Here is a 57,671-nt window from a genome sequence, read left to right as displayed (position 1 = left end):
GGCGTCAACGTCGCCGACGGGTTCACCCCGCTCTACGTCGTCCCGGCGGACAAGAAGAAGGTGGTCAAGGAACTCAAGGCCGCTCTGAAGGAGGCTGACGAACTCTACCTCGCGACGGATGAAGACCGTGAGGGCGAGTCGATCGGCTGGCACCTGCTGGAGGTCCTCCAGCCGAAGGTGCCCGTCAAGCGGATGGTGTTCCACGAGATCACGAAGGAGGCCATCCTGAAGGCGCTCGACGACACGCGCGAACTCGACACCCGCCTCGTCGATGCCCAGGAGGCGCGTCGCGTGCTAGACCGCTTGGTCGGGTACTCGGTGTCGCCGGTGCTCTGGAAAAAGATCGCGCCCAAGCTGTCGGCGGGTCGCGTCCAGTCGGTCGCCGTGCGCGTGCTCGTCGAGCGCGAGTGGGAGCGGCTCGACTTCATCTCGGCCAGCTACTTCGACCTCTCGGCCACGCTCGCTCAGGGGGGCGTGCCGTTCGAGGCCAAGATGACGCACCTCGGCGAGCAGAAGCTCGCGACCGGCAAGGACTTCGACGAGAAGACCGGCACGCTCAAGCCCAAGAGCGACGCGCTCGTGATGGGGGAGGAGCAGGCCACCGGCCTCGCCGACCGCCTCAAGGACGCGCCCTGGCGGATCTCGGAGGTGGAGCAGAAGAAGGCCACCCGCAAGCCCGCGGCGCCCTTCATCACCTCGACGCTGCAGCAGGAGGCCAACCGCAAGATCGGGATGAGCGCCCGGCGGACGATGCAGACCGCCCAGAAGCTCTACGAGCAGGGCCACATCACCTACATGCGAACGGACTCCACGACGCTGTCGACGGAGGCCATCACGGCGGCCCGCGGTGCCGTCGAGGCCCGCTACGGCAAGGAGTACCTATCGCCCAGCCCGCGCCAGTTCTCGGGCAAGGTCCGCAACGCGCAGGAGGCCCACGAGGCCATCCGCCCGGCGGGCACGCAGATGAAGACGCGCGACGAGCTGAAGCTCTCCGGCGACGAGGCCAAGCTCTACGACCTGATCTGGAAGCGCACCGTCGCCTCTCAGATGGCGGACGCCCGCCTGCTCCGCACTCGCGCCACCATCCTGGCCGCCGAGGGCACCGACGACGAGTCGACCTTCCGGGCCAACGGTCAGGTGATCGAGTTCCCGGGCTTCTTCCGTGCCTATGTGGAGGGCAAGGACGACCCGTCGGCCGCGCTCGACGATCGCGACAGCCCGCTTCCCGCCCTCGCCGTCGATGACACGCCCGAAGCCAAGGCGGTCGATGCAGTCGGGCACGAGACGAAGCCGCCGGCCCGCTACACGGACGCCTCGCTGGTGCAGGCGCTGGAGAAGGCGGGCGTCGGTCGGCCGTCCACCTACGCGTCCATCATCGACACGGTGGTCCGGCGCGGCTACGTGATCCGCGACAAGAACCAGCTCGTGCCCACCTTCACGGGCATGGCGGTCACGAACTTGCTGGAGAAGAACTTCGAGCGCCTCGTCGACACCGCGTTCACGGCGCGGATGGAGGAAGAACTGGACGGCATCGCAGGGGGCACGGAGGAGCGCGTGCCGTACCTGGAGCGCTTCTTCAACGGCCCCGAAGGGCTGGAGAAGCGGATCGAGCAGGGCGTCGAGACCATCGACCCGCGCGAGATCTCGACCATGCGCCACGCCAAGTGGGGCGCCTACGAGGTGCGCGTCGGCCGGTACGGTCCGTATGCGGCCGCTCCCGACGGCAGCACGGCGTCGCTCCCGCCCGAGGCTGCCCCCGCCGACCTCGCCGAGGCCGACATCGCCGCGCTCATCGACGCCAACGACGACGAGCGGCCGCTGGGCATCCACCCGACGGCCGAGATGCCGATCCTCCTCAAGTCCGGCCCCTACGGCCCGTACGTCCAGCTGGGCGACGACGAGGAGAAGAAGCCGAAGCGGACCTCGCTGCCCAAGGGCACCAAGCCCGAGGACGTCGACCTCGACCTGGCCGTGCAACTCCTCAACCTGCCGCGCACGCTCGGCGACCACCCGGAGACGGGCCAGCCGATCAAGGCCAACATCGGCCGGTATGGCCCCTACGTCCAGCACGAGCGGACCTTCGCGAGCCTCAAGCCCGCCGATGGCGACAACGTCCTCACGGTGGAGTTGGAGCGCGCCCTCGAACTGATCGCGCAGAAGCGCCAGAAGGCGGCACCGCTCCGCACGCTGGGGGCACACCCAGAGTCCGGGAAGCCGATCGATGTGTTTGAGGGGCGCTACGGGCCCTACGTCAAGCACGTCAAGACCAACGCGACCATCCCGAAGGACATGGACAAGGACGAGATCACGCTGGAGCAGGCGGTCGCACTGGTGGATGCCAAGGCGTCCAAGCCGAAGAAGAAGCGGGCGCCGCGCAAGAAGGCCTCCTGATCGGTGGGGAGGCTGCGCGTCGCCGTCGCAGGAGGCGGCATCGCCGGGCTAGCGACGGCGCTCGCGCTGCGTCAGCGAGGCATCGCGGCGACGGTCTACGAGCGCGCTCCGGCGCTGCGGGAGGTCGGGGCAGGGATCGCGCTGTGGCCCAACGCCACGCGTGCCCTCGCCCGCCTCGGAGTCCTCGATGAGGTGGCCGCGCGGTCGGGGCGGGCCGAGGCGGTCCGCATCCTGAACCCGGCAGGGGAGACGCTGCTCCGGTTCTCGACGGCTCGCCCGGACGCTCCCTCGCTCTGTGTCCGACGCCGCGACCTCGTCGGCGTGCTGGCGGATGCCCTGGGGTCGGAGGCGATCCACTACGGGAGCACGATTTCTGAGGCCGAGTCTCGGTCCGGCGGAGTTCGCGTCGTGCGGGAGAATGGCGCAGTCATGGAAGCGGACGTGCTCGTCGCTGCCGACGGCATCCGGTCTCGTCTCCGCGAAACGTGCGTCGCTTCCAACCCGCCGGTCTACCAGGGCTACACCGCCTGGCGCGGTCTCGGGTCCAGGCCGCACGACCTGACCGGCGATGCCTTCGAAGCCTGGGGCGATGGGCTGCGATTCGGCCTTTTCTCGCTCGACGGAGGGCAGTGTTACTGGTACGCGCTCGCGTCTCGGCCGCCCGGCCAGCAGGACACAGACGACCCCCGCACCGAGCTCGCGCACCTGTTCGTGGATTGGCACCCTCGCGTCCGCCGCGTCATCGCCGCGACCTCGCGAGGTGACGTGGTCCGCCACGACGTGTTCGGCCTGCGCCGGTCGCGGCCGTGGGTCGCGGGCCGCGTGGCGCTCGTCGGCGATGCCGCGCACGGCATGACGCCGGACCTGGGGCAGGGGGGCGCGTTCGCCCTCGAAGATGCCGTCGCCCTGGCGGCCCACCTCGGCGCCGAGGTCGATGTGGTTACGGCGCTGCGGGGCTACGAGCACGAGAGGCGTCGCCGCGCGGCCTCGGTGAGGCGGCGGTCGCAGGCGTCCGGCTGGCTCGGTCAACTCGGAGGACGGGCCGGGCGCGTCCGCAACCGGGTCGCCCGTCTCACACCGCCGCCCCTCTTCGAAAGCGCCTTCACGGCGCCATTCTGAGTCTCAGCGACCGCGTTCTTCCGCGTCGAGGAACGGCGCGTCCGGGTCCTCAGGCCGGCCCAGCGTGCGCCAGCGGGCCTCCTTTGAGAGCCGGTACGACTCGGCGACGGTCTCCAGCATCGACAGGTAGCTGCCGTACCGCTCCGGCGTGATCAACTCGTCGTCGACGGCTTGCTGGACGCCGCAGTCCGGCTCGTGGGCATGGGTGCAGTCGGGGAAGCGGCAGTCGTCCAGGAAGGGGCGGAACTCGACGAAGTAGCCGCCGAGCTCTTCAGGCGCCATGTCCCAGAGGCCGAACTCCCGGATGCCAGGCGTGTCGGCCACCCATCCGCCGCCTGCCCGGAGGAGAGTCGCGAACGTCGTCGTGTGACGCCCCTTCTGCGTCTTCTCCCCGATCTCGGAGGTCCGCAGCCCGAGGCCGGGCTCGATGGCGTTGAGCAGGCTTGACTTCCCCACACCCGAGGGGCCGGAGACGACGCTCACAGCACCCGCCAGGGCGGCGCGGAAGGCCTCTAGTCCGCGTCCGGTCACCGTGCTGGTCAGGAGGACGGGGTAACCCAGTCCCTCGTAGAGCTCCTGCCAGAACGCCATCGCCTCCTCGGCGCGCTCGTTGCCTTCCAGCAGATCGGCCTTGTTGAGGATGAGGCCAGCGGGGATGTGATGCGTCTCGGCCGCCACCAGGAACCGGTCCACGAAGCCCGGATTCACCTTCGGCCCGAACGTCGACTGGACGCACCACGCACGGTCGATGTTGGCCACGATGACGTGCTCGCGTACGGCGCCCCGCTTCCCCGGCGCGCGGCGGCTGAGCTGGTTGTCCCGCGGCTCGATGGCTGTGATCATGCCCGAGTCGTCGTCCCCGACGCCCATCACCAGCCGGACGCGGTCGCCCACGGCGAGCGGATTCGTCTCGTCGATCTCGATGGCGTCCAGGCGGAACCGGCCTCTCAGACGAGCCCGGATGGTCTCTCCATCCTCGGTGCGGACCTCGTACCAGCTTCCGGTGGACCGGATGACGAGGCCAGTCAGGGGCTCGGGGAGTGGGGCGTCGGGCTCGGTCACGGAGTGAAACACTGGGAGGGAGGTCTCGTCCAACGCAGGCAGCCGGGACAGGCTCCGTCGACGTGAATCGCGCCCACTCCCGGCAGCACCAGCCCCCCGACCCATGGCCACCGCCAAGACCACTCCCGATCCCTTCGACGATGTCCGCGACGCGTTCGCGGATCTCGGTACCTCCGAAAAGGCCGCCTTCGTGCTGGAGGCGACGTTCGAAACGCTGAGCCAGGCTCTCGCCGAGACCGGCCGCCGCGCCGCCGCCGCGCTCGACGATCTCGACATCGACTCCTGGTTCGACGGTCGTGGGGCCTGGGACATGGGCGCGCCGCCTCCGCCACCTGCCGCCGACCCGCCCGCCTCGAAGCCGGAACCGAAGGCCGCCACGCCGAAGCGTCCCGCGCCCAAGAAGAAGGCGGCGCCGAAGAAAACGGCGGGCAAGACGCCTCGCCGTCGCCCGCCCGCCGACGACGAAGACGCGGGATGAGGGACTCCTGGCCCGAACGGTTCGAACGGGCCGGCCTGCTGGAGCGGGTCGGTCTCGTGGGTGGAGGCGCCGTCCGGCTGCTCGCCAACGCCATCGACAAGGGCCTGGACCGGGCGGCCAGCGTGGCCGTCGAGGCGAAGCAGGCCTTCGAGCGGGAACTCGACCCGAACATGTCCGACGCCCGGGTGCTCGACGAGTCGGACGAGCCGTTCGACCAGCCCGACCGCTAGGCGGCGAGCGCGCGGGCGGCCTCGACGCCCGCGAAGCGCGGGTGTGCCACCCGCTGCACCATCAGTTGGCCGTCGGCGGCGGTCGTCAGTTCGATGTCCAGCAGACCGTGGGCAGACATCTCGATCACCACGGTATGACCGAGGCGGGACGTGTCGGCTTCGCGGCTGCCCGCCTCGGGCCGAAGCCAGCGCGCGGCGAGGCGGTTGATCTCGACCCACGAGAGTTGCCCGAACGGTGCGCGTGACGCCGCGGCCAGGATCTCGATTACGAAGTCGGCTGCGTAGGGCAGGGTGTCTGCGAGGGGCGGTCGGGTCGGCATCGGTGGCGGCGGGGTGTGCCCGGAGAATCGGGGGGAGGGTGTGACACCCCTGTGACGTGCCCGGTCGAGATTGTCGTCTCCGGTCGTGTGGCCGAAGCCCTGGAGCGCTGCGTTTCGATCCAAGGTGTGGCGGGTGAATGCGAACCTGGATCCGGCGTGGTCACAAAACGGGGAGATCATTGAATTACACGATGGTGGATCCCCCCGGCCGCCGTACCCTCCCCGGGTACCCCTCCCGCTTTCTCATGCCTCATCGATTCTCGCGGCCTCTCTTGGCCATGCTCGCTCTCCTCCTGGTGGCTCCTGCCTTCGCCGCTGCCCCGGTCCCCACCGCCGTGCAGGACGGGGCCGTGGTGTGGAGCCCGGACGCCGCGTTCTCGCAGGCACTGGTGACGCTGACCGCTCCGAGCGGACTCGAATACCGCCATGCCTTTACCGCGGGCGAGTCCGTCCGGGTTCACCCCTCCGAGATCGGGGACGAGCCCCTGGCCGACGGCTTCTACGGGTACGAACTCGTGCTGATGCCGACCGACCTCGACGAGGCCGAGACGTCGACGGCACTCCTGCAGCGCGGCACATTGGAGATCCGGCATGGCGCGGCCGTCTCGTCGCCGTTGCTCGACCAGGTGTTCAACGACGACCTCATCGTGCGTGGCAGCGGCTGCTTCGGCCAGGACTGCGTCAACGGCGAGAACTTCGGCTTCGACACCGTGCGGCTCAAGGAGAACAACCTGCGCATCCACTTCGACGACACGTCCAACAGCGGCAGCTTCCCGTCCAACGACTGGCGCATCACGATCAACGACTCGGCCAACGGAGGCCAGAGCTACTTCTCGATCGACGACGCGACGGGCAATCGGTCGCCGCTCCGCATCCGCGCGGGCGCTCCCAACTGGTCGATCTACGTCGCCGCCAACGGCAGCGTCGGGTTCGGTACGGACACCCCGGTCGTGGAGCTGCACTCGTCCAACGGCGACACGCCGACGCTCCGCCTGGAGCAGAGCGGTGCGTCGGGCTTCACCCCCTACACGTGGGACGTGGCTGCCAACGAGACCAACTTCTTCATCCGTGACGTGAACGGCGGGTCCAAGCTGCCCTTCCGCGTTCGCCCGAACGCCGGGACCAGTTCCATCGACATGTACGCGGATCGCCTCGAACTCGGTGTGGCGACCACCACCCCGGAGGTGCGCATCGGCAAGGGCGGGCGCGTGCGCGTCGACACGCAGGTGCTCGTCGGGTTCACCGATCCCAGCAATGCCGCTGCCAACACCATCTTCGAGGTCGGCACGGACTTCGACGTCGACGGGGACGGCATCGACGACGATCTCTCCCGGTTCCGGACCGACGTCCGCGTGGACCGGAGCCTGAGCGTGATCGGCGACCTGACGGGAGAAGCGTTCGCCTTCCGCGTCACCAACCAGGCCGTGGGCGGCGCCGGACAGCTTCTCAACCTCGACCTCTCGGGCAACCTCACGACGGCGGGTACGGTGAACGGCTCCTCGGATGTCAACGTCAAGGAGGACATCGTAGCGGTCGACCCCGAGGCCGTCCTGGCGGGCGTCGCTGGGCTCCCGATCTCGACGTGGGAGTACATCGCGGCCGACGGCATCGCCCACATGGGCCCGATGGCGCAGGACTTCTACCGCACCTTCGGCCTCGGCCAGGGCGAGACCACCATCTCGATGGTGGACGCCGACGGCGTGTCGCTGGCGGCCATCCAGGCCCTCCACACCCGAAGCGAGGCGGCGACCGCTCGCATCGCGGAACTGGAGGCTGAGAACGCGGCCCTCGCCGCGCGCCTCGCGCGCATCGAGGCGCTCCTCGGTACGGCCCATGAGTAGCCCGATCCCGACTTCCATGCTTCGCATCACGCTCGCCGCAAGCCTCGCGCTCGGACTCGCCGTCGCCCCCTCCGCCCAGCAGCGGACGGCCGCCGAAGACACCGACGCGCCGGGAGCGCCGCTCGCGCCGTCCCCCGAGACGGTCGGGCTGAGCTTCTTCGACGACCAGGACCAGGCCATCCGGCTCCAGACCCGGCGACCGGAGGCCTCCGCCTCGGCAGCGATCACGACGCAGGCGGCCGAGCGCCGCTCCGACGGGACCGTCGCCGACTCGGATGACCTGTCGGCCGCGTTCGCCTTCCCGGCCCAGGTCCAGCGACAGGTCTCCGACGGACCGCTGGCGGACGGCCGGGACGGCACCGCCCCGGCCCCCCTCCGAACCGTCGCGGTCGCGGTCGACGCGATGACCGCCAACGGGCGGACCGAGGCGTCGCTGCTGGCTGCCCGGAACCGCGTCTCCGGTCCCGCGCTCCGTGTGGAGGCGCTCGACACCGGACGTCCGCCTGGGACCCGTCCGGGTGCCGTCGTGCTGGATGACGAGGCCCCGGTCCAGGTCGCGTCCCCGCTCGTCGATGTCGCCGACGGCGCGTCTCGCACGGACGGCCTGGCGCTCTCGGTGGTGCAGCCGAACCCAGCTCGCTCCGAGGCCTGGGTCACGGCGACCGCAACCGAGCGGACGCGGGCGACCGTGACGCTGTTCGACATTCAGGGCCGTGAGGTCGCGCGTGCGTTCGACGGCCTCGTCTCTGCCGACTCGCCGGCGCGCGTTCGGCTGGACCTCGACGCGGTCTCGGCGGGGACGTACGTCGTCGTGCTCGAATCGGACGGCGTTCGTACGTCGCAGACGGTGCAGGTCGTTCGCTAGGCGATCCAGGTTCTGTGCGCTATCCGGGCGCCTCGGCTTCGGCCGGGGCGCCCGCTTGTTTGAAATGGGGGAGATGCGTGTCAGCCATGCCGGGTGGAGGAAGCAGAGCTGGTCGGCACCTTTCGCCTCGGTGGACTTGTCGGAGACCCCGCGTCGGGTGGCCCGTGGCCAACCCCGATTCGTGATCGTGATCGCCCGACCCCCACGGCGCCAGCCGAGGGTCCCGGTCTGGGCGACCACCTCTTTTGAGGTGCGGTACCTTTGGGCATCCACCCCCCGACCCTACCATGTCTCGCCTGCTCCTTTTCGTCCTCGCGCTTTCCTTCGCCGCCTGCCAGTCCGAGCCCGACGCTCCAGAGGTTTCCGAGTCGCCGGTGGAGACCGCTGGCCCGGTCACCGCACCTGCGGATGCTCCCGCGGCGCCCTCCGCCGAGAAGCTGAACCTCAACACGGCCACCGAGGCGGAGTTCGAGGCGCTCGTCGGCGAGCGCATGGCGCACGAGTTCGACGAGTACCGGCCGTACACCAGCATTCAGGACTTCCGCCGTGAGATCGGCAAGTACGTCGACGCCGACGAGGTCGCGTCCTACGAGGAGATGGTCTTCGTCCCGATCGTCCCCAACGAGAGCGACGAGGAGACGCTGATGCAGCTTCCAGGCATCGACGCGACCAGCGCGGCCTCGCTGGTCGCCCTCCGGCCGTTCGCCGATGAGGCCGACTTCCTCGCCGCCGTCGCCGAGGCCACGGGTAGCTCGCCCGTCGCCGCCTCACGGTACCTGGCGGAGTAAGCGACGAGGCACAGCCTCGCCGGTTTTCGTTGGCTGGCCGCCGCGGCGACTTCCCTCGTCGCGGCGGTCGACCTCATGCTGGGCGGCCCCCGCGAGGACGTGCGCCGGAACACCCCGTTCGGTGTGATCCTCGGCTGGCTGGCGGCACCCAGCCGCGTCGGCCTGAAGCCTCCCGCCTCGGTGCCGAGGCGGGGAGGAAAGGCCGGTTCAGTTCATGACGGGCTCCTCCGGGTCCCCGTTGGTGACCACGATCGGGCCGCCTGTGCTGGGGGAGCCCGCGAGTTGCTTTTCCCGGTCCGAGACCGCAAACAGCTCCGCCGGGTCCTCCTCCGCAGTCGGCTCCAGGAGCAGGTCGAGGGCCTCCGGGATGCGCTTGACGTAGTGGACCTCCAGGCCCTCGACGGCCTCGTCCTTGATCTCCTCCACGTCGGTCTTGTTCTTCTCCGGCAGGACGACGCACGTGATCCCCGCCCGGCGCGCGGCGAGCACCTTCTCCTTGATCCCGCCGACCGGCAGCACCAGCCCGCGGAGTGTGATCTCTCCCGTCATCGCCACGTCGTGGCGGACGCGGCGCCGGGTGTAGATGCTCGTCAGCGCGGCGGTCATGGCGACGCCGGCGCTGGGGCCGTCCTTCGGAATCGCCCCCGCAGGCACGTGGACGTGCAGGTCCCAGTAGCGGAACGCGTCGTCGGGGATGCCGAGGTCCTCGGCGTTGGCCTTGACCCACGACAGCGACGCCTGCGCGCTCTCGCGCATCACGTCGCCCAGCTTGCCGGTGAGCGTCATCTTGCCTGAGCCGCGACTGACCGAGGCCTCGATGAACAGGATGTCGCCGCCGACCGGCGTCCATGCCAGGCCCGTCGCCACGCCCGGGACCTCGGTCCGCTCGGCCACGTCGTTGTAGAACTTGCGTCCGCCCAGGATGCCTTGGATGTCGTCAGCCGTCACGTCGCCGCGCTCGGCCTCACCGAGGGCGACCGTCTTGGCGATGCTGCGGACGACCGAGCCGATGGTCCGCTCCAACTGGCGGACGCCCGACTCGCGCGTGTAGCCCTCGATGACGAGCAGGAGCGCGTCGTCGGTGACCGAGAACTGGTCCTCGCGGAGCCCGTTGCGCTCGCACTGTCGCGGCACGAGGTACGTCTTGGCGATGGCCAGCTTCTCGGACGGCGTGTAGCCGTTGATCTCGATGATCTCCATCCGGTCCCGGAGCGGGCCGGGGATGGTCTCGAGCGAGTTGGCCGTCGCGATGAAGAGGACCTTTGAGAGATCGTAGTCGAGCTCCAGGTAGTGATCGTTGAAGGAGTCGTTCTGCTCGGGGTCGAGGACCTCCAGCAGCGCGCTCGACGGGTCGCCCCGGAAGTCGGTGCCCAGCTTGTCGACCTCGTCGAGCATGAACACGGGGTTGCTCGTCCCGGCCCGCTTGAGGCCCTGGATGATGCGGCCCGGCAGCGCGCCGATGTAGGTCCGTCGGTGCCCGCGGATCTCCGCCTCGTCGCGGACGCCGCCGAGGCTGATGCGGTGGAACTCGCGGCCGAGCGACCGGGCGATGCTCTTGCCCAGGCTCGTCTTGCCGACGCCGGGCGGGCCGTAGAACAGCAGAATGGGCGCCTTCATGTCGCCCTTCAGCTTGAGCACCGCGAGGTACTCCAGGATGCGCTTCTTGACGTCGTCGAGGCCGTAGTGGTCCTCGGCGAGCACCTCCTCGGCCCGCGCGATGTCGAGCTTGTCCTCGGACGTGTGGCCCCAGGGCAGGTCGAGGATCGTCTCGGCGTAGTTGCGGACGACGCCGTACTCGGGGCTGGCCGGGTTCGTCCTGGCGAGCTTCTGCAGTTCCTTGTCGAGCGTCTCGATGACCGCCTCCGGCAACAGGTCGCGCTTCTCGGTCAGCTTCTCGCGCAGCTCGTCGGCATCGCGCGAGGAACCCTCCGTCTCGCCCAGTTCGTCCTGGATCGCTTTGAGCTGCTGGCGGAGGAAGAACTCCCGCTGCTGCTGGTCCACGTCCGTCTTGACCTTCGACCGGATCTCCTCCGAGATCTCCAGCACGCGGACTTCCTGCTCCAGGTAGTCCAGCACGAGCTGGGAGCGGTCCAGCAGCGGCCGCGTCTCCAACAGCGCCTGCTTCTTCTCGACGTCGATCTGCAGGTTCGACGCGATGAAGTGGACGAGGAAGTTGGGGCTCTCGATGTTCTGGATCGCGTAGGCCGCCTCGCTGGGCAGGTTCGGCGACAGGTTGACGATCTGCACCGCCAGCTCCTTGATCGAGCGCACGCGGGCGTCGATCTCGACCGGGTCCACGTCGTCGGGCGCGTCCTCTTCGATGGGGCGGATGCGCGCGGTCAGGTACGGGTCGAGCTGGTCGTACTCCTCGATCTCGATGCGCCGCTTGCCCTGGATGACGATCGACACCGAGCCGTCGGGCATCTTGATCAGCTTCAGGATCGTCGCCGCAGCGCCAACCCGGTAGAGATCATCGGGGCCGGGCGTCTCCACCTCGGCGCGCTTCTGGGCGACGACGCCGACGAGGCGGTCGCCAGCGTAGGCATCCTTGACCAGCGTGAGGCTCGCGTCCCGTCCGACGGTGATCGGCAGCACCACGCCCGGATAGAGGACCGTGTTGCGGAGCGTCAGGATGGGGAGCGACTCGGGCAGTTCGGCCGAGTGCATCTGACGCTCCTCATCGGGCGTGAGGAGGGGGATGGACTGCTCGGGGTCCCCGCTGTCGTGGGGCAGGTCGTCCGAGGCGAGGTGGAGGGGGCGCATGCGTGGGAGGGCGCGGTCAGGGCAGGGGTGCACGCCGCAGGGCGTGGCGCGATCCGGCCAGGGGCATCGGCGGGAGCGGGCCAGGGGTAAACTCCGCGGCCGGTGCCGGTGTCCCTTCGTTCTCCGATTCCTCTCGTGCGTGCAGCCCGACCGTCCGATCTCGTCTCTCCCGCGCTCGGCGGGGCCTTCCTGGCGGTGATCGTCGGGCTGGTCGTCGGGCGGTCCGGGTCGCCGGCGACGGCCGTCCTCGTCGGCGCGCTGGTGTGGGCGGTGATCGCCGGGTGGGCGCTCCGGCGTCCGCTGCACCGGCTCCGCGTCGTGCGGCAGCCGCTGCCCGAGCGGTGGCGCGCATGGCTGCGCGACCACGTCCGGCTCTACGCCGAGGCGGGCGCGGCAGACCGGCGGCGCTTCGAGCAGGACGTGGCGCTGGTGCTCGACGGCCTCACGTTCGAGGGCGCGGGCGGCGCCGAGCCCACCGAGACGCTCCGCCTCGGCGTCGCCGCGGGTGCGGCGATGCTGCTCCACGGCCACCCGGACTGGGAGATGCCTACCGAGCGGACAGTCCTCTTCGTCCCGGACACGTTCGACGAGGCCTACGGCGACGAGGAGCCCGGGATGTACGACGGGATGGTCCACTCCCAGGGACCCATCGTGCTGTCGACGCGGGCTGCCGAGAGGGGGTGGGCGAGGGAGGACGGGCACAACGTGGTCCTCCACGAGCTGGCTCACGTGTTCGACTTCGACGGCTGGGAGGCCGATGGTGTGCCGTCGTTCCTCGACCCGCGCTCGGCGGACGCCTGGACCACCCTCATGCGCAAAGAGATGCGGCGCGCGGCTCGCGGCGACGGGGTCCTCCGTTCCTACGCCGCCAGCGCGCCGGCCGAGTTGTTCGCCGTCGCCACCGAGCAGTTCTTCGAGCGCCCTGCGCGTCTCCGCAAGCACCACGAAGAGCTGTACGACGCCCTCGTCGCGTTCTACAACCTCACGCCCCCCGACGAGCCCGAGGCAGAGGTCGAGGGCAGCTTCATGGCCCGGCGTTGGGGCAGCGGGGAGTGAGGAGTCACGCTCCTTCCCTCTCCGCCACCTCCCGCACGGCCGCATCCAGCACGTCCAGCTGGAACGGCTTCTTGACCACCGCCGACACGTCGGCCCCGTCCGCCTCGGCGTCGGTGTCGCCGGTGAGGAGGAGGACCGGGAGGCCGGGGAAGCGCTGACGGATGGCCGCGGCCAGCTCGCGCCCGCTCATGTCGGGCATCGAGAGGTCGGTCACGACGGCGTCGAGGTCGGCGTCCTCGGCCAGCGCCGTCAGTGCCGCCGGGCCCCCGTCCACTTCGCGAACGGTGTGACCGCGGAGGCGGAGCAGCTTCGAGGTGACCGTCCGCACCATCGGCTCGTCGTCGACGACCAGCAGGCGCAGGCCAGGCGCGGTGCTGGGTTTGAGGGCGGTCTCGCGCGCCGTCTCCGGGGCGGGCGTGCCGGTGGAGAACGGGAACACGAGCCGGAAGAGCGTCCCCCGGCCCGGCGCGCTCTCGATCTCGATCCGTCCGTTGTGCTCCTGCACGATGCCCTGGCTCATGGTCAGCCCCATGCCCGAGCCGCCCGAGCCCTTCGTCGTGAACAGGGGCTCGAAGACGCGACGTTGGACGCTCTCGGTCATCCCCACGCCCGTGTCGCCGACCTCGACCACGCAGGCCCGCGCGCGGCGGCTCGTCGCGATGGAGAGCGTGCCCCCGGCGGGCATGGCCTGGACGGCGTTGAGGACGAGGTTGACGAGCACCTCGCGCAGTTCCGTCGGCGTCCCGAGGATGGCAGGGACCGGCCGCAGGGTGCTCTGCACCTGGATGGCGATGCCGCGCCGCCGCGGCTCGTTGTACCAGTAGGGGCGCGTGAGCGTGAGGACCTCCTCCGCGATCCCGTGGAGGGCGACCGCCTCGGCGCGCTCCTGCTTTTCGTTGCGGATGTACTGCTGGATCTTGCGGACCAGCGAGGCGCCGTCGCCCGCAGCCTGCTCCAGGGACCGGAGGTGGTCCTGGGCATCCCTGCCGGCGCCGAGGCGGAGGAGGTCGGAGCGAAGCAGCTCGGCGTGGCCGAGAACGGCCGTCAGCAGGTTGTTGAAGTCGTGGGCGATGCCCATCGACATGCGGCCCAGCATCTCCATGCGGCGGCGGCGCGTCTGCTCGGCGGCCCAACTGGCGGGCTCGCGCATCACCTCGCCGTGGATCGACACCGGGTACCGCCCGGACTCGATGGTCGGAAGGCGGATCGGCTGGAAATGGAGCAACACGGGCAGGGGCCCCTCGCCGGTCGACCGTTCGATCAGGAACACTTCGTTGGTCACAGACCCGCCCCGCGAGGCTTCGACGGCGTGCTCCTGTGCGAACCGGGCGTCTTCGAGGGGGAGGCGCCCCCACAGCCCATCGTCGCCGAAGACCTCCCGCCACGCCTCGTTGCAGTCCAGCCGGAGCCCCGACGGGTCGGCCAGCGCCGTCAGCAGCTCGGGGGCGACGAAGGGGAGGGAGGGGGCAGGCTCCATACCGGAAGGTAGAACCGGGGACGCCGGGTGCGGGACCGAGGATCGCTCCGGAGCAGCGGACCCTCTCGGTCCACCTCGGCGCCGAGACGGGGCGCCTCTCGCTCCACGCCTCCACTCCTCACAGGGAGCGCACGGCGTGGAGAGTAGCTTCCGATCCCAACCCTGAAGTCCGCCATGTGGTCCGCGTCCATCCTCGACACGATTGGCAACACGCCACTCGTCCGCCTCCAGACGATGGGGCGGGAGTTTCCCTGCACCGTCCTTGCGAAGGTCGAGTTCTTCAACCCGGGCGGGTCGGTCAAGGACCGCATCGGCGTGGCGATGATCGAGGACGCCGAGGCGAAGGGGCTGCTGAAGCCGGGCGGCACCATCATTGAGGGCACCAGCGGCAACACGGGCGCCGGGCTCGCCATCGCGGCCATCGCGAAGGGCTACCGCTGCATCTTCACCACCACCGACAAGCAGAGCCCGGAGAAGGTGGACGTGCTGCGCGCCTTCGGGGCGGAGGTCATCGTCTGCCCGACCAACGTCGCGCCGACCGACCCGCGGTCCTACTACTCGGTCGCCGAGCGGCTCTCCAAGGAAATCCCCAACTCGTTCTACCCCAACCAGTACGACCATCCGGCCAACGCCGAAGCGCACTACCAGACCACAGGGCCGGAGTTGTGGGAGCAGACCGAGGGGAGGATCACGCACTTCGTCGCGGGGGCGGGCACGGGTGGCACCATTTCGGGCACGGCACGCTACCTCAAGGAGCAGAACCCCGACGTGCAGGTCATCGGCGTCGACCCGTACGGCAGCGTCTACGCCGAGTACTGGCGGACGGGCGAATTCAAGGAGTCAGAGATCTACCCGTACGCCACCGAGGGCGTAGGCGAGGACATCCTGGCCAAGAACATGGACTTCTCACTCGTCGACGATTACGTCCAGGTGGACGACAAGACGACCATGCAGATGACGCGCCGCCTCGCCCGCGAGGAGGGGTTGTTCATCGGCCAGTCCTGCGGCATGGCCATGGCGGGCGCGCTCGACTGGATGGACGCGAACCGCGACCGCCTCACGGAGGACGACGTGGTCGTGGTGATGCTGCCCGACAGCGGCTTCCGCTACCTCTCGAAGACGTACGACGACGAGTGGATGCGGCGCAACGGGTTCCTGGAGACGACGCCCTCGCTGACCGTCCACGACGTGCTGGCGGTCCGCCCTCGCCACGAGGCGGTCATCGGCGTCACGCCCGACGACACCCTCGCGGCGGCAATCGAGACCATGACCGCGCACGGCATCAGTCAGGTGCCGGTGCTGGAACACGGTGAGGTGGTGGGCAGCCTCAACGAGCGGGGGGTCTTGAACCGGCTCATCGAAGCCCCCGACGCTCGCGACGAGGCGGTCCGCGAGGTCATGGGGGCGCCGCTACCCATCGTCGAGGCCGGCGTCCACCTCGACGACCTGACGGCCACTCTCGACGGCGAGGCCGGGGCCGTCCTCGTCCGCGCCGACGGCGACGACCCGGCGGCATTCGACATCCTGACGCGCAGCGACCTGATCTCGGCGCTCGCTCGCGCGGGCCGCCAGCGCGGCTGACCTTCTCCCCTCTAGCTGTGTCCGACATGGAATCCCCCACCGAACCTCAAGGCCCGTCCCTCCAGATCGAGCTCTCCGAGGAGGTCGCAGAAGGCGTCTACTCGAACCTCGTCATGATCTCCCACAGCCCGGAGGAGTTCATCCTGGACTTCATCCGTGTGATGCCGGGCGTCCCGAAGGCGCGCGTCAAGAGCCGGATCGTGGTGACGCCGGGCCACGCGAAGCGCCTGCTGGCGGCCCTTGCGGACAACATCCAGCGTTACGAGGCCCAGCACGGAGCGATCAGCGATGTCGCCACGCAGCACCCGATTCAGTTCTCCGCGCCGGGTGGGGAGGCGTAAGCACGGGAGACGAGCCGGATTGGTAGGTTTTGACTCCTTCGTTAGGAGTCAAGTCTGTTGTAGACATCCGTGAGAAGAGCGTGGTTGGACGTGTGGGCGGCATTGTGGTCGCCCCCCTTCCCATCCTCCCCCTCCTCTCATGAGATCCTTCCTTGCCCCGGCCGCTCTGGTCTGCGGCTTGCTCTTCTCGAGCTGCGACAGTGTCGTTCCCTCCTCGGCCGCCTCGGCCGACCCGGAGGCCGTCGCCTGCAGCGCGCCGACGCTCCATTCCATCGTGGCCTACGGGTCGAGTGCTGTGGACGTGGCGTTCTCTTACGGCTCCACCAACGCGGATCACCGAGCCTTGCAAGGCAACGTCGAGATTCGAGCGGTCGGCTCGTCGGCATGGGTCCCGGCCGAGGGCACCGTCTACGGATCCGTGCTGCGCGTGTGGGACGTGGAGATTCCCCCGTCCGGAGGCACCACGTACGACGTCCGCGCGCGGCAGGTGTGCTACAACGACCCGCCGCCGGCGCCGCCCGGTGAACTGGGCATGCCCGACAGCGCGACGTCGGGTCCCTCGAACCTGCTCCGCAAGGTCCTGCTGTACACTGCGAACGGCTCCTAGCCGCCTTCGACCAGTTGGCACCGCTGCGCCCGCGGCCGGGAAGAGCCTGGCCGCGGGCGCGTGCCGTTACACGGCGCTCTTGACGGCGGCTGTGCCCGCACGGCTCGGGACGTGGACCGCCCATACCTCGTCCACGGCTTCGAGCAGGCGGTCGATGTCGTCGCGGGTGTGGTCGGCCGTGAGGCTGACGCGGAAGCGCTGCTGGGAGGTCGGGACGGCGGGCGCCTCGACGTGGTTGAGGAAGAGGCCGCGGCGGTTGAAGTCGTGCGCGGCCGCGCGCACGTCCGTGCCGGGTCCGACGGGGAGCGAGAACACGGCCGTCACGCCCGATGCCTCGAAGCCGCGAGCGCGCAGCCCTTCGGCGAGGTAGCCGCACACGTCCATCAGGCGCGCGTGGATTTCGGGCTCGTCCTCGAGCACGTCGAGGCCCGCGAGCACGGCGGCGCAGATGGCCGTCGACGGGGCCGTCGAGAAGACGTACGAGCGGGCGAAGTAGCGGAGGTAGTCCACCACGTCGGCGTCGGCCGCGACGAAGCCGCCGGAGACGCCGAAGCTCTTGGAGAAGGTGCCCATCACGACGGTCGCCGCGTCGCCGGCGTCGAACATGGCGACGGTGCCCGCGCCGCCCGGGCCCGTGACGCCGGTGCCGTGGGCCTCGTCGACGACCAGCGTCGCCCCGTGGCGGAGCGTCACCTCGCCGATGCGGTCCAGCCGGGCGACCGTGCCCGACATCGAGTAGACGCCCTCGACGGCGACGAACACGTCCTGGAAGGTCTCCTTCGCGGCGGTGATCAGGGCGTCGAGGCGGGCGGCGTCGTTGTGGGGGAACGGCCGGGCCTCGATGCGCCCCATCTTCAGACCGTCGAGCGTCGACGCGTGGATCTCATCGTCGTAGAAGACGATGTCGCGCGGGCCGGGCAGGGCGCTCATCAGGCCCACGTTGGCCGAGTAGCCGCTGGAGAACACCAGCGCGGCCTCCTTGCCCTCGTGGGCTGCGAGCCGCTCCTCGAGTTGGCGGTACAGCGGTCCGTGCCCGTTGAGGATCGGTGGGCCTCCGGCGCCGACCCCGTAGCGCCCGACGGCGTCCTGGACGGCCTGAATCACGCGCGGGTGCGTCGCCAGCCCGAGGTAGTTGTTCGAGCCGAACATCAGCATCCGCCGCGAGGTCCCGAGGTGATCGCGGACGCGCACCTCCCGCCCGGTCCCGCTCTCGATCGACCGGAAGTGGAGCCCGTCCACGCCGTCGGTCCGCTCGTCTCGGATGCGCCCCGAAAACTCGGAGGTGCGCCCCGGAAGATCCATCTGTGTACGGATCCGGACGAGGTCGCGATAGGAGAGGACGGCGGACGAACGACGTGGTGGAGTCGTCATGGGATTGAGCCAAATGGGAGTCCTAATTAACTCTCTGGCTGGACCCGGAAACGCAAAAAATGGTGTCTCAAACCTGCAATTCGCCCCAAACTGGCCCAGAACACGAGGTTGGGGGAGAAACTTCTCACCCTGAGACGACCAGGTGTCATGCAGGGACGCTCTCGCTTGTGAGAGGGGGGCCACATCGACTAGGACACCAGTCCTAGTCGCCCCATTCCGCGTCAGACGGCTTCGGTCCTTTACCGGTTAGCTCGGGCCAGCAGGAGGACGGCGACGAGCGCGAAGACGAGGTGCGGCAGCCAGGCTGCGACGACGGGGGGGATCGTCTGCACGTACCCGAGCGGCTCGATGGTCTTCTGGAGCGCGAGGTAGATGAACGCGACGCCCAGGCCCAGTGCCAGTTGCGCCGCCTGCCCGCCTCGGCGCCGCCGCGCCGCCATCGGGACCGCGAGCAGGACCAGGATCAGGTTCGCGACCGGGTAGGCGAACTTGTTGTAGTACGCCACTAGCGGTCGGCCTCGCTCGGTGACGCCTGCCCGTTCGAGCGACCGCACGTAGTCGCGTGCTTCCAGCACCGTCAGCCGTTCGGCGTCGCGCTCCGACTGGGCGAGGTCGCGGGGCCGCACCGCGAGCGCCGTGTCGAGTTGGGCGTGGTAGGCGTACGTCTCCGCCCCGCCGTCGTCGAACGCGCGCACGGACACGTCGACGCCCTGCCACGTGGCGAGCGAATCGTTCCAGGTCATCTGCGCGGCGTCCAGGCGGCGCGCGAGGCCTCGGCCGGAGTCCATCTCGACCACGCTGACGCGGAAGGCCTGCGACCGCTCGCGATCGAAGTAGCGGGCCGTCAGGACGACTCCGGGTGCCATCTGCCGCACGATCTCGGAGCCGCTGCTTCCCTCAGGCGCGTCGCGGTAGTACTGATTCTGGAAGGCATGGACGACGGTGTTGGCCCGCGGCACCACGAACCCGTTGAAGGCCAGCATGCCCGCCGTCACCCCGAGCCCGACCAGCAGAAACGGTCGCATGTAGCGCGCCGTCGAGACGCCTGCCATGTGGATGGCCGTCAACTGCATCGACTGCGCCAGTCGCGAGGTGACGTAGACGGCAGCCAGGAAGAGCGCCAGCGGGCTCGTCAGCCGGAGGATGTCCGGGACGTAGTAGAGGTAGTACTCGCCGAAGATCTGGGCCGTCGTGGCGCCGCGGTCCAGGAAGTCGTCGATCCGCTCGGCGAGGTCCAGCACGATGAACGTCGCCACCAGCAGCACCAGCAGGAGCGCGGTGCCGGAGAGAAAGCGGCGGAGGACGTGCCAGTCGAAGCGAGTCAAACGAGATCGGGAGAGCGGGTGAGGGAAGATCGGGTGATTGCCGACCCCAGGGGCCGCGTCCGGCCGTCCAGTGCGGGCGCGGTCGGAACGGGGGGAGGTAGCTTGGCGTGCCCCTCGGCGGACGCGCGGCAGGACGCCCCCGATCACCCGATCCGACCACACCCAATCTGACCTCCCTATGAAAGTCCACGAGTACCAGGCCAAGGAGATCCTCGCCCAGCACGGCGTCGCCGTCCAGCGCGGCATCGTCGCCGACACGGTCGACGAGGCCGTCGAGGCCGCCGAGACCATGGCGGCCGACGGCGTGACGCAGTTCGTCGTCAAGGCCCAGATCCACGCCGGTGGGCGTGGCAAGGGCGGCGGCGTCAAGTTCACGCCCTCCATCGACGGCGTCCGGCCGAACGCCGAGAAGATTCTCGGCATGCAGCTCGTGACGCCGCAGACTGGCCCGGAGGGGCAGCTCGTCAAGAAGATCCTCGTGACCGCCGCCGAGGACATCGCGCACGAGTACTACCTCGGCGTGACGCTCGACCGCGGCAAGGGCATGGACGTGATCATGGCGTCCACCGAGGGCGGCGTCGAGATCGAGGAGGTTGCCGAGGCGACGCCCGAGAAGATCATCAAGGTGTGGGTGGACCCGGCCGTCGGCCTGCGCCCCTACCAGGCCAACGAGATCGCCTTCGGGCTCGGCTTCGAGGGGCAGGCCCTCAAGGAGGCCCGCGGCTTCGTCTCGAAGCTCTACAACGCCTACCGCGCCTCCGACGCGACGACGGCCGAGATCAACCCGCTCGTCCTCACCGACGACGGCCGCGTGGTTGCGCTTGACGCCAAGATCGACCTGGACGACAACGCGCTCTTCCGCCACCCCGAGCTCGCGGACATGCGCGACGAGGCCGAGGAGGACCCGCTGGAGGTCGAGGCGGGCAAGCACAACCTGAACTACATCAAGCTCGACGGCAACGTCGGTTGCATGGTCAACGGCGCCGGTCTGGCGATGGGGACCATGGACCTCATCAAGCTGGCGGGCGGCGAGCCGGCCAACTTCCTCGACGTCGGCGGGACGGCGTCGGCGGAGACGGTCGAGGCGGGCTTCCGCATCATCCTCTCGGACCCGAACGTGAAGGCGCTCCTCGTGAACGTCTTCGGCGGGATCGTGCGGTGCGACCGCGTCGCGGCGGGCATCGTCGAGGCGGCGTCCAAGATCGACCTGACGGTGCCGCTGATCGTGCGCCTCCAGGGCACCAACGCCGAGGAGGGCATGGCCATCCTGAAGGAGAGCGGCCTGCCCATCGAGAGCGCGATTCGCCTTCAGGAGGCGGCCGAGAAGGTGACGGCGGCGCTCAACGCGTAAGCCTTCTCCTCGACACCTCATGGGGGCATGCCATCGGTATGCCCCCTACCTGTTTCTGGGCCCTATGTCCGCAGGCATCCAGATCGACGGCGTCGTCAAGCGCTACGGGGCCGTCACGGCCGTCGGCGGCGTGACCCTGGACGTGCCCGCGGGCGCGTTCGTCTCGCTGCTGGGCCCCTCGGGCTGTGGCAAGACGACGCTGCTCCGCCTCGTGGGGGGCTTCGAGACCCCCGACGCGGGGGCGATCCGCATCGGCGACCGCGACGTGACGCGGCTGGCGCCCCAGGATCGCCCGACGGCGATGGTCTTCCAGAGCTACGCGCTCTTCCCGACGATGACCGTCGGCCAGAACGTCGGCTATGGGATGTCGGTGCGCGGTGTCGCGAAGGAGCAGAGCCGGCAGCGAACGGCGCGCGCCCTCGCGCGGGTCGACCTGGGGGGGCTGGAGGATCGTCCCGTGGCAGCGCTCTCGGGCGGTCAGCAGCAGCGCGTGGCCCTCGCCCGCGCCATCGCCGTCGAGCCCGACGTGCTGCTGTTCGACGAGCCGCTGTCCAACCTCGACCTCGCCCTGCGGGAGGCCACCCGTGCGGAGTTGAAAGCGCTCCAGCGCGACCTCGGCGTGACGAGCCTCTACGTCACCCACGACCAGTCGGAGGCGCTCGCGCTGAGCGACCGCATCGCGCTGATGCGCGCGGGCTCGCTGGAGGCCGTCGGCACGCCGGAAGACCTGTACGCCGATCCGCCGACCGCCTATGCGGCCTCGTTCCTGGGCGGCGCCAACGTGATCCGTGACCGCGCCGTCGCCGAGCGACTGGCGGGCGAGCCGATGCCCGACGGCACCGCGCTGGCGGTCCGTCCCGAAGCCCTCGAACCGGCCGCCGACGGCCTGCCCGCGCGCCTGCTCGGCCGCCTTTTCCTGGGGCTGACCGCCGAGTGGAGCGTCGACTTGGATGGCCAGCGTCTCCGCCTGTGGACGGACCCCGCCCGTGAGGTGCCCGAGGCGCTCGCCGTCCGCGCCATGCGCTGGCGTTGGGTGCGAGACGACGCGAACCCGGACTCGGACGCCGGGTAGACGATGGCGGAACCATGGGGTGGGCGCCCCCTTCACCCTGAACTCCTCTCCCTGCACCCGATGACCGACTCCGGCTCCCTCGACCTCCGCGACACGCTCGACGGGCTCACGCCTGCCCGCATCGCGACGCTCTACCGCCGCGCGCCGCTGCTCCGCAAGACCGACAACCCCGAGCGGCTCTGGGCCAGCTTCGAGGCGTCCTCGCTCGTGCTGACCGTCTGGGACGGCGGGCGCATCGTCGGCCTCGCCCGTGTCCTCACCGACGGCATCCAGACGGCCGTGCTCTGCGACCTCGCCGTCGAGCCGGACGTGCAGGGCGCGGGCATCGGCAAGCGCCTCATCGACGAGATTCTGGAGCGCCTGCCGGGTGTAGAACTCATCCTCCGCGACTCGACGCTGTCGACGGGCTTCTACGAGCGGCTCGGCTTCGCGCCGGTCGAGAACGCATGGGTGCGCAAGGCATGACCGATCAGACTCTCGCCGCGCTGTCGGATCTCCGCCAGACCCGACAGACGCTGGCCGCCCTCGTCGACGCGCTCCCTGAGGAGGCGCTGACCACCATCCCGGAGGGCTTCAACAACCACATCCTGTGGAACGTCGGCCACCTCGTGGTGACGCAGCAGGTCCTCGTGTACGGCCTCTCGGGCCTTCAGCCGAACGTCTCTGCCGAGATGATGGGCGCCTTCCGGAAGGGCACCTCGCCGCGCGACTGGGACCGAGCCTGGACGCTGGCGGAGATCCGTGAGCCCTTTCTCTCGCTGCCCGACCAGACCGAGGCGGACCTCCGGGCGGGTCGCTTCGAGACGTACCGCGAGTACACCACCACGCCCGGCGTGACGCTCCGTTCGGTGGACGACGCGGTCCGCTTCAACCAGTACCACGAGGGCATCCACCTCGGCAGCGTGCTGGCCTTGCGCAAGCTGGTGGGCTAAGCGAACGGCCGCCTCGGCACGAGGCCGGGCGGCCGCAATCGGGACCGGGAGCAGGGGCCTCCTACCAGCCGCCACTGCACGAGGGGCTGCTGACCACGTTGACGGTCACGTTGGTGCCGGATTCGGAGCCGTTGCTCAGCACGGCGTAGACGGAGTGGGTGAAGGACCCCGCCGCTCCGGTCGTCCCGAACACGCGCCGTTCCGTCTCGCCACTCATCAGTTGGCCGTCTTTGTACCACCGGTAATGGCTGACCGTGACACCAGCGGGCAGGTTGCTGACCGTCGCGGTGGCGTGGTAGAAGCTGTACGTGCAGAGCGTGGAGCCGGGGGCCACGTTCACCGAGACCGTGGCGCTGGAGGCGTCCGCGAGTGCGAGGTTGGGCTGTGGGGCGACGGCATCACAGGCTGTGAGCGTCAGGGCGAGGCCGAGGGCGAGAAAGGAGGAGAGAAGGCGGGACATGAGGCGGGAGGGAAGTGAGCTTCCAGTTTCCGCCGACTGGCCCTGGCGCACAATGGACCCACACCTCAGCAGCATGAGGTTTCGTGTCCCATGTCCTTAGTCGCTTTCTCCTGTCGGTGAGAGGGATGGTCTCACTTCACATCACTGCAGGCGCGGTCAGCCTCAGCGTTCCCGCCTCGGCATCGATCTCGACCTCGGCGCCCAGCGGGACGGTCAGCTTCGGCCCGAGGTGGCCGATGGTCGCTCCGGTGTATGCGGGCACGCCCAGCGGCTCGATGTGTTGGCGGATCACCTCCTCCAGCGTGAAGCCCGCCGAGTCGCCGGAGTCGTGATCGCAGCGGTTGCAGGCGCCGAACACGAACCCTGCGATGCCGTCCAGCAGTCCGGCCTGTCCGATCTGCGTCAGCATCCGGTCGATGCGGTAGATGGCCTCGCCCACGTCCTCGACGAACAGGATGGCGCCGTCGAGCGGCGGCAGGAACGGCGTTCCGACCATCGACGCCAGCACGGTCAGGTTGCCGCCGAGGAGCGGTCCGCGTGCCTGGCCGGGGCGGAGCGTGGTGGTGGGGTACCGGGCGAGGACGGGCGTGTCCGGGCCGAACGGCGGGTTCGCGAGAGTCACCGCATCGGCGTCCATCACCACGCGTCGGAAGCTCTGGCCGGTGAACCCGTTCAGGTTCGAGGTCGCATTCGGGCCGTGGAACGTGACGAGCCCGGTGCGAGCCGTGATCGCGAGAAGGAGGGAGGTGACGTCGCTGAAGCCGCAGAGCACCTTGGGGTTGGCACGGATGACCTCGAAGTCCAGATGAGGTAGAAGGCGAGCGCATCCCCAGCCCCCGCGCATCGTCAGGATGCCGTCCACCTGCCGGTCGGCGAACATCCGGGTCACGTCGGCGGCCCGCTGCTCGTCGGTCCCGGCGAAGTAGCCCACCTCGGCGAGCGCGTGGGGGGCGACGACGGTCTCCAGCCCCAGTGCCGCGAGCGCCGCCTGCGCGCGGCCGATGTCGGTGGGGTCGGTCGTCACCCCGGCCGGACTGATCAGGCCGACGGTGTCGCCGGGCCGCAGCCGCCTCGGGCGGGCCGTCGTCGGGCGGGGTTCGGTGGCGCGGGCGGCGCCCCCGGCGAGGCCCAGCGCGGCGCCGAGAGGGAGGGAGCGGAGGAGGTGGCGTCGATTCACAGAACGGAGGGAGAGGAAGGGAGAACAAGAAATGGCCCACCTCGGAACGTCACCGAGGCGGGCCATCGTCCGTGGTCTGCGGTCCGCTGTCCTACAGGTTCTCGATCAGCGCGTCGCCGAACTCGGAGCACTTGAGCAGCGTGGCGCCCTCCATCTGGCGCTCGAAGTCGTACGTGACGCGCTTCTGGCCGATGGTCGTCTCCATCGACTGAATGATGGCGTCGGCGGCCTCGGTCCAGCCCATGTAGCGGAGCATCATCTCGCCCGAGAGGATCACCGACGACGGGTTGACCTTGTCCTGCCCGGCGTACTTCGGCGCCGTGCCGTGGGTCGCCTCGAAGAGCGCCACGCCCGTCGTGTAGTTGATGTTGGCGCCCGGCGCGATGCCGATGCCGCCGACCTCGGCCGCGAGCGCGTCCGAGACGTAGTCGCCGTTGAGGTTGAGCGTCGCAATGACGCCGTACTCGGCGGGGCGGGTCAGGATCTGCTGGAGGAAGGCGTCCGCGATGACATCCTTGACCGTGATCGTGACGCCGTTCTTGGTGAACGTGCGCCAAGGGCCGCCGTCCAGCGTCTCCGCGCCGTACTCGGCGTCGGCCAGCTCGTAGCCCCAGTCGCGGAAAGCGCCCTCGGTGAACTTCATGATGTTGCCCTTGTGGACGAGCGTCACGGAGTCCTTGCCGTTCGTGACCGCGTAGTCGAACGCGGCACGGACGAGGCGCGTCGTCCCCTCCTGCGAGACCGGCTTGATGCCGAAGCCTGCCGTGTCGGGGAAGCGGACGTTCTTGAAGCGCTCCGGGAAATGCTCCTTGAGGAGGGCCTTGAACGTCTCGGCGTCCTCGGTGCCGTTCTCGAACTCGATGCCCGCGTAGATGTCCTCCGTGTTCTCGCGGAAGATGATCATGTCCACGTCCTCGGGCGCCTTGACCGGCGACGGGACGCCGGTAAAGTAGCGGACGGGGCGGACGCAGGCGTACAGGTCGAGCTTCTGGCGGAGCGCCACGTTGAGGCTCCGGATGCCGCCGCCGACGGGCGTCGTGAGTGGTCCCTTGATCGCGACGAGGTGCTCATCGATGGCGTCGAGCGTGGCCTGCGGCAGCCACTCGCCGGTCTGGTCGTGGGCCTTCTCACCCGCCAGAACCTCCTTCCAGACGATCTGGCGCTTCCCGTCGTAGGCCTTCTCGACGGCCGCATCGAGCACGCGCGACGCCGACGCCCAGATGTCAGGGCCGATGCCATCGCCTTCGATGAACGGGATGATGGGGTGGTCCGGGACGTGCAGACCGTCCTCGGTCATGCGGATCGTCTCGCCGGAAGAAGTGCTGTGCTGGGTGTCGGCCATCGGAAGGTCGGGTGTCTTGGAGAGAGGGCCCGGAAGCTACGCGGCGCGGCGCGGACCGATCCACCGCACGGAGAGGCGAGATGCGGAAGTCCAGGGGGCTCGCTCGGGTGGCTGCCCCTCGGGACCGCTTTCCCGCCGGACCTCCGCCGGCGCTGTTCTGGGGGTCTCGGTCCCCCGTAGCTTTGGCCTCCCCCCCGATTCGCCTCGTCATGCCCGCCCCTCTTCACGTCGGACTCCTCTACGGTGGCCAGTCGGCCGAGCACGCGATCTCGATCCGCTCCGCGCGGACGGTCTACGACGCGCTGGCCGCGCGCCACCGCGTGACGCCGATCTACATCGCCCTGGACGGTCAGTGGCACGTGACCGATGGGATCGGTGGGGACGAGGAGGCCGCCGTTTTCGTCCCGCACGGGGGCGAGGGAACCGTGACGAGTGCCGACCTGGGGGCTCTCGGGCTCGACATCGTCTTCCCGATTCTCCACGGCCACAACGGCGAGGATGGCACCATCCAGGGCTTTCTGCACACGCTCGGCCTGCCGTACGTCGGCCCCGACGTGCTGGCGTCGGCGGCATGCATGGACAAGGTGGTCGCGAAGCGGCTCCTGGAGGCCGCCGGGTTGCCGACGACGCCGTTCGTGGTGATCCGCGCCCACGAGCGGGACGGCGTCGCGTTCGAGGACGTCAGTGAAGCGCTCGGTGCGCTCGTGTTCGTGAAGCCCGCCAACTCGGGGTCGTCGGTCGGCGTGAGCAAGGTCGAGGCGGCCGACGGGTTCGAGGCGGCGCTGGACGAGGCGTTCCTGTACGACAAGACGATTCTCGTCGAGACCGGCATCGTCGGGCGCGAGATCGAGGTGGCCGTGCTCGGCAACGAGCGGCCCGCGGCGTCCGTCCCCGGCGAGATCGTGTCGACGGCCCAGTTCTACACCTACGACGCCAAGTACGAGGACCCCGACGCGTCGCGCATGGAGGTCCCGGCCGATCTGCCCGCCGAGGTCGCCGAGACCGTCCGCCGGATGGCCGTCGAGGCCTACGTCGCACTCGGCTGCGAGGGCCTCAGCCGGGTCGACTTCTTCGTCACCGACGCGGGCGACGTGCTGGTCAACGAGATCAACACGATCCCGGGCTTCACCTCGCGCAGCATGTATCCGGTGATGTGGGCGAGGACGGGCCGCCCCATCGAGACGCTGGTGGACGACCTGCTCCAACTCGGCCTGGACCGCCACGCCCGCGACGCGGCTCGCAAGACGACGCGCTGAGGCGCGTCGGGCGGCTTCGCCGAGGGGCGCCTGCCATACGATCCTACGATGTCAAGGAACCAGCGTGAGCGTGTAGACGGTCTCGCCGGGGAGGAAGGGGGAGGGGCGGCCCTGCGCCCAGTCGTCGTGGCCCGCGCCCCAGTAGGGGGAGAGGAAGTGGCCCGCCTGCCCGCCGGGCATGTGGAAGATGCCGTCCTCTTCGTGGCCGGGGGACACGACCATGCGCTCGGAGACGCCGAACGAGGGGCCGGAGACGCGAGGCATCCGCTGGTCGCCCGGCTGCTGGACCTCCGGCATCATCAGCCGGTCGCCGATGCCGGGCAGGACGGAGGCCATCGGGTGCTCCATGCGGAGCGTGTTGTAGGCGCCCCAGGTCGCGGCGGCGAGGTCCGGGTGCCGCAACGTGACGGCGTCGGCGGCGTCGAGGAGCAGGGCGTCCCAGTCGGCGTAGCCCACGGGGAGGAGGTGCGCAGGGCGCTCAGAGACGAGCGACCAGACGGGCGTCTCGTCGCGTCCGGGCAACTCCACGCGCGGCGTTCGAGCGCGGACCGGCGCCAGCAGCGGTGGCAGCACCCGGTCGACCACCTTGGTCCGGAAGTCGCGGACCAGGCGGTAGCCCGCGTCGTCGGGTGCGGCGCGGCCGCTCCAGTCGTCGACGAGCCGGGCGAGGCGGTCGCGCTCGGGCGAAGCGTCCGCCTCGGCGAGCGTGTTGAGGAGGAGCGAGCGCCAGCGGGCATAGAACAGCGCGCGGTCGTCCAACTGGATGGCGAGCAGGTCGCGCTCGGAGATGGGGGCGTCGAGGGCGCGGAGGCCGTCGCGGATCTGGCGGGCGCGGGCGCCGGGCGCGTAGTTGTCGCCGCCGAGCACGGCAAGCGCCTCGCCCGAGACCACGCGCGCGTTGGCCGTCCACAGCCGCCCGTCGGCGGGGTCCACGATGCGGGGCACCTCGTCGGGCGTCAGGAACCGGTCCCAGCGGGCGTTCGGGTCGGTCGAATCGACCGGGCGCTTGCCGTCGCGGCCGACGCGGTGGGGGATCTGCCCGGCGATGGTCCAGCCGATGCGCCCGGCGCGGTCGCCTGCGACGAAGTTCTGGCCCGGGATGCCGGACCGGTTGGCGGCGTCGAGCGCCTCGTCGAGCGTCGTCGCCGTCTCCACATCGAGGAGCGCGAGGTTGGTCGACGCCGTCCGGTGTGCGCCCCATTGCATCGCATACGCGGTCCCGTCGGCGTCGTGGGCCGTGACCGGTCCCCAGGGCGTGTCTACGATCACGACTTCCCGCACCGCGTCGCCGAGGCGGACCTGCTCGCGCAACGTGTCGACGGCGACGCTCCCGGAGTCGGTCAGGACATGACCGGGGCGCTCCGGGTCCTCCACGAGGCGGACATAGTCGATGTAGTCGGCGTAGGAGTTGGTGAAGCCCCACGCCACGTCGCCGTTGCTGCCGACCACCATCAGCGGCGTGCCGGGCAGGGTGACGCCGGTGATACGCCGCCCGCCGACGACGAGGGAGGCGCGAAACCAGATGTGGGGGAGCCGCAGACCGAGGTGCATGTCGTCGGCCACCATCGCGCTCCCGGTCGCGGTCAGCTCGCCGGAGACGGCCCAGTTGTTGGAGCCGGGGATCTCGGCTTCCGGGACGGCCGCTCGCTCCGCGCCGGGGCGGAAGTCGCCGATCTCCTCGGCCGTGGGGACCGGCGGCGGCTCCAGCGCCTCGCCCTCGATGGGCGCGTCCCAGGCGTCGCCCTCGGGCATCAGGAAGGCGGCGAGCGGGCCGGGCAGGGTCGCCTCGACAGCGTGCCGGTCCAACTCGATGCCGAAGCCGCCGTCGAACTGGAGGTCCAGGTACATGGCGTAGGCGGCCAGGATCGAGTCCTCGGGCTTCCACGGCTCGGGCGCCTGGCGGAGGGCGAGGTACTCGAACGGCCACGCGCCGAGCGCGTCACGGCCCGTGTTGACGCCGTCCGTGTAGGCGTCGAGAACGGCGCGCTGCTCGGCCGGGAGGGCCTCCACGACCGCTTCGGCCCGCGCGCGGAGTCGCTGCGGGCGCAGCGTCGAGTCGGTGGACCACGTGGCCTCTCCGAGCAGGGCCGAGAGCTCGCCCGCTGCGGCGCGGCGGAGGAGGTCCATCTGGAACGTCCGCTCCTGGGCGTGGACGTAGCCGAGCGCACGCGCGGCGTCGGCGCGGGTCGCCGCGGTGAGGGTCGGCACGCCTGCCGCGTCGCGCTCGACGGTCACGGCGGACGACAGGCCCGGCAACGCCTCCTCGCCGTTGAGGGTGGGGAGGCTGGCCCGGAGCGTCCCCCAGATGCCCACCGCCCCGAGCACCAGGATCAGGACGACGATGGACACGAGGACAAAGACGGCGCGTTTCATTCGTAGAGGCTGGTTCGGGCACCGGATGGTACGGACGGGCGTAGAGACGCTTCACCTTCTCCTCACGCCATGCCCAGTCGCAACGTCTACCACATCGTCCCCCACGACGAGCGCTGGGGGGTCCGTCTCGAAGGCTCCCCGTCGCTCTCGTTCGAGGCGGACGATCGCGACGACGCCGTCTCCCGCGCGTCCGGCTACGTCCGCCAGCTCGGTGCCGGGCGGGTCGTGGTCCATGGCGACAAGGGGCAGATCGAGGCGGTCCACACGTTCGACCAGCTTCCTGCGGCGGAGCCGTCGTGGACGGAGGCGGTGCTCTCGAAGCCGCTCTACCTGGGCATCGGCGCGGCGGCGCTCATCGCGCTCGGGGTCGGGCTGAGCCGTCGGAGCTAGCCCGGCCGCGTCCGCCTCGGTGCCGAGGCGAGGTCACTCGGCGTCGGCCTCGGCGTCCGGGTTGAGCCGTGGCATGGCCTGCCGCCGCTCGCTCTCCTGTTGCTCCACCTGCTCCTGGACGGTCTCGTTGGACCAACCTCGGGTGATCATGACCGTCGCGAGGACCGAGAGGCCCAGCATCAGCACGACGAGGACGAGGACAAAGGCGCGGGTCTGGGGACGGGAGAGGGGCATCGGAGTCGTCGCGGGGGCTCTCTGAACGATGGTGGACACACGCGGTTCAGCCGTCCACGCCACGGAGGCTCAGCCGAAGACGGCCGACGCCTCCCGGTACATCGTCGCGTGGAGGGCGGCCGTCGCTCGGGCGAGCGTCTCCGGCGCCTGCCCCGGCGTCCGGCGCGCCGCGTAGCCGCCGGAGAGGAGCAGGCACAGCGGCACCCCGGCGTCGCGGACGGTCTCGCAGACGAACCGGTCGCGGGCCGCGAGCCCGTCGCGCGAGAGCGCCAGCCGCCCGAACCGGTCCTCCGCCACCACGTCCACGCCGCCCAGGTACACCACGAGGTCGGGGGCCGCGTCGGCGAGCAGGCGGGGGAGGAGGTCGGCCAGCGTGCTGAGGTAGGCCTCGTCGCCGGTGCCGTCGGGCAGGCCCACGTCACAGGTGGAGGGCGGCTTCCGGAACGGGTAGTTGTTCGCGCCGTGCACCGACACCGTGTAGACGCCGCCACCGGGCCACGCGCGGTCGCCCCCGAAGAAGGCCGCGGTGCCGTTGCCCTGGTGGACGTCGAGGTCGAGGACGAGCGCCCGGCGCAGCCAGCCGGTCTGCTGGAGGACCCGGAGCGCGACCGCCACGTCGTTGAGCACGCAGAAGCCCTCCGGCCAGTCCGGCATCGCATGGTGGGTACCGCCGGCGAGGTTGCCTGCGACCCCGTCCACCAGCGCCATCGACATGGCGTTGACCGTGCCCTGGACTGCGAGGCGGCTCCGGCGGACGAGCGCCTCGCTCCACGGCAGGCCCATGCGTCGCTCTTCGGCGCGCGTCAGCGTTCCCGCTGCCAGCGCGTCCAGGTACCGCCGCGTGTGGACCAGCAGCAGGTCCGGCCAGTCGGCCTCGCGGGGCTCCACGATGTCCGCGGGATCGATCACGCCCTCCGCCACCAGCAGGTCGCGGAGGGCGGAGAACTTGCCCATCGGGAACGGGTGCCGCTCGGGCAGGGGGACGACGTACGCCGGGTGGTACGAGACCCGCACGCGGCTACTGCGACGGAGCCGGGGCGGTGCGCGGCGGCGCCACGAGGTCGCCCATCGACTGCTCCAGGCTCAGGCCCGTCCGCCGGGCCACCACGAACCGGTCGAAGGCGGTCGTCTCGTAGGCCTCCTCCTTGATGTACTCGAGCGCGAAGAGGAACGTCTCGGGGTCCACGAAGCCCGGCATCTTCGTGATCAGCGAGCCGTCGGTGTCGACGAACACGTGGGTCGGGGTGCCGGTGATGCCCATGGCGCCTCCGAGGTCGCGGCCCGTCACGCGGGCGTCGAAGAACTGGAGCGAGTCGCGGCCCTCGATGTCCAGGCGGACCGGCGCGTAGTTCTCGTTGAGGTACGCCTGGACGGTGTCGTCGGTCAGCACCTCGGTGTCGAAGCGGGCGCAGTAGCCACACCAGGAGGCGTAGCCGTAGACGAAGAGCAGCCGGTCGTCGGCCTGGGCCAGGGAGATGGCGTCCTCCATGGAGTACCAGTCGGGCGCGTCGTCCGGGATGATGGAGGCGTCCACCTGTGCGCTCGCGGCGAGCGGGAGCGCGAAGAGGAGGGCGACGAGGACCTTGGTCATGTGGGGGGGAGGAGGCGGTCGAGGAGAGCGCGGAACGTGCGTCGGCCCTCGTTCCATGTGTAGGGCGCGAGCACGGCCGGGGCGGCGGCGGCCCACCGGGCGCGGAGGCGCGGGTCGAGGGCGGTGCGGAGCGCTGCGGCGACGGCCCCGGCGTCCCGAGGGTCGGCCAGGACGCCGACTCCCTGACCCACCACGGCGCGGATTTCGGGCAGCGGGCTGGCCAGCACCGGGACGCCCGCCGCAAGGTACTCGAACAGCTTGTTGGGCAGGCTGAGGCGCAAACTCTCCGTCAGGGGTTCGATGAGGCAGGCACCGAGGTCGGCGCCCGGCGTGAGGGCCGCGAGGCGGTCGGGGGGGACGAACGGGTGCACGACGAGCCGATCCCCGAGATCCTTTCCTGCCTCTGCGACGGAGTCGGCGAGGGCGCCCTCGCCGATCAGGACGAGGCGGACGCCCTCGACGGCGCGCGTGGCCTCGACGAGCGCAGGGAGGCCGCGGCCGTCTCGGAAGAGGCCCTGATAGAGCACCACCATCCGGCCGTCGGCGGGGAGGGAGAGGGCGCGGCGGAGCGCGGTGCGGTCGGGCAGAGCCGCCGGGACCTCGGGCGCGTTGTACAGGACCGTCGGCCGCGGGATGCCGTACCGGTCTGCCAGCCGGTCCGCGATGGCGTCGCCCACCGTCACCACAGCGTCGGCGCGGGGGGCGACCCAGCGTTCGAGCGTGCCCCACGCGGTGCCGACCCAGGGGCGGCCGTGTGCGGAGTCGAGGCCGGCGTAGAGCTCTCGGGAGTCGTAGGCCAGCGCGCCGCCGTGCCGCTGGGCGGCGGCGGCGAGCGCGGGGAGGGTGTAGAGGTCGCTCGCCCAGTAGAGCCCGGCCGGGTGCCGCATCGCAGCGGACCGCACGGCGCGGTGGGCGTGCCAGAACGCCTTCGGCCCGCCGCCGGGGGGGACCGGGAGGACCTGTGCCGTCACGCCGTCTGGGAGGGCGCCGGGGTCGCGCGGAGATGCCGTCTGTGTCACCGTTACGGCGAGGCCCGCGTCGGCCATCGCCCGGAGCTGGCGCAGCGCCCGCGAGGAGCTCGTCACGTCGCCCAGGAGGGCGAACAGCACAGAGCGGGGAACGGAGCGCGGCAGGGTCAGCGGATGGATGAAGAAGTGCCCGCAGGGGCGTGCGAAGGACGGATCCGAGGACTCAAACGTATGTTCAGCACCCGGTCCGTGGACGTGCGGTTTCGATCCGTACGCCGACGCCGGGCTCACCCTTCCCTCGCTGTGACGCTTCGACGCATCCTGTTCGCGCTGGCCGTGCTCTCGGTCGGGGTCCTCGTCGGCTTCCCGGCGATCCGTCTGCTCCAGGCCGATCCGGAGACGCCGTCCACGGGGCCCCGGACCCCGGCGGCGCCCGCGGCGGTGGAGACGGTCCAGATCGGCGCCGACGGGCCGCCGCCCGCCGACCCCATCGACGTGCCGGACCTGGTGGACCTGAGCAATCAGCGCGTGATCGTCGCGCGGGAAGTCGACCGGGCCGTCGTCTACGTGGAGGTGGAACTCGGAACCGGGTACGCGCGCGTGCAGACCGAGGCGGGCAGCGGCATCATCATTTCGCCGGCAGGCTACGTCCTCACCAACGCGCACGTCGTCGCGCGGGCTACGGAGGCGACGGTGATCCTCCCCTCCGAGAAGCGCGAGTACCGCGCCGAGGTCGTGGGCACCGACCCGACCACCGACATCGCGGTGCTGCGCCTCTTCGAGGTCGGCGTCGCGGAGGACGAGCCCCTGCCGGTCGCGTCGCTGGGCGACTCCGACGAACTCCAGGTCGGGGAGACGGTGCTGGCGGTCGGCAGTCCGTTCCGACTCCGCAACTCGTTCACCTCGGGCATCGTGTCGGCCCTGGGCCGGGGCGGTCTCAACGCGATCCAGAACGAGTTCGCCATCGAGGACTTCATCCAGACCGACGCGGCGATCAACCCCGGCAACTCGGGCGGAGCGCTGGTGAACCTCCGCGGTCAGGTGGTGGGCGTGGTGACGGCCAACGCTTCCGAGACAGGATTCGCGGAGGGCTACGGGTTCGCGGTACCGATCAACCTCGCTCGCGTCGTGGCCGAGAGCCTGATCCGCTACGGCGAGGTCCGCCGCGGGTACCTCGGCGTGGAGGTATTCCCTATGTCACGTGCCGACGCCCGTGAGGCGGGCATGCCGGACGTGCGGGGCGTCCTCGTGACGCGCGTCGTCTCCGGCGGCCCCGCGGCTCGTGCTGGCCTGCAGCCCGGCGACGTGCTCCTCGAAGTCGGCGGACGAGCCGTCGACGAGCCCAACCAGTTCCAGAGCCGCCTCGCCATGTACAGCCCTGGCCAGGAGATCGACCTCGCGGTCTGGCGTGGCGGCGCCGAGCGCAGCCTGGAGGCGACGCTGACGGACCCGCGGGACCCGTCGCTGGAGGACTGGTTCGCCAGCACTCCCGCCGCTGGCGGGCCGGCGACCGGGCCGCAGGAGGAGGAGGTCTCGCGGACCGAGGCGCCGGACTGGGGCGTCCGCTTCCGCGACCTCGCCCGCGACGAGAGGCGCCGCTTCGAAGAGGGCGCGTTCGTCGAGTCCATCGAGCCCGGCAGCGCCGCCGAACTGGACGGCCTGCCGCGCGGCACGGTGGTGGTCGCCGTCGAGAACCAGCGCGTCTCGACCGCCGAGGAGGCGCGCATCGCGCTCGCCCGCCTCGCCCGCATGGACCGGCCCGCGCTCCTCCGCGTCCGCCGCCCCGACGGTCGGACGGCGTTCTACGACCTGGCATCGCCCTTCGTGGACTGACGAACCTGGGAGGCTGAGCCTGGGGTGAGGCACCCAGCCACTCGTCAGGGGGAGGGGCGGCCGCGAAAGCTTGGCGAGGGGGTGGCGAGGCTACGCGTACGGTGCCACCTTCTGGTCGGCTGCGGTACCGTGGCTCCGACCCCTGAACTCCGAACCTCGAACTCCGAACTCGTGATCCGCTACCTCACCGCCGGCGAGTCCCACGGCGAAGCCCTCGTCGGCATCGTCGAAGGGATGCCCGCAGGCGTGCCCGTCGTCCCGGCCGACCTCAACGAGCACCTGTCGCGGCGCTGGCTCGGCTACGGGCGCGGCGGGCGCGCGAAGGTGGAGCGCGACCAGGTGCAGGTGCTCGGCGGGGTCCGGTTCTCCCACACCATGGGCAGCCCCATCGCGCTGCTGCTGCCCAACGCGGCCTACGAGGCCGACCGCACCGGCTGGCCCGAGAAAATGGCCGTCGAGGGCACCGGCGAGGGAATCGAGCGGATCACGCTGCCACGGCCCGGCCATGCCGACCTCGTCGGCGCGCAGAAGTATGGCTTCGACCGCCCGCCCCACGGGCCCGACGTGCGGCCGGTGATCGATCGGTCGTCGGCCCGCGAGACGGCGATGCGGGTCGCGTGCTGCTCGGTCGCACGGCAGATGCTGCGCGCGCTCGGCATCGAGGTCGGCAGCCACGTCGTCCGCCTGGGCGAGGTGGGCATGGACGACCCGGCCGAGTGGAGCGAGGCCCGCGACGCGCTGCTGGCCGAGGGCGGCGCTCGGGCCCTTTATGAGGCTGCCGACCGGTCGGAGGTCCGCATGCTCGACGCCGACCTGACGGAGCGCACCATCGAGCACATCAAGGCGGCCAAGAAGGCGGGCGACACGCTGGGCGGCGTGTACGAGGTCATCGCGACCGGCGTCCCGGTTGGCCTCGGGAGCTACGCGCAGGGGGACCGGCGGCTCGACGGGCGCCTCGCGCAGGCCATCCTGTCCATCCAGGCGCAGAAGTCCGTCGAGGTGGGCGACGGCTGGCTGGTCGGGCGGCGCCCCGGCTCGGAGGTCCACGACCCGATCACGCGGGACGGCGACCGCTGGGGCCGTACGTCCAACCACGCGGGCGGCGTCGAGGGGGGCATCTCGAACGGCCAGCCGCTGGTCGTGCGCGGCACCATGAAGCCGATCCCGACGCTCATCAAGCCCCTCGGCACGGCGGACCTGGAAACGGGTGAGAGCCAGCCGACGCGCTACGAGCGCAGCGACGTGACGAGCGTCCCGGCCGCCAGCACGGTCGCCGAGGCGACGGTCGCCTGGGAGATCGCCGTCGCGCTCCTCGAGCGCTACGGTGGCGACACCTTCGAGGCCCTCCAGGAGCGCGTCGAGGCGGACCGGGCACGCGGGCTGTAGGGACCGGGGAGGCTGGTAGGATCAGACCATCCGTCGCTCAGGCTGGCGCCGGACCTTGGAGGCATCCACGACCCCGCCTCTCATGCGTCGACTCGCCTGCCTTCTCGCCCTGTCTCTGGCCGCGCCCGTGCTCGCCCAGCCGAGCCCGCCCGCAGTGGAGGCGCACCAGTACCGCTACGACCTGATGGTGAGCCTGAAGGGCGCCTACCCGGGCGGAGTCGGGATGGACGCCGAAATCCAGATCGACGACCACCTCCGCGCCCGCCTCGGGGTGGGCTTCGCCAATGCCAACCCGTTCGCGAACACCGCCGATCCGGTCGGGCGGGCGCTGCTGCTGGGGGCCGTGGGCCCGCAGACGCTGGAGGCCCAGGGCGGCGTCGGCTTGTCGGTGACCAACACGACCGTCACGCTGACGGACCGACTCGGTCAGTACACCGGGACGGTGCGTCAGGTCGCCATCATTCCCCACGTCTACGCCGGGGCGCGGTCCGTGCTTTCCCTCGGGGCGAACGATCCGGGACGGTCACCGTCGGCGCCGCGCCTCTCCGTGCGCGCTGGCGCCCTGCTGAGCGCAGCCGATCCGGGACGGGAGCGGCCGCGGATCCAGCCGGAGGTCGGTTTCGGGTTCGCGTTCTAGGCGCTCTCGCCGCGCCGCTCGGCGTCGGCGAGTCGGGCGGGACGGGGCGGGTTGTCGCCCGCAGGCCAGCCCTCGCGCTGGCGCGTCCGGTCGCCGTCGGTCTCCTCGGTCTGGTCGTGGAAGAGCACCACCTGGGTCGGGAACGGCAGGTCGATGCCGCCCTGCGCCATCTTCGCGGCGATGTTCTGGAGCACGAGGTCGCGCGTCTTGACCACGCTGGCGCGGCTGGGATCGGTCCACCAGCGGAGGCGGAGGTTGAGGCTGGACCCCGCGAGGTCCCACGTCAGCACGTCCGGTGCGGGGTCGCTCAGGATGCCCTCGATGCCCGCGACCGTGTCGAGCGCGATCTGCTTGGCGGTGTCCACGTTGTCGCCGTAGCCGATGCCGATGTCGTACTGGCTGCGGACCATGCCGTAGGCCGTGATGACCTGCACCGGGTCCGAGTAGATCTGGCTGTTCGGGATGATGACGCGGCGTCCGTCGTAGGTCCGGATGTAGGTAGCGCGCGTCTCGATGGCCTCGACAGTGCCCGTGTAGTCGCCTGACACGATCTCGTCGCCGATACGGAACGGCTGGCGGAGCAGCAGGAGCACGCCCGCGAGCAGGTTCTGGAACGTGTCCTGGAACGCGAAGCCGATCACCACGCCGCCGACGCCCAGCGCGCCCACCAGCCCGGTCACCGTGAACGTCGGGAAGACGACCACGAGCCCGACCAGCACGCCGAGCACCAGCAGAAAGGCCGTCGCCACGCGCCCCAGCACCATGCCGATGGGCGAGTCGATGGGGCCGGGCGTGATCCGGTGGATGGCGCTCCGCACGCCCTTCGCGACGAGCCAGAAGAACAGCAGGACGACGATCCCCACCGCCACGCGCGGCAGCGAGGCGAAGAAGGTGTCCACGAACCCCTGCACCGTGCTGACGGCCTCGCCGGTGGCCTCGGCCAGGGAGACGTTCACGGTGTCCGCCGCCGTTCGCGGGAGCGCCCCCTCCGCGGTGATGACGGTGTCGCGTACGACCGAGCCTGAGAAGAGGGTATCGGCCTGCATGCGAAGAACGGTGGATGGGAGGGGGGAGAGGACGCCTGCGGCAGGGCCCGCGGTTCCCCCGCAGCCGTCCGGTCACCCTCACACCGAATCCCCCCGCCTCGGCGGACCTCGGGGGAGGGGCCGGGGTAGCTTCCTCGTCCCCCGACCGACGCCCGTATGCCGAGCCGCCCGAAGACCGCCCAGGAGACCCGCGACGCCTTCCTCGCCTTCTTCCGCGAGAAAGGCCACGAGATCGTGCCCAGCGCGCCCATCGTCCCGCAGGACGACCCGACACTGCTGTTCATCAACGCGGGCATGAACCCGTTCAAGGACGTCTTTCTCGGGACGGGCACCCGCCCGTACGTTCGCGTGGCGGACACCCAGAAGTGCCTGCGCGTCTCCGGCAAGCACAACGACCTCGACGAGGTCGGCCTCGACACGTACCACCATACGTTCTTCGAGATGCTCGGCAACTGGAGCTTCGGGGACTACTTCAAGCGCGAGGCCATCGCCTGGGCCTGGGAGCTGCTCGTCGACCGCTGGGGCCTCGACGCCGACCGCCTCTACGTCACCGTCCACGAGGGCGACGAGGCGCTCGGCCTCGGGCCGGACTCCGAGGCGGCCGACCTCTGGTCCGAGGAGACCTCCATCGACCCGGCCCACATCCTCTACCAGTCGTCGAAGGACAACTTCTGGATGATGGGCGAGACCGGGCCGTGCGGGCCATGCTCGGAGATCCACGTCGACCTGCGCGACGACCACGAGCGGGCCATCACGCCCGGCCAGCAGCTCGTCAACAAGGACGACCCGCGGGTCATGGAGATCTGGAACCTGGTGTTCATCCAGTTCGACGCGACCAAGGACGGCGAGCAGACGGTGCTGGCGCCGCTTGCGGACAAGCACATCGACACGGGCATGGGCTTCGAGCGCATCTGCGCGGTGCTCCAGGGCAAGGCGTCCAACTACGACACGGACCTCTTCACGCCCATCCTGGCGGCCATCGCCGAGACGGCCGGCCTGAAGGCGTACGACGACTACGACGAGGCGGACGCCGATGACAAGCGCATCCGCGTGGCGATGCGCGTCGTGGCCGACCACGTTCGCACCCTCGCCGTCGCCATCGCGGACGGGGCGCTGCCGGGCAACACGGGCCGCGGCTACGTGCTCCGCCGGATTCTTCGGAGGGCGGTCCGCTACGGCTACCAGGCGCTCGGCCTCCGCGAGCCGTTCATGGCGTCGCTCCTGCCCGCGCTGGTGGGGGAGATGGGCGAGGCGTTCCCGGAACTGGCGGAGACGCAGGAGACGGCAGCCCGGATCATCACGGCCGAGGAGGAAGCCTTCCTGAGGACGCTGGCGAGCGGGATCGAGATGTTCGACCGTACAGCAGACGTTGTTGAGTCGTACAGGGACGGTGGCTCAGATGAGAAAGCGTACACCTCCAAGGTGCACGTCAGTCCGCGTGGGCACGTAGGAATGGAGGTCGTACCTACTGGGCCAATCAAGGCAGTCGTGGCGGAGTTGTTGAAGATCAGCGACTCACTCGACGGCGCCATTGATCAGTTTGTCACGGCTGCTGAAAAGGGTGTGTTCTCAGGCGACATCGCCTTCCTTCTCCACGACACGTACGGCTTCCCGTCCGACCTGACCGCCGTGATGGCCCGCGAGCGCGGCCTGATCGTGGACGAGGCCCGGTTCGAGGAGCTGATGGGCGAGCAGCGGGACCGCGCCCGCGCCGCGGCCGGGTTCTCGATGGCCGGCGAGGATGTCGACCTGTGGGATGCCACCGTCGACACCCCCGCCGAGGTGACCTTCGTCGGCTACGACCGGCTGGAGGTCACCGGCGCGCGCATCCTCAAGACCCGCACGGTGGGCGAGGGCGAGGAGGCCCGCCACGAGCTGGTGCTCGACACGACCCCGTTCTACGCCGAGTCCGGCGGGCAGGTCGGCGACACCGGCCGCCTCGACGTGGGCGGCGAGGTGCTCCGGGTCCTCGACACCGTCAAGGGCGCCGACGGCCTGATCGTCCACGTGGTGGACCGCCTGCCGAACGACCGCGACGCCGAGGTGACCGCCACCGTCGGCGCCGACCGGCGGCAGCGCATCATGCGCCACCACACGGCGACCCACCTGCTGCACGCCGCCCTCCGCGAGACGCTCGGCACGCACGTCCAGCAGAAGGGCTCGCTCGTCGCCCCCGACCGCCTCCGGTTCGACTTCTCGCACTTCGAGAAGCTGACCGACGAGGAGCGGCGGACCGTGGAGGACCGCGTCAACGCGCTCGTGCTCCAGAACATCCCCAAGGACGAGGCGCGCGACGTGCCCATCGACGAGGCCAAGGCGCGAGGCGCAATGGCGCTGTTCGGCGAGAAGTACGGCGAGCGGGTCCGCGTGATCACGTTCGGGCCGGACATCTCGGTCGAGCTGTGCGGCGGCACGCACGTCGAGTCGACGGGCGAGGTCGGCCTGTTCTCGATCACGTCGGAGGGCTCGGTCGCGTCGGGTGTCCGACGCGTGGAAGCCGTCGCGGGCGAGGCGGCGCTGGCCTGGATGCGCGGCGAGCTGGACGAGTTGGGCGCCACGCGCGGCCTCTTCAAGCAGCTCCCCGACGGCCTCCCGCTGACGGTGGAGGGCCTGCAGAACGACGTGAAGTCGCTGGAGGCGACCATCGCCGGGCTCCGCAAGGCGCAGGCGGCGGCCGGGCTCGACCAGATCCTCGCCGAGGCGGAGGCGGTCGGCGACGTGCGCGTGGCCACGGGCGAGATCCCGGGGGCCGACATGGACACGCTTCGCGACCTCGCCGAGACGGCCCGCAACCGCATGACGGCCACCGGCGGCGGCGGCGTCGCCGTGTTCGGATCGGCCGACGCGGAGGAGGGCAAAGCCTACCTCGCCGCGTCCGTCACCGACGACGTGATCGCGCAGGGCGTCCAGGCCGGGAAGCTGGTCGGCGCGCTGGCGAAGACCGTCGGCGGCGGCGGCGGCGGCCGGCCCACGCTGGCGACGGCCGGCGGCAAGAACCCCGACGGCCTCGCCGACGCGCTGGGGGCGGCGGCCGACGAGGTCCGCGCGATGCTGGAGTAGGGGCACGCCGCCGCGTGTGCCCCTGGACAGAGTCCTGCCGAGACGGGGCACGCCGCCGAGGTGGGCTAGGCGACCCCGTCGCCTCCCGTGGGCGCGTCCACGGTGAACGCCTCCACGGGCGCCTCGATGCCCTTGAGCCGGAACGTCTGTGGGGGGCCGAACGCGACCACGCTGGCGGTCCGGTCGTGGACCTCGCGGGACACGAGCACGCCGCCGGGCACGCATGCGCCCTCCAGCCGCGCGGCCAGGTTGACGCCCCGGCCGATGGCTGTGAACTCGACCAGTTCGTCAGAGCCGAAGTTGCCGACTGTTACCTCAGCCTGATGGATGCCGATGCGGAGGTCGAGGTCGTCGTGGAGGCCGGTCGCGCGCCATCCGGCGCGGAGGCGCGTCATCGCGGCCTGCATCTGGACGGCCATGTCGACCGCGCGTCGGGCCTGCTCGTCCGGCTCCATCGGGTCGGCGGCGCCGAAAAGGACCATGATGCCGTCACCCATGAACTTGTCCAGCGTGCCGCCGTGGGCGTCGATGAGGGCCACCATCTCGTTCAGGTACTCGTTGAGGAGCGCCGTCACGCGGGCGGGCGGCGTCGCTTCAGAGAGCTTGGTGAAGCCCGCCAGGTCGGTGAACACGACCGTCACCGGACGCCGCTCGGCCTCCACGGTCACGTCGCCCTCCTGGTTCAGAATCCGGTCGACGACCTTCTTGGGGAAGTACTTCCGCAGCCGGGACCCGCGGACGATCTCGGCGAGCTGTGCGCGGACCTGATCCTGTAGGGTCTCATTCAGGTCCGAAAGCTGCCCGTTGAGGCGCTCGACCTGTGCCTTTTCGTCCGCCAGCTCGCGCGTTCGCTCGGCAACGACGCCTTCGAGGCGCTCCGCGCGGGCGCGGAGCTGGGCCGTCCGCGCCGTGGTCGCGCCATAGGCCAGACCAAGCAGGGCGAGCACGCAGAGCGCCAGGAACCAGCCGGTCTGCCAGAGGTGCGGCTCGACGGTGAACGCGACCGTGGCGTCGGTGTCGCTCCACACGCCGTCGTCGTTGGCGGCCTGGACCCGGAACACGTAGTCGCCCGGCGCGAGGTCGGTGTAGTAGGCCGCGCGCCGCGCGCCCGCAGCGGTCCACTCGCGGTCGCGGCCGTCGAGGCGGAAGCGGTGGCGGACGCGGCTCGGGGAGAGGTAGCTCAGCCCGGCGTAGCGGAACTCGAACTCCGAGGCGCCGGGCGAAAGCACGATCGGATCGTCCCCAACTTTCAGCCGCGTGCCGTCGACCAGCATCACCTCCACGATGGCCTGCGGGGGAAGCGTGTTGGTCGGGATGCGCGCCGGGTCGATCCGCGCGACGCCGCCATTGGTGGGGACGTAGATCACCCCGTCGGTGGCGCGGGCCCCCGCGGGCTGGCTGCCGCCGTTGGCCTCGGCGCTGGGCAGCCCGTCCGGCCGACCGTAGCGCGTCATCTGGACGGCCGCTCCGGACCGGGCCGCCTCGGCGAGCGCGTCGGCCGAGGCGACCGCGACGCCCCGGTTGGAGGTGAGCCACAGCCGGCCCTGCTCGTCCTCCAAGATCTGAGGGACGATCTGAGAGGGGAGCCCCTGGGCCGTCGAGACGCGGAACAGGCCGTCGTCCAGCAGGAGCAGCCCCGACCCGTCCGTGCCGACCCACAGCGCGCCGTCGCGGCGCCGATGGAGCGAGAGCACGTTGTCGCCCTCGGTGCCCGGGACCGGCTCCACGGTCCGGCCGTCGTAGCGCAACAAGCCCGCGCCGTAGGTCCCGATCCACAGCTCGCCGTCGGGGCCGCCCGCCAGCGCCGTCACAGCGGCCTCCGGCGCGCCGGGCGCCCGGAGGGGCACGAGGGCCTCGCCGTCCCAGCGGCTGAGGCCGGTCGCGGTCCCTACCCAGAACGTGCCGCCGTACTCGTACAGAGCGATCACGTACGGGTCGGGAAGGCCCGATCGCGGAGTGAGGCACCGTTCGACGCGCCCCCGCACGATCCGGCACAGCCCGGCCCCCTCGATCCCGGCCCACACGTCGCCGTTCTCTCGCACGTACACCGTCGAGACGTCATCGCCGAGCAACCCGTCTGCGGCCGTGAGCGTCTGAACGACGCGCCCGCCGACGATGTGCGCGAGGCCGCCGGTGGTGCCCACCCAGACCCCGCGGTTGCGGTCCGACGAGATCGTGTAGGCCCGATCAGCCGGAAGTCCCTCCCGCGTGGTGAACGGGATGAACTTGGACGTGCGGAGCCGGGCCAGCCCGCCGCCGCCGGTCCCGATCCAGAGGCTGCCTTCGCGGTCCTGGAGGAGCGCGAGCACCGTGGCGAGGTCCGCACCGCTCGCCTCGGCCAGGGTCTCAACCGACTGGCCCTGGACGCGCCGGAGCCCGCCGCCACCAGTCCCGACCCAGAGCGCGCCTCCCGTGTCGACGTAGAGGGCTTCGATCGGAACGCCGGGCGCGACGTCGGGGCGCGGGCGGAGGCGGCCCCGCGTGAGCAGGGCGAGCGGCTCCTCGCTCAGAGGGCCGACCCAGAGGGTGCCTCCGGAGCCCTCGGCGAGGGCACCGATGGGTTCGGCCGCTGCCCCCCCGAGGCGGGTCAGGTCCTCGACGCGACCGCCGACGATGCGCGCGAGGCCTTCGCGCGTGCCCACCCAGAGCGTCCCGTTGCTCCCTCGAACGAGGACACGCACGTAGGACGTCGGCAGGCCATCGTCGACGCCGAGGCACTGGACGCGGTCCGCGCCGGGGGCCAGCCGGCAGAGGCCGTCGAACGTGCCTGCCCACACGGCTCCGTCGGGGGCGACGGCCAGCGCCGCGACCGCCAGGCTCGGCAGGCCGGCCTCGGTGCCGTAGGCGCGGACCCCGAGGTTCTGGTCGACGAACACCAGCCCGCCTCGCCGCGTGCCGACCCAAACGCCGCCGTCGGGGCCGGGCGCGAGAGCCCGAATGTCGGCGTCCGGGAGCTCGTCTTCGCCCCGGCCCAGGACCGTAAACGTGACGCCGTCGAAGCGGGCCAGCCCCTCCTGGGTGCCGAACCACAGGTGCCCGTCGGTCGACTGGGTGATGGCTTCGACGCGGCTCTGCGGCAGGCCTTCGGCATCGCCCCAGGCGTCGGCGGCGAGCTGGGTGACCGCGCGGTCACCGTCGAGCCGGTTGAGGCTCGGCGCCTGAGCAGACGCGCTCAAGCACAGCGCGAGCGTGGCGGCGAGGACGAGAGGCAGGCGAAGGATCAACGAAGGGGCCTGAGGGCTTAAAAACGGCGTAGGACGATGGAGGACGTGGTGTGTCGGGGAGCGACTACAAGGGGAGGGAGCCGACCAGAATCGCCGATTCTGAAACGTAATCATCGCTCGCGGTGTGCGGGACCGGTCCGGTCGGGCCGTGCAAATGAGCGCTGCCGTGTGCCTGGCGCCAGCGAGGCGGCCTCCTTGTCTAGATTTAGGGCCTTCCCTGGCGCCACCACGTATGTCCACCCGTCCGCTTCTCGCCGCCGTCCTGATCTGCGCCGTCCTCTCGGGCTGCGACACGATGTCCTCCCCGTCCGAGCGGTCCTACGCGGCGTCGCCGCAGGATGGCGCGACCGGCCCCTCGGCGATCCGCATGGCCGCGGCCACTGCCGACTCGGTGGATCTGCTCGTCCTGTTCGTGCCGGGGACCGTCCCGGAGGAGGGCTCGGACGAAGTGTTCGAGGAGCAGGACGTCCGTCGCCGCGGCTACGTCCAGGAGTCGACCCCGGGCGTCGCCATCACGGTCGCCTCCAGTGACCTCGACGTGATCCTTCTGCTGCTGAGCCTCAGCCCGATCGTCGACTCGGTCGAATTCGACATCACCCTCGAACTTCCGGCCATCCTGGGCGACTACGTCCCGCTGAGCCACGACTACACCGGCCATCCGAACGACGCGACCATCGCCGCCACCACCGACCCCGACGCGTTCGAGGGCCAGATGCTGCCGTGGAGCGTCGACTTCGTGGGCGGGGACAGTTCGACCGCCGTTTCGGGCGACGGCTCCGGGACAGTCGACATGGACGTGTACGTGATCGACTCGGGCGTGGACCACCCGGAGGTCAACGTCGTGGAGTCGGTCCGCTTCTTCCCGGCCTCGGCCGACCCGGGGTCGACGCTCCACGGCAATCACGTCGCAGGCATCATCGGCGCCACCGACGACGGCACCGGCATGGTCGGTGTCGCGCCGGGCGTGCGGATCCACTCGCTCGACGTGTTCGACGGGTCGGGGACCGCCAGCATGAGCCGCCTCATCCAGGCCATGGACCACGTCCTCGCCGCCCGACGCGCCAACCCGTCGACGCCGATGGTGGTCAACCTGAGCGTCGGTGCGAACGTGGGCACGACGGAGCTCAACGCCCTCGACCGGGCCGTCCAGCAGGCCATCCAGGAGAACGTGGTGGTGGTGGTGGCGGCGGGCAACCAGGCCATCGACGCATCTCAGGTGTCGCCCGCGCACGTGCCCGACGCGATCACGGTCGGCGCCTACGGCACCGGGCGCCGCTTCGCCGCCGACTTCTCCAACTACGGCTCGGTGGTGGACCTGATGGCGCCGGGCGTCCGGGTCGTCTCGGCGGCCGACGACGGCAAGTACGCCGCCCTGGACGGCACCTCGATGGCGGCGCCTCATGTCGCGGGCGCCGCTGCGCTCTACCTCGCCACCTACCCGACGGCCCACTGGCGGCGAGTCGGGACGATGCTCGGCCGCCGCGGGCGCGACTTCGTCCGGTTGACGCCCGACGGGACGACCGACCTCTCGGTCTGGCTGACGCGGCTGTAGGCGCTCGGCCTGACGGGCTCTTCACCGAATCCCGTGTGCGGGTGCGGCGTGGGAGGCGTTGACTTGCACTCCACCTCCCGACGCCTCATGTCTCGCCTCGCCGCGCTCGCCGCGCTCCTCGTCGTCTTTCCGGTCGCTGCCCAGGACACGCTCCTGATCGAGAGCGTGCCGACCTACTCGGCCGGGATGGGCCGGGCGGACGGTCCGTTCACGCTCCTCTCCCTCCGCGACGGCGCCCTGGTGGTGGCGCCCGACGTGTCCTCCCGCGCCGACTCGGCGTCGACGGCCTGGGACCTCGGTCTGCGTGGAACGGAGGTGATCCTGAACGGCGGCGAGAGCGGCCCCGGTGGCCTCACGGGGGCGCTCGTGCCGATGGCCTTCGAGTCCGTCCTCGCGCTCCCCGAGGCGCTCGCGGCCGACGGCGAGGGCGCGTGCCCCCGCGGCGCGGCGCGCGTCGTCTGCAACGGCTCCGGCAACGGCTGGTACGAGTACGCCAGCAACGGCGTCCAGCCGCTCCCCGACCAGACGCTCGTGATCCGCCGCCCGGACGGCTCGGCCGCGAAGGTGCGATTCCTGTCCTATGTCTTGGGCGACGCGCTGCCGAGTGGCGTCCGTCCGCGGTACGTGACGCTGGAGGTCCAGCCGCTCGGCGCCGAGGGACACTGACCGTGGGGGCGCGAGCCATCCGCGACGCGGTCCTCGTCCACCTCGGCTTCGGGCTGGTCGCGGTGGCCGGGCTCGCGCTGCCTGCTCCTGCGCTGGGCTGGCGGCTGCTGGGGCTGGTCGTGCTTTACAACGTGGCGCTCCCGGTGGTGGGACGCGTCCGAGGGCACCGCGGGTGGATCGGCCTCTGGGCGTTTCTGCTGCCGCTGAGCCTCTTTCAGGTCATCCCGGACGCGTTCCTGGCCGATGCTCTCGGCTCGATCGACTTCCCCGACACCGGCGGGCCGCGCATCGGTCCGCTGCCGCTCGCGATGGCGGGCATGTGGACCATCCCGCTCTGGGCGTCTCTCTTCGCAGCCGACTGGCTCGGACGAGGCGACCTCCGGCGGGGGACGGTCTGGGCGGCGGTTCTGGCCGGCGGTGTTCTCGTCGCCTCCGAGGCAACCCTCTGGGCCGTTCCCATCTGGCGGGCCGTCGACGTGGCGATGGTCGGGCCTGTGGCTCTGTACGTCATTCTGCCTGAGGTGCTGCTCGGTGCGGTCGCATACCGAGCGTGGCAGCGGGTGCGAGACCGGTCGCGTGGGCTCCAGGTGGTGGCGGCTGCGCTCGTTTCGACCCTCTACCTGGGGGCGCTGGCGGCGAGTTACCTGCTCGTTGACGTCTGGTAGCGGGGCGTCGCGCGTTCCGGGACTTTTCACCGGGAGGGACCGGACGCCCCGGATTGGGTCGCGTAGTTTGGACACCCCCAGGAGAGGTGCCAGAGTGGTCGAATGGGGCGGTCTCGAAAACCGTTGTGCCCTCACGGGTACCGTGGGTTCGAATCCCACCCTCTCCGCAGCGCGGCCCCGGCTCATTCCGAGTCGGGGCCGCGTGTCGTTTGGGGAGGTCTACCAGCCGGGGAGGTCTACCAGCCGGGGCGGTCGGACGGCGGGCGGTCGGGCCGTGGGGCGTCCGTGTGGGACGGCGGGACCGGCGGGAGGCTCACCGGAGGCAAGTCGGGGAGGTCGCGCTCGCCGAGGTCTGCCGGGCGGCGCGTCGGGATCCGCTCCATCGGGTCGACGGGCGGGCGTGTCGGAGGCGGTGCCGGCGGGGGCGGTGCCGGTGGGGGGGCGGGTGGCGGTGCAGGCACCGAGGCGGAGGCGAAGAGCGCCCGCTCGGCCGCGCGGCGGCGGACGAGCCCTTCCAGTCGCTGGCCCTGCGCCAGGACCCACCGGTCGAACTCGGCGGCGGCCTCGGCCACGCGTCCCGCGTTGAGCCGCAGCAGCAGCGTCGACCCGGCGAAGTTGGTCGCTCCGACGTTGTAGGTGAAGCTCACCAGCGCGTCGAACTGGGCCTGCACGAGCGGCACCGAGACGTGCCGCAGCACCGCCCGCTCGTACGCGCCGACGGTGTCGCTCAGGAGCTGGCGCCCTTCGGCCTCGGTCAGCGGCGGCGTCAGGCCGTCGGGAAGTGCCCCCGTCCATCCGTAGCCGATGGTCCGCACCCCGACCGGGTCCAGGTACCAGTCGGGCTCGAAGCCCTCGAAGCGGACGATGAGTCCGATGCCGGTGGGCGAAAGGCGGAGGTCGTCGTTGTCCGGGTGGGGCATGGGTCGGAGGGCGAGATCAGGAGGCGACGCCGCCCGCGAGCTGGTCGAGCAGGAAGACATGGTCGCGGATGACAGCGCGGAGGAAGGCTTCCGGCGGCATCGCGACGGGCTCCATCTCGAGGCGCGTTTCGACGGCCGCCTTGGCCTTGCGCGCCAGCAGCACGGAGCGCCGGTCGCGCGGCGAGAGCCGGAGGCGGACCAGCACCGCGCGGAGCGTCCGCACGTCGGCGTCGGAGAGGCGCTCGGCCTCGGGGAACTCGGCGACGTGGTCCGCGGGCGCCCCCGGGTACAGGATCTCCTCCAGGCGAACCCGGCGGCGGCGGCGTACGACCGTGGTCCCGGCTGCCATGTCGCCGAGGCGCTGCGACTTCTTGGAGGCCGCCACCGCCACCACGGCGGCGGTGCCGCTGGAGATCGTGATGTCCACGAACCGGAGCAGCCAGCGGATCAGGTACTGACCCAGCGTCGGCTGCGCGCCGTCCACGCGGGCGACCTGGATCTTGAGGAGCATCTTGCCGGGCGTCTGGCCCTCGAACAGCACCTCGAAGGCGAGGTGGTACACGAACACCGGCAGCACCACCAGCAGGAGGAAGCCCGCCGTCGAGTTGAACAGGCCAGACGCGCCGAGGGCGACCGTGGACGCCATCCACCACGCGCCCACGATGACGCCGTCGGCGAGCGTCGCGAGGATGCGCTGCCCGAGGCTGGCCGGCTCCAGCGCGAGCGGGACGTTCTGGGCGGTCTGGATGTCGAGGGAGAGGTCCATGGGCGAAGGATAGAACCGAGACAAACCCGGAGCGCCCCGCATTTCCTGTTTCCCGCGCGCTCGTGCCTCCGTCCGGTCCCCTGGCCCCGGGCCGCGGTACCTTGATCGCCCTCACTGCGCCCACGGGCGGTTCATGCGCGCCATCGTTGTCGGAGCCGGGGATGTCGGATACGACGTCGCTCGCCTCCTGTCTCTCCAACGCCACGACGTCACCGTCGTCGACACCGACCCCAGGAAGGTCGAGCAGGTCCGCGAGACGCTCGACGTGCTCGCCATCGTCGGCTCCGGGACCTCCGCCAGGACGCTCCGCGAGGCCCGCATCGAGGACGCCGACCTGATGGTCGCCGTCACCGACATCGACGAGGTCAACATCATCGCGTCGATGCTCGCCGAGCGGGTGGGCAAGAGCCCCGCCGACACGGTCACCATCGCGCGCGTCCGCAGCGACGAGTTCTCCGGCGACGGCGCCGTGCTGACGCTCGGCGACTTTGGCATCGACCACATCATCCACCCGGAGCAGTCGACGGCCAACGAGGTCGTGTCGCTCCTCCGACGGGCGGCGGCGACGGACATCGTGGACTTCTGCCAGAACCGGGTCCAACTGGTCGGCATCCGCATCGAGCGCGACTCGCCCCTCTCGGGCACGACGATGATCGAACTCTCGCAGATGAGTTCGCTCCCGTTCCGCATCATGGGCATCTCGCGCGGCGTCCGCACCATCGTGCCGTCGGGCGTGTCGACGGTGCAGGGCGGCGACCAGGTGTTCGTGCTCGTCGAGACGGGCAAGGTGTCGCAGGTGGCGAAGGTGCTCGGCAAGGAGGTCGGGCGGCTGCGGCACGTCATGATCCTGGGCGGGACCAACGTCGGCGCCCGCGTGGCGGCCGGGCTGGCGGGCCGCACCCGACGCGAGGGCGGCATGGAAGTCAAGCTGGTCGAGAAGGACCGCGCCCGTGCCGAGCACCTCGCGGCGACGCTCGAAGGCGTGCTCGTGATTCACGGCGACCCGGCCGACATCGACCTGCTGGTGCGCGAAGGGTTGGCCGAGACCGACGCGATCGTGGCGGTGACCGAAGACGAGGAGTCCAACCTAGTGTCGTGTCTGATGGCCAAGCACCTGGAGGTCCGCAAGACGGTCGCGCTGCTGTCGAAGAGCGCCTACATCCCCATCTCCCAGTCCATCGGCCTCGACGCCGCAGTGAGCCAGAAGCTGGCCGTCTCGCGCGAGGTGCTGCGGTTCCTGCGCGGCTCGCACGTCCGCTCCGTGGCGACCGTCCACGGGCTGGACGCCGAGATCCTGGAACTCGTCGCCGACCCCGGCGCGCCGATCACGCGGAAGCCGCTCGCGAAGCTGAAGCTGCCCAAGGGCATCTTGCTGGGCGCGGTCGTCGGCCAGCGCGTCGAGATCGCGACCGGCACCACGCAGGTGGAGCCCGGCCAGCGGTGCGTCGTGTTCGCGACGCCGGAGCGCGTCGGCGACGTGGAGCCGCTGTTCAGCGCGTGAAGAGTGGGGAGTGAAAGAGGGGCCCGTTGACCGTGCCTCGCGCCTCTGCTACCCTTCGCCCGTCTCCACCCTCACCCGTCCCCCGTTGATTCTCGACTGGAAAGCCATCGCAGGCATTCTGGGCGTCCTTCTGGCCGCCCTCGGCGTGACGCTGGTCGCCCCCGCACTCGTCGGCCTGGCGTACGGCGAGCCCGAGTGGTGGGCCTTCGGCGCGACGGCGATCGGCTCGGTGGTCGTGGGCGCGGGGCTGTGGGTCGGGTTCAAGCCCGAGGACGAGTTGCGGGTGCGTGAGGGGTTCGCCATCGTGGCGCTGGCGTGGTTCGTGCTGTCGCTCGTCGGCGCGCTACCGTGGGTCATGACCGGCGTGCTGACGGAGTTCGCGGACGCCTTCTTTGAGGTGATGAGCGGGTTCACGACGACGGGGGCGACGATCCTGGGCGGGGCGGACACGCCCCAGATCGAGGCCGTCCCCAACGCGTTCCTGCTCTGGCGGAGCCTCACGCACTGGCTCGGGGGCATGGGCATCATCGTGCTCACCATCGCCGTGCTGCCGCTCCTCGGGGTGGGGGGGATGCAGCTCTTCAAGGCCGAGGTCCCCGGCCCCAGCGCCGACAAGCTGACGCCGCGCGTCACCGAGACGGCCAAGCGTCTGTGGGCCATCTACGTCGCGCTGACGGTCGTCCAGACGCTCCTGTTGCTCCCGGCGATGTCGCTCTTCGACGCCGTCAACCACGCCATGGCGACGCTGGCGACGGGCGGGTTCTCGACCGAGAACGGCTCCGTCGGGCAGTACGGGAGCGCCTACGTGGACTGGGTGATCACGGTGTTCATGATCCTGGCGGGCATGAACTTCGCCCTGCACTACCGGCTCCTGCACCGCGACTGGTCGGCGACCAACAACGAGGAACTGAAGGTCTACTTCACCATCCTCGGCCTGGCGACACTTCTGCTCACGCTCACGCTGTGGACCCCGACGAGCGAACTGCTCCCTGCCCCGGTGACGCTCGACGGCGAGGTCGTCACCCAGCAGGTGGTCGACGAGGTGGTCTCGGACGGGGCCACGCTCGACGAGGCGCGGACCGAGCCGAGCACACGCACCGGAGGCGAGGAGATCGGCGGCGGCGCCGAGGCGGCCGACGCGCTGGCGTCGCGCGCGGAGCGTGGGCGGACGGTCATCCACTACGACTCCGTGCTGGACGCCCTCCGCTTCGGCGCCTTCCAGGCGGCCTCCATCATCACCACGACCGGTTTCGGCACGGCGGACTACGAGGTCTGGCCGCCGCTCGCGCTGGTGGTCCTGTTCGCGCTCTTCTTTGTGGGGGGCATGGCAGGGTCCACGGGCGGCGGGGTCAAGGTGGTGCGCGTGCTGCTGATCCTGAAGAACTCGTTCCGCGAGCTGCGGCTGCTGGTCCATCCCCAGGCCATCCTGCCGATCCGCCTGGATCACCGGGTGGTTCCGGAAGGCATCATCCGCAACGTGCTCTCCTTCATCGTGTTCTACGTCGGCCTGATCGGCGTTGGGACGCTGCTGATGGGCGTGCTGGGGCTCGACATCTGGAGCGCGTTCAGCGCGACGTTCTCGTGCGTCGGCAACGTCGGCCCGGCGTTCGGCGCGATGGGGCCGACGGAGAACTACACGCACGTGCCGGTGGCGGGCAAGTGGCTGCTCTCCATCCTGATGATGGCCGGGCGACTGGAGATCTTCACCGTGCTGCTCCTCTTCACGCCCGGCTTCTGGAAGCGGTGAGGCGCGGTGCGGCTGGTGGGCGTAGGCATGGAAAAGGGCTGCGTGCGCCCTCCACCTCGGTGCCGAGGCGGGCATCTTGAGTTCTCACCCCTAGTTCCCATGCACCTCGACGCCTTCCGCGACCACTGCCTCGCCCTGCCGGGCGCCGAGGAGACGCTGCCGTTCGGGCCGGACACGCTGGTGTTCAAGGTCGGCGGGAAGATGTTCGCCCTGATGGGACTGGAGCGGCTGCCGCCGTCCGTCAACCTGAAGTGCGATCCGGAGCGGGCCGTCGAGCTTCGGGAGCAGTACGACGCGATCACGCCGGGCTGGCACATGAACAAAGTCCACTGGAACACGGTCGGGCTGCAGGCGGACGTGCCCGATGACGTGATCCGAGAACTGGCCGACCATTCCTATGCGCTCGTCCGCGCCAGCCTGCCGAAGCGCATCCGGGCCGAACTCGACGCGCAGTAGCCGGGGGCACGAGCGGGCGAACAGCACGCGCGGCGGGGCGTAGATGCGGCCCATCGACCCATCGTCCCCTCCCCATGCGCCCGCTCCTCTTCGCCCTCGCCCTCCTCGTCGCCGCATGCGCCGACGCTCCCGCTCCTGAGCCCGCCTCCGCCGAAGCGCCGACGACGGACGTGGCGACCGCCCCTTCACCCTCCGGCCCGGGCCGGGCCGTCGCCCAGATCGCCGAGGTGGATGGGTCCGGCGTGACCGGCTCCGTCGAGTTCGTCGACCTCGGCGACGCGGTGGAGGTGCGCTACAACCTCTCGGGCCTGACGCCCGGCGAGCATGGCTTCCACCTCCACCAGACGGGCGCGTGCGGCCCCGACTCGACCGGCACGCCCGCAGGCGCGGCGGGCGGCCACTTCAACCCGCTCAGCAGCGAGCACGGCGCGCCGAGCGCGGCGCCCGCTCAGCGGCACGCGGGCGACCTCGGCAACATCCTCGCCGAGGCGACTGGGCAGGCGCTCGGCGTCCGCATCGACTCGGTGCTGTCGTTCGAGGGGCCGACGGCGATCCTCGGCAAGGCCGTGCTGGTCCACGGCGGCACTGACGACTTGACGAGCCAGCCTAGCGGCGACGCCGGTCCGCGCGTGGGCTGTGGCGTCATCTCAGAGGTGGCCAGCCGGAGCGAAACCGGGAATCTGGGGGAAGGCCCGATCGAAGGGATTGAGCCGTAGCGGTGCGTTCGGGGGGATTCAGAACGCCCTCTGAGCCGCCCAGCGCGGCGAATCGACCGTTCGGAGGCGCGTCCGACCGTTCGTAACGGCGCACGGGCAGACGCAACCGTAGCAGTGCAGGGGAGGCGCGGGGGGGGTGTACCTTTTTGAGGTTCACGCCCCCTTCTTCCCGTCTCCTATGCACCTGTCTACCCTCCGGGCGGCGCTCCTCGTCGCCCTCTTCGCGTTCCCTGCTCTCGCGTTCGCTCAAGGCACCGTCCGTGGAACGGTGACCGACGCCGAGACCGACCAGCCGCTCCCCGGCGTCACGGTCTTCGTCCAGGCCACCAACACCGGTACGACCACGGACGTGGACGGCGGCTACGAGCTCACGCTCCCGCCGGGCCAGCGCCGCCTGCAGTTTTCGTTCGTCGGCTACCGCGACCAGGAGGCCACGGTCCCTGAAGGGCAGACCACGTTCGATGTGGCGCTCGAGCCCGACCTCCTCGGCCTCGACGAGGTCGTCGTGACCGGGCTCGGTACCTCGGTCCGACGCGCGAACCTCGCCAACTCGATCGAGACCATCTCTGCGCGAGAGCTGTCTGAGATCTCGCAGCCTCAGACGCTGGACGGCGCGCTCAACGGAAAGGTGACCGGCGCGGTCATCAACTCCAACTCGGGCGCGCCTGGCGGCGGCATCAACATCCGGCTGCGCGGGATCACGACGATCAACGGCAACAGCCAGCCTCTGTACGTGGTCGACGGCGTCATCGTCTCGAACGACGCGGTCTCGAACGGCGTCAACGTCGTCACGGCGGCAGCCGGGGGCGGCAACGCATCCAACCAGGACAACCCGGTCAACCGCATCGCGGATCTCGCACCGGAGGACATCGAGTCGATCGAGATTCTGAAGGGCCCCTCGGCCGCGGCCATCTACGGCGCGCGCGCTTCGAACGGCGTCGTCGTCATCACGACGAAGTCCGGCACGGCGGGGCGCACGGAGGTCCGACTCTCGCAGTCGGTCGGCGTCACCCAGGTCCAGCGCCTGCTCGGGACGCGCCAGTTCGACGAGGCGACGGCGCGTGAGGCGTACGGTGAGATCGGGGCCGAGCTCTTCCGCCAGGCGAACGGGCGGACCTACGACTACGAGGAAGCCCTCTTCGGCAACGACGGCCTCCTGCTCACGACCGACCTCTCGGTCTCGGGCGGCAACGAGCGGACGCAGTTCTATGTCTCCGGCGTGGTGAAGGACGACGAGGGGATCATCGCCAACACGGGCTACGAGAAGCAGTCCGGCCGTCTCAACCTCACCCACCGGCTGAGCCAGGTCTTTTCCGCCGACGTCAACGCCAACTTCATCCGTTCCGAGACCGCCCGCGGCATCACCGGCAACGACAACTCCGGGACGACCTTCGGCATCGGTCTGCTCTCGACGCCCAACTTCGTCGACCTCTTCCCGGACGAGAATGGGGTCTACCCGGACAACCCGTTCAACTCGGCGAACTTCCTCCAGACGCGCGACCTCGCGACCATCGAGGAGACGAACAACCGGTTCCTGGGCTCGGGACGTCTGACGGCCAACCTGCTCACGAGCGAAACCCAGTCGCTCCAGTTGATCGGTATCGGCGGCGTCGACTACTACGCGCTGGACCAGATCAACCAGTTCCCGGTCGAACTCCAGTTCGAGGACGACGACCAGCTTCCGGGGACCTCGACGCTCGGCCAGACGCGCAACCTCAACACGAACCTGCAGGTCCTTGCAGTCCACGGGTACGCCCCGCGCGACCGAAACCTCTCGTTCACGACGCAGGTCGGCTACACCGCGTTCGACCAGGAGTTCGACAACGTCCTGAACGTGGCCCAGGGCCTGATCCCGAACCAGACCAACCTCGACCAGGCCTCGACGCTCCAGACGACGCAGGCACGCCTGTTCCAGAACGACCGGGCGGTGTTCGCCCAGGAGGAGGTCAACTGGAACGACGCCGTGATCGGCACGGTCGGCGTTCGTGCCGAGCGGTCGTCGTCCAACGGCGACGTCGAGCAGTTCTACGCCTACCCGAAGGCGGGCCTCGCGATCAACCTGACCAACCTCGGCCTGCTCCAGGGAGGTGCGGTCGATCTGCTCAAGGTTCGCGCGGCATTCGGGCAGACGGGCAACACGGCTCCCTTCGGGGCCAAGTTCACGACCTTCGGGACGCTCGCCGTCGGTGGCAACATCGGCCTGTCGATCGGCGGACAGCGCGGTCTGGCGGACGTCGTGCCGGAGCGGGCGACCGAGATTGAGGGCGGTATCGACCTGACCCTCCTGGACGGGCGCGTCAGCTTCGAGGGTACGGTCTACACCAAGTCCATTGACGACCTGATCCTGACGCGTCAGGTGCCGTACTCGACCGGGTTCGCCTTCGAGACGTTCAACGGCGGCCAGCTCCGCAACAATGGCATCGAGCTCGGCCTGAGCGTGATCCCGGTCGACGGCCCGACGGTCCAGTGGGTCTCGCGGACGAGCTTCTGGGCCAACCGCGCCGAGGTCACCGAACTCACCGTCCCGCCGTTCCAGGCGGCCGGCGGTGGCTTTGGCGCCAGCCTCGGGTCGGTCCGCATCGAGCAGGGCCAGAGCCCGACCCAGATCGTCGGGGACGTGAACGGGGAAACGGTTCAGCTCGGCGACGTCTCGCCGGACTTCCAGATGTCGTTCTTCAACGACGTCACCATCATGCGGCGGCTCCGGCTGACGGCGTTCGCGCACTGGAAGAAGGGGGGAGACGTGATCAACCTCACGCAACTCCTGGCCGACCTGCTGGGCACGAGCCCAGACTTCGACCTTGACGACGACGGCGACGGCATCCCGAACATCGAGCAGCGGCCGGCCGGTGCTGCGGCGTTCGTGCAGAACGCGTCGTACTTCCGGCTCCGCGAGGTTCGCGTCGACTACGACGTCGCCCCGTCCGCCTTCGGCCCGTTCGCGGGCACGCTCCGGAGCCTGCGCCTCGGCGTTTCGGCGACCAACCTGCTCACGATCACGCCTTACAAGAGCTACGACCCGGAGGTCAGCAACTTCGGCAGCCAGCCGGTCGCGTCGGGCGTGGAGGTGGCCCCGTTCCCGTCCTCGCGGAACCTCTACTTCCACATCAATCTCGGCCTTTAATCGCGCCTCTCTGCCGCCTTCCACTCTTGACTGATTCCATGACCACCCTTCTCCGCATCGTCGTCTTCGGCGCCGTCGTCGCGCTCGGGCTCACGGGCTGTGACGCCTTCGACATCGAGGACCGGCCGAACCCGAACGGGCCCGCCCTCGACGACATCGTCGACAATCCGACCGAAGCCAACCTCTCCAACCTCGGCATCGGGATCGAGGCCTCGGCCCGGCTCGGCCTCGGAACCTACCTCGTCGACGTCGGCGTGCTCGGCCGCGAGTACTGGCGCGTGAGCCCCTCCGACCCGCGGTTCACCAGTGACCTCCTCGGGAAAGGCGACTTCACCCTCGGCAACAACGAGTTCTACGTCATCACGCCCTGGAGCGCTCGGTACACCACGATCCGAAACGCGAACACCATGCTCGTCGCCCTTGAGGGCAACACGACGCTGTCGGACGGGGAGAAGGCTGCCGCGCGCGGGTTCGCCAAGACGTGGATCGCCTACTCGTATCTGCTCAACCTCAACCTGACCGCCCAGAACGGGCTTCGGTTCATTGAGCCTGGCGCCGACGAGGCCGGGCCCATCGTGGGGTACGACGAATCGCTCGACCGGATCGCTGCGCTCTTCGATGAGGGGTACACCGATCTCCAGGCCGGGTCCGATCTCTTCTTTGCCACGACGGTGGCATCGGGCATCCCGGCGGGTACCGACGGCTACGCGCTCGTCAACCGGGCGCTCGCAGCCCGTGTCGACGCCTACCGCGAGGATTGGCCCGGCGTGCTCGCGGCGCTCGAGGATTCGTTCCTCGACCCCACCGCTCCTCTCACCGACGGGGCCTACCACGTGTTCTCGACCGGGGCGGGTGACATCACCAACCCGTTCTTCTTCCCCCTCGACGGCAACGGCGACGGGGCACTGGCGCACCCCTCGTTCGTCGCCGACATCGCGGATGACGACGACCGACTCGCCAAGGTGTTCGAGCGCACGGACTCCCGGACGTTCGACGGACTCACCTCGGCCTTCGACGTTGACGTGTACGCGTCGCCGACGGCAGCCATCCCGATCATCCGCAACGCCGAGCTGATCCTGCTGCGTGCCGAGGCGCGTGCGCAGACTTCTGCGCCCGGCGCTGCCGTCGCCGATCTCGACGTGATCCGGACCGCGGCCGGCCTCGCCCCTTACACCGGTGCGACGACGCAGGCGGCGTTGATCGACGAGGTGCTCCGGCAGCGGCGGTATGAACTCTACGCCGAGGGGCACCGCTGGATCGACCTCCGGCGCTACGGCCGCCTTGGCGGTCTGCCCATCGACCGCGCAGGAGACGACATCTTCAGCCAGTTCCCTCTGCCTGAGCAGGAGGTGCTCGACTCGTAGCCTCGTCCGCCTCAAGGTCTTCGTGGCATGCCCGAGAACGAGAGACGCGGCGCCCGCTGTCACAGAGGTGGCGGCGGGCGCGTTTCTGTCATAGGGGTGGGGCAGTGGGCCGGGCCGTCGCCCAGATCGCCGAGGTGGATGGGTCCGGCGTGACCGGCTCCGTCGAGTTCGTCGACCTCGGCGACGCGGTGGAGGTGCGCTACAACCTCTCGGGCCTGACGCCCGGCGAGCATGGCTTCCACCTCCA

The 57,671-nt window shown here is 70.5% G+C and carries 48 protein-coding genes and 1 tRNA gene (1 of these 49 running past the window's edge); 31 read left to right on the top strand and 18 right to left on the bottom strand.

What is annotated here, in order from left to right; translation table 11 throughout:
* Both topA and B1759_RS02070 read left to right on the top strand, forming a co-directional pair.
* On the top strand, nt 1-2,391 hold the 3' portion of the coding sequence (gene topA / locus B1759_RS02075; protein ID WP_095513380.1) for a type I DNA topoisomerase. It extends 165 nt beyond the left edge of the window; the window shows 2,391 of its 2,556 coding nt (coding positions 166-2,556); the start codon falls outside the window, past its left edge; its stop codon occupies nt 2,389-2,391.
* Nucleotides 2,392-2,394: 3 nt separating this feature from the next.
* Nucleotides 2,395-3,510, top strand: a complete 1,116-nt coding sequence (locus B1759_RS02070; protein WP_095513379.1) for an FAD-dependent monooxygenase — start codon at nt 2,395-2,397, stop codon at nt 3,508-3,510.
* 3 nt (nt 3,511-3,513) lie between these two features.
* Here B1759_RS02070 and rsgA read toward each other — a convergent pair whose 3' ends face one another.
* Nucleotides 3,514-4,572, bottom strand: a complete 1,059-nt coding sequence (gene rsgA, locus B1759_RS02065) for a ribosome small subunit-dependent GTPase A (protein WP_198948718.1) — start codon at nt 4,570-4,572, stop codon at nt 3,514-3,516.
* Nucleotides 4,573-4,675: 103 nt separating this feature from the next.
* Here rsgA and B1759_RS02060 point away from each other — a divergent pair, with 103 nt between their 5' ends.
* Nucleotides 4,676-5,050, top strand: coding sequence for a hypothetical protein (locus B1759_RS02060; protein ID WP_095513378.1), 375 nt, complete (start codon nt 4,676-4,678; stop codon nt 5,048-5,050).
* Nucleotides 5,047-5,280 carry a hypothetical protein gene (locus B1759_RS02055; RefSeq protein WP_095513377.1) on the top strand — a complete coding sequence of 78 codons (234 nt, stop codon included), beginning with the start codon at nt 5,047-5,049 and terminating at the stop codon, nt 5,278-5,280. The genes B1759_RS02060 and B1759_RS02055 overlap by 4 nt, the downstream gene beginning before the upstream one ends.
* On the opposite strand, the gene B1759_RS02050 is transcribed toward B1759_RS02055, so the two are convergent.
* Nucleotides 5,277-5,600: a hypothetical protein gene (locus B1759_RS02050; RefSeq protein ID WP_095513376.1), complete on the bottom strand. Its 324-nt coding sequence runs from the start codon at nt 5,598-5,600 to the stop codon at nt 5,277-5,279. The genes B1759_RS02055 and B1759_RS02050 overlap by 4 nt on opposite strands.
* Before the next feature lie 278 nt (nt 5,601-5,878).
* On the opposite strand from B1759_RS02050, the gene B1759_RS02045 reads away from it, so the two are divergent.
* The 3 genes from B1759_RS02045 (at nt 5,879) to B1759_RS02035 (ending at nt 9,094) form a co-directional block, all read left to right on the top strand.
* Nucleotides 5,879-7,441, top strand: coding sequence for a tail fiber domain-containing protein (locus tag B1759_RS02045; protein ID WP_095513375.1), 1,563 nt, complete (start codon nt 5,879-5,881; stop codon nt 7,439-7,441).
* Nucleotides 7,442-7,457: 16 nt separating this feature from the next.
* Nucleotides 7,458-8,306: a T9SS type A sorting domain-containing protein gene (locus B1759_RS02040; RefSeq protein WP_095513374.1), complete on the top strand. Its 849-nt coding sequence runs from the start codon at nt 7,458-7,460 to the stop codon at nt 8,304-8,306.
* Between the two features lie 287 nt (nt 8,307-8,593).
* Nucleotides 8,594-9,094, top strand: coding sequence for a hypothetical protein (locus B1759_RS02035; RefSeq protein WP_095513373.1), 501 nt, complete (start codon nt 8,594-8,596; stop codon nt 9,092-9,094).
* Between the two features lie 207 nt (nt 9,095-9,301).
* Here the strand turns inward: B1759_RS02035 and lon are convergent, their stop codons facing one another.
* A complete protein-coding gene (lon, locus tag B1759_RS02030; protein WP_095513372.1) occupies nt 9,302-11,857 on the bottom strand; it encodes an endopeptidase La in 2,556 nt (851 codons plus the stop codon).
* A gap of 135 nt (nt 11,858-11,992) precedes the next feature.
* Between lon and B1759_RS02025 the strand changes: the two genes are divergently transcribed.
* A complete protein-coding gene (locus tag B1759_RS02025; protein ID WP_198948717.1) occupies nt 11,993-12,913 on the top strand; it encodes a M90 family metallopeptidase in 921 nt (306 codons plus the stop codon).
* 4 nt (nt 12,914-12,917) lie between these two features.
* On the opposite strand, the gene B1759_RS02020 is transcribed toward B1759_RS02025, so the two are convergent.
* Nucleotides 12,918-14,390 (bottom strand): ATP-binding protein, encoded by a 1,473-nt coding sequence (locus B1759_RS02020; RefSeq protein ID WP_095513370.1) that lies wholly within the window; start codon nt 14,388-14,390, stop codon nt 12,918-12,920.
* A gap of 174 nt (nt 14,391-14,564) precedes the next feature.
* Here B1759_RS02020 and B1759_RS02015 point away from each other — a divergent pair, with 174 nt between their 5' ends.
* From B1759_RS02015 to B1759_RS02005, 3 genes are all read left to right on the top strand, one after another.
* Entirely contained in the window at nt 14,565-15,971 is a 1,407-nt protein-coding gene (locus B1759_RS02015; RefSeq protein ID WP_095513369.1) for a cystathionine beta-synthase, read from the top strand.
* A 26-nt stretch (nt 15,972-15,997) separates the two neighbouring features.
* Entirely contained in the window at nt 15,998-16,312 is a 315-nt protein-coding gene (locus B1759_RS02010) for a DUF3467 domain-containing protein (RefSeq protein WP_095513368.1), read from the top strand.
* A 139-nt stretch (nt 16,313-16,451) separates the two neighbouring features.
* The gene (locus B1759_RS02005) at nt 16,452-16,919 is read left to right on the top strand and encodes a hypothetical protein (protein WP_143537236.1); all 468 of its coding nucleotides are present in this window, start codon (nt 16,452-16,454) and stop codon (nt 16,917-16,919) included.
* Between the two features lie 66 nt (nt 16,920-16,985).
* Here B1759_RS02005 and B1759_RS02000 read toward each other — a convergent pair whose 3' ends face one another.
* Nucleotides 16,986-18,221, bottom strand: coding sequence for an 8-amino-7-oxononanoate synthase (locus B1759_RS02000; protein WP_158225074.1), 1,236 nt, complete (start codon nt 18,219-18,221; stop codon nt 16,986-16,988).
* A 308-nt stretch (nt 18,222-18,529) separates the two neighbouring features.
* Nucleotides 18,530-19,615, bottom strand: coding sequence for an LptF/LptG family permease (locus B1759_RS01995; RefSeq protein WP_158225073.1), 1,086 nt, complete (start codon nt 19,613-19,615; stop codon nt 18,530-18,532).
* A gap of 178 nt (nt 19,616-19,793) precedes the next feature.
* Here B1759_RS01995 and sucC point away from each other — a divergent pair, with 178 nt between their 5' ends.
* The 4 genes from sucC to B1759_RS01975 all read left to right on the top strand — a co-directional run bounded on the left by sucC (nt 19,794) and on the right by B1759_RS01975 (nt 22,970).
* On the top strand, nt 19,794-20,966 hold the full coding sequence (gene sucC, locus B1759_RS01990) for an ADP-forming succinate--CoA ligase subunit beta (RefSeq protein WP_095513364.1): 1,173 nt from the start codon (nt 19,794-19,796) through the stop codon (nt 20,964-20,966).
* 64 nt (nt 20,967-21,030) lie between these two features.
* Entirely contained in the window at nt 21,031-22,038 is a 1,008-nt protein-coding gene (locus tag B1759_RS01985) for an ABC transporter ATP-binding protein (protein ID WP_158225072.1), read from the top strand.
* Nucleotides 22,039-22,098: 60 nt separating this feature from the next.
* Nucleotides 22,099-22,503, top strand: coding sequence for a GNAT family N-acetyltransferase (locus tag B1759_RS01980; RefSeq protein WP_095513362.1), 405 nt, complete (start codon nt 22,099-22,101; stop codon nt 22,501-22,503).
* Nucleotides 22,500-22,970, top strand: a complete 471-nt coding sequence (locus tag B1759_RS01975) for a DinB family protein (RefSeq protein ID WP_158225071.1) — start codon at nt 22,500-22,502, stop codon at nt 22,968-22,970. Before B1759_RS01980 ends, B1759_RS01975 begins: the two co-directional genes overlap by 4 nt.
* Before the next feature lie 61 nt (nt 22,971-23,031).
* Here B1759_RS01975 and B1759_RS01970 read toward each other — a convergent pair whose 3' ends face one another.
* The 3 genes from B1759_RS01970 to icd all read right to left on the bottom strand — a co-directional run bounded on the left by B1759_RS01970 (nt 23,032) and on the right by icd (nt 25,949).
* Complete coding sequence (locus tag B1759_RS01970) at nt 23,032-23,430, bottom strand: hypothetical protein (RefSeq protein ID WP_095513360.1); 399 nt, start codon at nt 23,428-23,430, stop codon at nt 23,032-23,034.
* Between the two features lie 136 nt (nt 23,431-23,566).
* Entirely contained in the window at nt 23,567-24,607 is a 1,041-nt protein-coding gene (locus B1759_RS01965) for an LD-carboxypeptidase (protein WP_095513359.1), read from the bottom strand.
* A gap of 91 nt (nt 24,608-24,698) precedes the next feature.
* Nucleotides 24,699-25,949, bottom strand: a complete 1,251-nt coding sequence (gene icd / locus B1759_RS01960; protein WP_095513358.1) for an NADP-dependent isocitrate dehydrogenase — start codon at nt 25,947-25,949, stop codon at nt 24,699-24,701.
* A 209-nt stretch (nt 25,950-26,158) separates the two neighbouring features.
* Here icd and B1759_RS01955 point away from each other — a divergent pair, with 209 nt between their 5' ends.
* Complete coding sequence (locus B1759_RS01955; RefSeq protein ID WP_095513357.1) at nt 26,159-27,205, top strand: D-alanine--D-alanine ligase family protein; 1,047 nt, start codon at nt 26,159-26,161, stop codon at nt 27,203-27,205.
* Between the two features lie 51 nt (nt 27,206-27,256).
* Here the strand turns inward: B1759_RS01955 and B1759_RS01950 are convergent, their stop codons facing one another.
* On the bottom strand, nt 27,257-29,578 hold the full coding sequence (locus B1759_RS01950; protein WP_095513356.1) for a penicillin acylase family protein: 2,322 nt from the start codon (nt 29,576-29,578) through the stop codon (nt 27,257-27,259).
* 69 nt (nt 29,579-29,647) lie between these two features.
* On the opposite strand from B1759_RS01950, the gene B1759_RS01945 reads away from it, so the two are divergent.
* Nucleotides 29,648-29,968 (top strand): DUF2188 domain-containing protein, encoded by a 321-nt coding sequence (locus B1759_RS01945; RefSeq protein ID WP_095513355.1) that lies wholly within the window; start codon nt 29,648-29,650, stop codon nt 29,966-29,968.
* Between the two features lie 33 nt (nt 29,969-30,001).
* On the opposite strand, the gene B1759_RS01940 is transcribed toward B1759_RS01945, so the two are convergent.
* From B1759_RS01940 to B1759_RS01925, 4 genes are all read right to left on the bottom strand, one after another.
* Nucleotides 30,002-30,202, bottom strand: coding sequence for a hypothetical protein (locus tag B1759_RS01940; protein ID WP_095513354.1), 201 nt, complete (start codon nt 30,200-30,202; stop codon nt 30,002-30,004).
* A 69-nt stretch (nt 30,203-30,271) separates the two neighbouring features.
* Nucleotides 30,272-31,216, bottom strand: a complete 945-nt coding sequence (locus B1759_RS01935) for a histone deacetylase (RefSeq protein ID WP_095513353.1) — start codon at nt 31,214-31,216, stop codon at nt 30,272-30,274.
* A 4-nt stretch (nt 31,217-31,220) separates the two neighbouring features.
* The gene (locus tag B1759_RS01930; RefSeq protein ID WP_158225070.1) at nt 31,221-31,793 is read right to left on the bottom strand and encodes a thioredoxin fold domain-containing protein; all 573 of its coding nucleotides are present in this window, start codon (nt 31,791-31,793) and stop codon (nt 31,221-31,223) included.
* Nucleotides 31,790-32,902 carry a glycosyltransferase gene (locus B1759_RS01925; RefSeq protein WP_095513351.1) on the bottom strand — a complete coding sequence of 371 codons (1,113 nt, stop codon included), beginning with the start codon at nt 32,900-32,902 and terminating at the stop codon, nt 31,790-31,792. Before B1759_RS01925 ends, B1759_RS01930 begins: the two co-directional genes overlap by 4 nt.
* Before the next feature lie 162 nt (nt 32,903-33,064).
* On the opposite strand from B1759_RS01925, the gene B1759_RS01920 reads away from it, so the two are divergent.
* The 3 genes from B1759_RS01920 to B1759_RS01910 all read left to right on the top strand — a co-directional run bounded on the left by B1759_RS01920 (nt 33,065) and on the right by B1759_RS01910 (nt 36,617).
* On the top strand, nt 33,065-34,594 hold the full coding sequence (locus tag B1759_RS01920) for a trypsin-like peptidase domain-containing protein (RefSeq protein WP_143537235.1): 1,530 nt from the start codon (nt 33,065-33,067) through the stop codon (nt 34,592-34,594).
* Nucleotides 34,595-34,765: 171 nt separating this feature from the next.
* Nucleotides 34,766-35,980, top strand: coding sequence for a chorismate synthase (gene aroC / locus B1759_RS01915; protein WP_095515029.1), 1,215 nt, complete (start codon nt 34,766-34,768; stop codon nt 35,978-35,980).
* 82 nt (nt 35,981-36,062) lie between these two features.
* Complete coding sequence (locus B1759_RS01910; RefSeq protein ID WP_095513349.1) at nt 36,063-36,617, top strand: hypothetical protein; 555 nt, start codon at nt 36,063-36,065, stop codon at nt 36,615-36,617.
* Here B1759_RS01910 and B1759_RS01905 read toward each other — a convergent pair.
* Complete coding sequence (locus tag B1759_RS01905; protein ID WP_198948716.1) at nt 36,614-37,663, bottom strand: mechanosensitive ion channel domain-containing protein; 1,050 nt, start codon at nt 37,661-37,663, stop codon at nt 36,614-36,616. The two genes, B1759_RS01910 and B1759_RS01905, sit on opposite strands and share 4 nt — an antisense overlap.
* Nucleotides 37,664-37,819: 156 nt before the next feature.
* Here B1759_RS01905 and alaS point away from each other — a divergent pair, with 156 nt between their 5' ends.
* A complete protein-coding gene (gene alaS / locus B1759_RS01900; protein WP_095513348.1) occupies nt 37,820-40,723 on the top strand; it encodes an alanine--tRNA ligase in 2,904 nt (967 codons plus the stop codon).
* Nucleotides 40,724-40,788: 65 nt separating this feature from the next.
* Here the strand turns inward: alaS and B1759_RS01895 are convergent, their stop codons facing one another.
* Entirely contained in the window at nt 40,789-43,947 is a 3,159-nt protein-coding gene (locus B1759_RS01895; RefSeq protein WP_095513347.1) for a two-component regulator propeller domain-containing protein, read from the bottom strand.
* Nucleotides 43,948-44,179: 232 nt separating this feature from the next.
* Here B1759_RS01895 and B1759_RS01890 point away from each other — a divergent pair, with 232 nt between their 5' ends.
* From B1759_RS01890 to B1759_RS01875, 4 genes are all read left to right on the top strand, one after another.
* Nucleotides 44,180-45,499 (top strand): S8 family serine peptidase, encoded by a 1,320-nt coding sequence (locus B1759_RS01890; RefSeq protein ID WP_143537233.1) that lies wholly within the window; start codon nt 44,180-44,182, stop codon nt 45,497-45,499.
* A gap of 87 nt (nt 45,500-45,586) precedes the next feature.
* On the top strand, nt 45,587-46,165 hold the full coding sequence (locus B1759_RS01885) for an HmuY family protein (RefSeq protein WP_095513345.1): 579 nt from the start codon (nt 45,587-45,589) through the stop codon (nt 46,163-46,165).
* A 2-nt stretch (nt 46,166-46,167) separates the two neighbouring features.
* Nucleotides 46,168-46,830, top strand: a complete 663-nt coding sequence (locus tag B1759_RS01880; RefSeq protein WP_095513344.1) for a hypothetical protein — start codon at nt 46,168-46,170, stop codon at nt 46,828-46,830.
* A gap of 80 nt (nt 46,831-46,910) precedes the next feature.
* A tRNA-Ser gene (locus tag B1759_RS01875) sits at nt 46,911-46,997 on the top strand.
* A gap of 69 nt (nt 46,998-47,066) precedes the next feature.
* Here the strand turns inward: B1759_RS01875 and B1759_RS01870 are convergent.
* Nucleotides 47,067-47,750 carry a lysozyme gene (locus tag B1759_RS01870; protein ID WP_198948715.1) on the bottom strand — a complete coding sequence of 228 codons (684 nt, stop codon included), beginning with the start codon at nt 47,748-47,750 and terminating at the stop codon, nt 47,067-47,069.
* Between the two features lie 16 nt (nt 47,751-47,766).
* On the bottom strand, nt 47,767-48,516 hold the full coding sequence (locus B1759_RS01865; RefSeq protein ID WP_158225069.1) for an RDD family protein: 750 nt from the start codon (nt 48,514-48,516) through the stop codon (nt 47,767-47,769).
* 133 nt (nt 48,517-48,649) lie between these two features.
* Between B1759_RS01865 and trkA the strand changes: the two genes are divergently transcribed.
* From trkA to B1759_RS01835, 6 genes are all read left to right on the top strand, one after another.
* Complete coding sequence (gene trkA / locus B1759_RS01860) at nt 48,650-50,017, top strand: Trk system potassium transporter TrkA (protein WP_095513342.1); 1,368 nt, start codon at nt 48,650-48,652, stop codon at nt 50,015-50,017.
* An 85-nt stretch (nt 50,018-50,102) separates the two neighbouring features.
* Nucleotides 50,103-51,764, top strand: a complete 1,662-nt coding sequence (locus B1759_RS01855; RefSeq protein WP_095513341.1) for a TrkH family potassium uptake protein — start codon at nt 50,103-50,105, stop codon at nt 51,762-51,764.
* A gap of 99 nt (nt 51,765-51,863) precedes the next feature.
* Nucleotides 51,864-52,220 carry an MmcQ/YjbR family DNA-binding protein gene (locus B1759_RS01850; RefSeq protein ID WP_095513340.1) on the top strand — a complete coding sequence of 119 codons (357 nt, stop codon included), beginning with the start codon at nt 51,864-51,866 and terminating at the stop codon, nt 52,218-52,220.
* Nucleotides 52,221-52,294: 74 nt separating this feature from the next.
* Entirely contained in the window at nt 52,295-52,936 is a 642-nt protein-coding gene (locus B1759_RS01845) for a superoxide dismutase family protein (protein ID WP_095513339.1), read from the top strand.
* Nucleotides 52,937-53,114: 178 nt separating this feature from the next.
* Nucleotides 53,115-56,060, top strand: a complete 2,946-nt coding sequence (locus B1759_RS01840; RefSeq protein WP_095513338.1) for a SusC/RagA family TonB-linked outer membrane protein — start codon at nt 53,115-53,117, stop codon at nt 56,058-56,060.
* A 38-nt stretch (nt 56,061-56,098) separates the two neighbouring features.
* Nucleotides 56,099-57,424: a RagB/SusD family nutrient uptake outer membrane protein gene (locus tag B1759_RS01835; protein WP_095513337.1), complete on the top strand. Its 1,326-nt coding sequence runs from the start codon at nt 56,099-56,101 to the stop codon at nt 57,422-57,424.
* Nucleotides 57,425-57,671: the final 247 nt, after the last annotated feature.

It is taken from the genome of Rubrivirga sp. SAORIC476, from assembly GCF_002283555.1.
GTDB lineage: Bacteria > Bacteroidota > Rhodothermia > Rhodothermales > Rubricoccaceae > Rubrivirga.
Note: the sequence above shows the minus strand (reverse complement) of the source record. Positions and strands in the feature narration are given on the sequence as shown.

Coding starts and splice junctions, on each gene's coding strand:
- B1759_RS02060 (WP_095513378.1), top strand. CDS start 4,676: ATGGCCACCGCCAAGACCACTCCCGATCCCTTCGACGATGTCCGCGAC.
- B1759_RS02055 (WP_095513377.1), top strand. CDS start 5,047: ATGAGGGACTCCTGGCCCGAACGGTTCGAACGGGCCGGCCTGCTGGAG.
- B1759_RS02050 (WP_095513376.1), bottom strand. CDS start 5,600: ATGCCGACCCGACCGCCCCTCGCAGACACCCTGCCCTACGCAGCCGAC.
- B1759_RS02045 (WP_095513375.1), top strand. CDS start 5,879: ATGCTCGCTCTCCTCCTGGTGGCTCCTGCCTTCGCCGCTGCCCCGGTC.
- B1759_RS02040 (WP_095513374.1), top strand. CDS start 7,458: ATGCTTCGCATCACGCTCGCCGCAAGCCTCGCGCTCGGACTCGCCGTC.
- B1759_RS02035 (WP_095513373.1), top strand. CDS start 8,594: ATGTCTCGCCTGCTCCTTTTCGTCCTCGCGCTTTCCTTCGCCGCCTGC.
- lon (WP_095513372.1), bottom strand. CDS start 11,857: ATGCGCCCCCTCCACCTCGCCTCGGACGACCTGCCCCACGACAGCGGG.
- B1759_RS02020 (WP_095513370.1), bottom strand. CDS start 14,390: ATGGAGCCTGCCCCCTCCCTCCCCTTCGTCGCCCCCGAGCTGCTGACG.
- B1759_RS02015 (WP_095513369.1), top strand. CDS start 14,565: ATGTGGTCCGCGTCCATCCTCGACACGATTGGCAACACGCCACTCGTC.
- B1759_RS02010 (WP_095513368.1), top strand. CDS start 15,998: ATGGAATCCCCCACCGAACCTCAAGGCCCGTCCCTCCAGATCGAGCTC.
- B1759_RS02005 (WP_143537236.1), top strand. CDS start 16,452: ATGAGATCCTTCCTTGCCCCGGCCGCTCTGGTCTGCGGCTTGCTCTTC.
- B1759_RS02000 (WP_158225074.1), bottom strand. CDS start 18,221: ATGGATCTTCCGGGGCGCACCTCCGAGTTTTCGGGGCGCATCCGAGAC.
- sucC (WP_095513364.1), top strand. CDS start 19,794: ATGAAAGTCCACGAGTACCAGGCCAAGGAGATCCTCGCCCAGCACGGC.
- B1759_RS01985 (WP_158225072.1), top strand. CDS start 21,031: ATGTCCGCAGGCATCCAGATCGACGGCGTCGTCAAGCGCTACGGGGCC.
- B1759_RS01980 (WP_095513362.1), top strand. CDS start 22,099: ATGACCGACTCCGGCTCCCTCGACCTCCGCGACACGCTCGACGGGCTC.
- B1759_RS01975 (WP_158225071.1), top strand. CDS start 22,500: ATGACCGATCAGACTCTCGCCGCGCTGTCGGATCTCCGCCAGACCCGA.
- B1759_RS01970 (WP_095513360.1), bottom strand. CDS start 23,430: ATGTCCCGCCTTCTCTCCTCCTTTCTCGCCCTCGGCCTCGCCCTGACG.
- icd (WP_095513358.1), bottom strand. CDS start 25,949: ATGGCCGACACCCAGCACAGCACTTCTTCCGGCGAGACGATCCGCATG.
- B1759_RS01955 (WP_095513357.1), top strand. CDS start 26,159: ATGCCCGCCCCTCTTCACGTCGGACTCCTCTACGGTGGCCAGTCGGCC.
- B1759_RS01950 (WP_095513356.1), bottom strand. CDS start 29,578: ATGAAACGCGCCGTCTTTGTCCTCGTGTCCATCGTCGTCCTGATCCTG.
- B1759_RS01945 (WP_095513355.1), top strand. CDS start 29,648: ATGCCCAGTCGCAACGTCTACCACATCGTCCCCCACGACGAGCGCTGG.
- B1759_RS01940 (WP_095513354.1), bottom strand. CDS start 30,202: ATGCCCCTCTCCCGTCCCCAGACCCGCGCCTTTGTCCTCGTCCTCGTC.
- B1759_RS01930 (WP_158225070.1), bottom strand. CDS start 31,793: ATGACCAAGGTCCTCGTCGCCCTCCTCTTCGCGCTCCCGCTCGCCGCG.
- B1759_RS01910 (WP_095513349.1), top strand. CDS start 36,063: ATGCGTCGACTCGCCTGCCTTCTCGCCCTGTCTCTGGCCGCGCCCGTG.
- B1759_RS01905 (WP_198948716.1), bottom strand. CDS start 37,663: ATGCAGGCCGATACCCTCTTCTCAGGCTCGGTCGTACGCGACACCGTC.
- alaS (WP_095513348.1), top strand. CDS start 37,820: ATGCCGAGCCGCCCGAAGACCGCCCAGGAGACCCGCGACGCCTTCCTC.
- B1759_RS01890 (WP_143537233.1), top strand. CDS start 44,180: ATGTCCACCCGTCCGCTTCTCGCCGCCGTCCTGATCTGCGCCGTCCTC.
- B1759_RS01885 (WP_095513345.1), top strand. CDS start 45,587: ATGTCTCGCCTCGCCGCGCTCGCCGCGCTCCTCGTCGTCTTTCCGGTC.
- B1759_RS01870 (WP_198948715.1), bottom strand. CDS start 47,750: ATGCCCCACCCGGACAACGACGACCTCCGCCTTTCGCCCACCGGCATC.
- B1759_RS01865 (WP_158225069.1), bottom strand. CDS start 48,516: ATGGACCTCTCCCTCGACATCCAGACCGCCCAGAACGTCCCGCTCGCG.
- trkA (WP_095513342.1), top strand. CDS start 48,650: ATGCGCGCCATCGTTGTCGGAGCCGGGGATGTCGGATACGACGTCGCT.
- B1759_RS01850 (WP_095513340.1), top strand. CDS start 51,864: ATGCACCTCGACGCCTTCCGCGACCACTGCCTCGCCCTGCCGGGCGCC.
- B1759_RS01845 (WP_095513339.1), top strand. CDS start 52,295: ATGCGCCCGCTCCTCTTCGCCCTCGCCCTCCTCGTCGCCGCATGCGCC.
- B1759_RS01840 (WP_095513338.1), top strand. CDS start 53,115: ATGCACCTGTCTACCCTCCGGGCGGCGCTCCTCGTCGCCCTCTTCGCG.
- B1759_RS01835 (WP_095513337.1), top strand. CDS start 56,099: ATGACCACCCTTCTCCGCATCGTCGTCTTCGGCGCCGTCGTCGCGCTC.